General features: G+C 72.7%; 55 protein-coding genes (1 of these 55 running past the window's edge). 24 read left to right on the top strand and 31 right to left on the bottom strand.

Going from position 1 to position 56,090, the window contains the following annotated elements:
* Window positions 1–342: 342 nt before the first annotated feature.
* A complete protein-coding gene (locus tag ACFC1T_RS32870; protein ID WP_375894822.1) occupies window positions 343–837 on the top strand; it encodes a hypothetical protein in 495 nt (164 codons plus the stop codon).
* 145 nt (window positions 838–982) lie between these two features.
* A complete protein-coding gene (locus ACFC1T_RS32875) occupies window positions 983–1,594 on the top strand; it encodes a class I SAM-dependent methyltransferase (protein ID WP_375894825.1) in 612 nt (203 codons plus the stop codon).
* An 86-nt stretch (window positions 1,595–1,680) separates the two neighbouring features.
* On the opposite strand, the gene ACFC1T_RS32880 is transcribed toward ACFC1T_RS32875, so the two are convergent.
* Together ACFC1T_RS32880 and ACFC1T_RS32885 are read right to left on the bottom strand one after the other, a co-directional pair.
* Entirely contained in the window at window positions 1,681–2,328 is a 648-nt protein-coding gene (locus tag ACFC1T_RS32880) for a response regulator (RefSeq protein WP_375894827.1), read from the bottom strand.
* A complete protein-coding gene (locus ACFC1T_RS32885) occupies window positions 2,316–3,560 on the bottom strand; it encodes a sensor histidine kinase (RefSeq protein ID WP_375894830.1) in 1,245 nt (414 codons plus the stop codon). Before ACFC1T_RS32885 ends, ACFC1T_RS32880 begins: the two co-directional genes overlap by 13 nt.
* A gap of 375 nt (window positions 3,561–3,935) precedes the next feature.
* Here ACFC1T_RS32885 and ACFC1T_RS32890 point away from each other — a divergent pair, with 375 nt between their 5' ends.
* On the top strand, window positions 3,936–4,865 hold the full coding sequence (locus ACFC1T_RS32890) for a ribosome-inactivating family protein (protein ID WP_375894832.1): 930 nt from the start codon (window positions 3,936–3,938) through the stop codon (window positions 4,863–4,865).
* A 108-nt stretch (window positions 4,866–4,973) separates the two neighbouring features.
* On the opposite strand, the gene ACFC1T_RS32895 is transcribed toward ACFC1T_RS32890, so the two are convergent.
* Both ACFC1T_RS32895 and ACFC1T_RS32900 read right to left on the bottom strand, forming a co-directional pair.
* Complete coding sequence (locus ACFC1T_RS32895; protein WP_375894834.1) at window positions 4,974–6,482, bottom strand: hypothetical protein; 1,509 nt, start codon at window positions 6,480–6,482, stop codon at window positions 4,974–4,976.
* A gap of 89 nt (window positions 6,483–6,571) precedes the next feature.
* A complete protein-coding gene (locus tag ACFC1T_RS32900; RefSeq protein ID WP_375894837.1) occupies window positions 6,572–7,597 on the bottom strand; it encodes an FAD-dependent oxidoreductase in 1,026 nt (341 codons plus the stop codon).
* Window positions 7,598–7,856: 259 nt separating this feature from the next.
* Between ACFC1T_RS32900 and ACFC1T_RS32905 the strand changes: the two genes are divergently transcribed.
* On the top strand, window positions 7,857–8,750 hold the full coding sequence (locus ACFC1T_RS32905; RefSeq protein ID WP_375894839.1) for a LysR family transcriptional regulator: 894 nt from the start codon (window positions 7,857–7,859) through the stop codon (window positions 8,748–8,750).
* An 89-nt stretch (window positions 8,751–8,839) separates the two neighbouring features.
* Here ACFC1T_RS32905 and ACFC1T_RS32910 read toward each other — a convergent pair whose 3' ends face one another.
* The gene (locus ACFC1T_RS32910; RefSeq protein WP_375894841.1) at window positions 8,840–9,325 is read right to left on the bottom strand and encodes a cysteine/serine endopeptidase inhibitor; all 486 of its coding nucleotides are present in this window, start codon (window positions 9,323–9,325) and stop codon (window positions 8,840–8,842) included.
* Between the two features lie 286 nt (window positions 9,326–9,611).
* Here ACFC1T_RS32910 and ACFC1T_RS32915 point away from each other — a divergent pair, with 286 nt between their 5' ends.
* The 3 genes from ACFC1T_RS32915 (at window position 9,612) to ACFC1T_RS32925 (ending at window position 11,263) form a co-directional block, all read left to right on the top strand.
* Window positions 9,612–9,824, top strand: coding sequence for a hypothetical protein (locus tag ACFC1T_RS32915; protein WP_375894843.1), 213 nt, complete (start codon window positions 9,612–9,614; stop codon window positions 9,822–9,824).
* A gap of 355 nt (window positions 9,825–10,179) precedes the next feature.
* Window positions 10,180–10,833, top strand: coding sequence for a 4'-phosphopantetheinyl transferase (locus ACFC1T_RS32920; RefSeq protein WP_375894844.1), 654 nt, complete (start codon window positions 10,180–10,182; stop codon window positions 10,831–10,833).
* A gap of 46 nt (window positions 10,834–10,879) precedes the next feature.
* On the top strand, window positions 10,880–11,263 hold the full coding sequence (locus tag ACFC1T_RS32925; RefSeq protein ID WP_375894846.1) for a barstar family protein: 384 nt from the start codon (window positions 10,880–10,882) through the stop codon (window positions 11,261–11,263).
* Between the two features lie 9 nt (window positions 11,264–11,272).
* Here ACFC1T_RS32925 and ACFC1T_RS32930 read toward each other — a convergent pair whose 3' ends face one another.
* The gene (locus ACFC1T_RS32930) at window positions 11,273–11,938 is read right to left on the bottom strand and encodes a polysaccharide deacetylase family protein (protein ID WP_375894848.1); all 666 of its coding nucleotides are present in this window, start codon (window positions 11,936–11,938) and stop codon (window positions 11,273–11,275) included.
* A 498-nt stretch (window positions 11,939–12,436) separates the two neighbouring features.
* On the opposite strand from ACFC1T_RS32930, the gene ACFC1T_RS32935 reads away from it, so the two are divergent.
* Both ACFC1T_RS32935 and ACFC1T_RS32940 read left to right on the top strand, forming a co-directional pair.
* Window positions 12,437–14,116, top strand: a complete 1,680-nt coding sequence (locus ACFC1T_RS32935) for a CehA/McbA family metallohydrolase (protein WP_375894850.1) — start codon at window positions 12,437–12,439, stop codon at window positions 14,114–14,116.
* Between the two features lie 209 nt (window positions 14,117–14,325).
* Window positions 14,326–14,847 (top strand): hypothetical protein, encoded by a 522-nt coding sequence (locus ACFC1T_RS32940; protein WP_375894852.1) that lies wholly within the window; start codon window positions 14,326–14,328, stop codon window positions 14,845–14,847.
* A 41-nt stretch (window positions 14,848–14,888) separates the two neighbouring features.
* Here ACFC1T_RS32940 and ACFC1T_RS32945 read toward each other — a convergent pair whose 3' ends face one another.
* On the bottom strand, window positions 14,889–15,398 hold the full coding sequence (locus ACFC1T_RS32945; protein ID WP_375894854.1) for a DinB family protein: 510 nt from the start codon (window positions 15,396–15,398) through the stop codon (window positions 14,889–14,891).
* Between the two features lie 234 nt (window positions 15,399–15,632).
* Between ACFC1T_RS32945 and ACFC1T_RS32950 the strand changes: the two genes are divergently transcribed.
* Window positions 15,633–16,445, top strand: a complete 813-nt coding sequence (locus ACFC1T_RS32950; RefSeq protein ID WP_375894856.1) for a class I SAM-dependent methyltransferase — start codon at window positions 15,633–15,635, stop codon at window positions 16,443–16,445.
* A gap of 251 nt (window positions 16,446–16,696) precedes the next feature.
* Window positions 16,697–17,443: a polysaccharide deacetylase family protein gene (locus ACFC1T_RS32955; RefSeq protein WP_375894858.1), complete on the top strand. Its 747-nt coding sequence runs from the start codon at window positions 16,697–16,699 to the stop codon at window positions 17,441–17,443.
* Between the two features lie 68 nt (window positions 17,444–17,511).
* Here ACFC1T_RS32955 and ACFC1T_RS32960 read toward each other — a convergent pair whose 3' ends face one another.
* Window positions 17,512–18,324: a hypothetical protein gene (locus tag ACFC1T_RS32960; protein ID WP_375894859.1), complete on the bottom strand. Its 813-nt coding sequence runs from the start codon at window positions 18,322–18,324 to the stop codon at window positions 17,512–17,514.
* A 264-nt stretch (window positions 18,325–18,588) separates the two neighbouring features.
* On the opposite strand from ACFC1T_RS32960, the gene ACFC1T_RS32965 reads away from it, so the two are divergent.
* Window positions 18,589–19,665: a PP2C family protein-serine/threonine phosphatase gene (locus ACFC1T_RS32965; RefSeq protein ID WP_375894861.1), complete on the top strand. Its 1,077-nt coding sequence runs from the start codon at window positions 18,589–18,591 to the stop codon at window positions 19,663–19,665.
* A gap of 41 nt (window positions 19,666–19,706) precedes the next feature.
* Here ACFC1T_RS32965 and ACFC1T_RS32970 read toward each other — a convergent pair whose 3' ends face one another.
* A complete protein-coding gene (locus tag ACFC1T_RS32970) occupies window positions 19,707–20,816 on the bottom strand; it encodes a peptidoglycan recognition protein (protein WP_375894864.1) in 1,110 nt (369 codons plus the stop codon).
* A gap of 251 nt (window positions 20,817–21,067) precedes the next feature.
* Here ACFC1T_RS32970 and ACFC1T_RS32975 point away from each other — a divergent pair, with 251 nt between their 5' ends.
* Together ACFC1T_RS32975 and ACFC1T_RS32980 are read left to right on the top strand one after the other, a co-directional pair.
* Window positions 21,068–22,264 carry a hypothetical protein gene (locus tag ACFC1T_RS32975; protein ID WP_375894867.1) on the top strand — a complete coding sequence of 399 codons (1,197 nt, stop codon included), beginning with the start codon at window positions 21,068–21,070 and terminating at the stop codon, window positions 22,262–22,264.
* A 306-nt stretch (window positions 22,265–22,570) separates the two neighbouring features.
* Window positions 22,571–24,925: a discoidin domain-containing protein gene (locus tag ACFC1T_RS32980; protein ID WP_375894870.1), complete on the top strand. Its 2,355-nt coding sequence runs from the start codon at window positions 22,571–22,573 to the stop codon at window positions 24,923–24,925.
* Window positions 24,926–25,029: 104 nt separating this feature from the next.
* On the opposite strand, the gene ACFC1T_RS32985 is transcribed toward ACFC1T_RS32980, so the two are convergent.
* The 3 genes from ACFC1T_RS32985 to ACFC1T_RS32995 all read right to left on the bottom strand — a co-directional run bounded on the left by ACFC1T_RS32985 (window position 25,030) and on the right by ACFC1T_RS32995 (window position 29,665).
* Window positions 25,030–26,949 carry an NAD-dependent epimerase/dehydratase family protein gene (locus tag ACFC1T_RS32985; RefSeq protein WP_375894872.1) on the bottom strand — a complete coding sequence of 640 codons (1,920 nt, stop codon included), beginning with the start codon at window positions 26,947–26,949 and terminating at the stop codon, window positions 25,030–25,032.
* Window positions 26,950–27,384: 435 nt separating this feature from the next.
* Window positions 27,385–27,999, bottom strand: coding sequence for a response regulator (locus ACFC1T_RS32990; protein WP_375894875.1), 615 nt, complete (start codon window positions 27,997–27,999; stop codon window positions 27,385–27,387).
* Between the two features lie 52 nt (window positions 28,000–28,051).
* Complete coding sequence (locus ACFC1T_RS32995; protein WP_375894877.1) at window positions 28,052–29,665, bottom strand: sensor histidine kinase; 1,614 nt, start codon at window positions 29,663–29,665, stop codon at window positions 28,052–28,054.
* Window positions 29,666–30,120: 455 nt separating this feature from the next.
* Between ACFC1T_RS32995 and ACFC1T_RS33000 the strand changes: the two genes are divergently transcribed.
* Window positions 30,121–30,783 carry a response regulator gene (locus ACFC1T_RS33000; RefSeq protein WP_375894879.1) on the top strand — a complete coding sequence of 221 codons (663 nt, stop codon included), beginning with the start codon at window positions 30,121–30,123 and terminating at the stop codon, window positions 30,781–30,783.
* Window positions 30,784–31,208: 425 nt separating this feature from the next.
* Window positions 31,209–31,589 carry a hypothetical protein gene (locus tag ACFC1T_RS33005; RefSeq protein ID WP_375894881.1) on the top strand — a complete coding sequence of 127 codons (381 nt, stop codon included), beginning with the start codon at window positions 31,209–31,211 and terminating at the stop codon, window positions 31,587–31,589.
* Window positions 31,590–31,777: 188 nt separating this feature from the next.
* Here the strand turns inward: ACFC1T_RS33005 and ACFC1T_RS33010 are convergent, their stop codons facing one another.
* The 14 genes from ACFC1T_RS33010 to ACFC1T_RS33075 all read right to left on the bottom strand — a co-directional run bounded on the left by ACFC1T_RS33010 (window position 31,778) and on the right by ACFC1T_RS33075 (window position 43,048).
* A complete protein-coding gene (locus ACFC1T_RS33010) occupies window positions 31,778–32,179 on the bottom strand; it encodes a DMT family transporter (RefSeq protein ID WP_375894884.1) in 402 nt (133 codons plus the stop codon).
* Between the two features lie 46 nt (window positions 32,180–32,225).
* Window positions 32,226–32,546 carry an SMR family transporter gene (locus tag ACFC1T_RS33015; protein ID WP_360235350.1) on the bottom strand — a complete coding sequence of 107 codons (321 nt, stop codon included), beginning with the start codon at window positions 32,544–32,546 and terminating at the stop codon, window positions 32,226–32,228.
* 147 nt (window positions 32,547–32,693) lie between these two features.
* Window positions 32,694–33,356 (bottom strand): DsbA family protein, encoded by a 663-nt coding sequence (locus ACFC1T_RS33020; RefSeq protein WP_375894887.1) that lies wholly within the window; start codon window positions 33,354–33,356, stop codon window positions 32,694–32,696.
* Window positions 33,353–33,841 (bottom strand): nucleoside deaminase, encoded by a 489-nt coding sequence (locus ACFC1T_RS33025; protein ID WP_375894890.1) that lies wholly within the window; start codon window positions 33,839–33,841, stop codon window positions 33,353–33,355. Before ACFC1T_RS33025 ends, ACFC1T_RS33020 begins: the two co-directional genes overlap by 4 nt.
* A 295-nt stretch (window positions 33,842–34,136) precedes the next feature.
* Complete coding sequence (locus tag ACFC1T_RS33030; protein ID WP_375894892.1) at window positions 34,137–35,360, bottom strand: IS701 family transposase; 1,224 nt, start codon at window positions 35,358–35,360, stop codon at window positions 34,137–34,139.
* 299 nt (window positions 35,361–35,659) lie between these two features.
* Window positions 35,660–36,328, bottom strand: coding sequence for a TetR family transcriptional regulator (locus ACFC1T_RS33035; protein ID WP_375894894.1), 669 nt, complete (start codon window positions 36,326–36,328; stop codon window positions 35,660–35,662).
* A gap of 622 nt (window positions 36,329–36,950) precedes the next feature.
* Complete coding sequence (locus tag ACFC1T_RS33040) at window positions 36,951–37,226, bottom strand: DUF6253 family protein (RefSeq protein ID WP_375894897.1); 276 nt, start codon at window positions 37,224–37,226, stop codon at window positions 36,951–36,953.
* The gene (locus ACFC1T_RS33045; protein ID WP_375894900.1) at window positions 37,223–38,032 is read right to left on the bottom strand and encodes a maleate cis-trans isomerase; all 810 of its coding nucleotides are present in this window, start codon (window positions 38,030–38,032) and stop codon (window positions 37,223–37,225) included. Before ACFC1T_RS33045 ends, ACFC1T_RS33040 begins: the two co-directional genes overlap by 4 nt.
* 10 nt (window positions 38,033–38,042) lie before the next feature.
* Entirely contained in the window at window positions 38,043–38,717 is a 675-nt protein-coding gene (locus ACFC1T_RS33050; RefSeq protein WP_375894902.1) for a transglutaminase family protein, read from the bottom strand.
* A gap of 17 nt (window positions 38,718–38,734) precedes the next feature.
* Complete coding sequence (locus ACFC1T_RS33055) at window positions 38,735–39,853, bottom strand: acyl-CoA dehydrogenase family protein (RefSeq protein ID WP_375894905.1); 1,119 nt, start codon at window positions 39,851–39,853, stop codon at window positions 38,735–38,737.
* 203 nt (window positions 39,854–40,056) lie between these two features.
* Complete coding sequence (locus tag ACFC1T_RS33060) at window positions 40,057–40,431, bottom strand: ectoine synthase (protein ID WP_375894907.1); 375 nt, start codon at window positions 40,429–40,431, stop codon at window positions 40,057–40,059.
* Window positions 40,432–40,572: 141 nt separating this feature from the next.
* Window positions 40,573–40,839: an acyl carrier protein gene (locus ACFC1T_RS33065; RefSeq protein ID WP_375894910.1), complete on the bottom strand. Its 267-nt coding sequence runs from the start codon at window positions 40,837–40,839 to the stop codon at window positions 40,573–40,575.
* Entirely contained in the window at window positions 40,836–42,302 is a 1,467-nt protein-coding gene (locus ACFC1T_RS33070; RefSeq protein ID WP_375894913.1) for an AMP-binding protein, read from the bottom strand. Before ACFC1T_RS33070 ends, ACFC1T_RS33065 begins: the two co-directional genes overlap by 4 nt.
* Before the next feature lie 296 nt (window positions 42,303–42,598).
* Entirely contained in the window at window positions 42,599–43,048 is a 450-nt protein-coding gene (locus ACFC1T_RS33075) for a MarR family winged helix-turn-helix transcriptional regulator (RefSeq protein WP_375894915.1), read from the bottom strand.
* Window positions 43,049–43,371: 323 nt separating this feature from the next.
* Between ACFC1T_RS33075 and ACFC1T_RS33080 the strand changes: the two genes are divergently transcribed.
* From ACFC1T_RS33080 to ACFC1T_RS33090, 3 genes are all read left to right on the top strand, one after another.
* On the top strand, window positions 43,372–44,367 hold the full coding sequence (locus tag ACFC1T_RS33080) for an FkbO/Hyg5 family chorismatase (RefSeq protein ID WP_375894918.1): 996 nt from the start codon (window positions 43,372–43,374) through the stop codon (window positions 44,365–44,367).
* Entirely contained in the window at window positions 44,364–45,335 is a 972-nt protein-coding gene (locus tag ACFC1T_RS33085) for an LLM class flavin-dependent oxidoreductase (protein WP_375894921.1), read from the top strand. Before ACFC1T_RS33080 ends, ACFC1T_RS33085 begins: the two co-directional genes overlap by 4 nt.
* A 65-nt stretch (window positions 45,336–45,400) precedes the next feature.
* Window positions 45,401–46,567 (top strand): MFS transporter, encoded by a 1,167-nt coding sequence (locus ACFC1T_RS33090; RefSeq protein WP_375894924.1) that lies wholly within the window; start codon window positions 45,401–45,403, stop codon window positions 46,565–46,567.
* A 61-nt stretch (window positions 46,568–46,628) separates the two neighbouring features.
* On the opposite strand, the gene ACFC1T_RS33095 is transcribed toward ACFC1T_RS33090, so the two are convergent.
* Window positions 46,629–47,954 (bottom strand): MFS transporter, encoded by a 1,326-nt coding sequence (locus ACFC1T_RS33095; RefSeq protein WP_375894927.1) that lies wholly within the window; start codon window positions 47,952–47,954, stop codon window positions 46,629–46,631.
* Window positions 47,955–48,169: 215 nt separating this feature from the next.
* Between ACFC1T_RS33095 and ACFC1T_RS33100 the strand changes: the two genes are divergently transcribed.
* The 3 genes from ACFC1T_RS33100 (at window position 48,170) to ACFC1T_RS33110 (ending at window position 51,557) form a co-directional block, all read left to right on the top strand.
* The gene (locus tag ACFC1T_RS33100; protein ID WP_375894930.1) at window positions 48,170–49,513 is read left to right on the top strand and encodes a condensation domain-containing protein; all 1,344 of its coding nucleotides are present in this window, start codon (window positions 48,170–48,172) and stop codon (window positions 49,511–49,513) included.
* Window positions 49,514–49,606: 93 nt separating this feature from the next.
* Complete coding sequence (locus ACFC1T_RS33105) at window positions 49,607–50,575, top strand: NAD-dependent epimerase/dehydratase family protein (protein WP_375894933.1); 969 nt, start codon at window positions 49,607–49,609, stop codon at window positions 50,573–50,575.
* Between the two features lie 172 nt (window positions 50,576–50,747).
* On the top strand, window positions 50,748–51,557 hold the full coding sequence (locus ACFC1T_RS33110) for an aminoglycoside N(3)-acetyltransferase (RefSeq protein ID WP_375894935.1): 810 nt from the start codon (window positions 50,748–50,750) through the stop codon (window positions 51,555–51,557).
* 47 nt (window positions 51,558–51,604) lie between these two features.
* Here the strand turns inward: ACFC1T_RS33110 and ACFC1T_RS33115 are convergent, their stop codons facing one another.
* The 4 genes from ACFC1T_RS33115 to ACFC1T_RS33130 all read right to left on the bottom strand — a co-directional run bounded on the left by ACFC1T_RS33115 (window position 51,605) and on the right by ACFC1T_RS33130 (window position 55,358).
* Complete coding sequence (locus ACFC1T_RS33115) at window positions 51,605–53,122, bottom strand: M1 family metallopeptidase (RefSeq protein ID WP_375894937.1); 1,518 nt, start codon at window positions 53,120–53,122, stop codon at window positions 51,605–51,607.
* Window positions 53,123–53,278: 156 nt separating this feature from the next.
* On the bottom strand, window positions 53,279–54,145 hold the full coding sequence (locus tag ACFC1T_RS33120; RefSeq protein WP_375894940.1) for a sulfurtransferase: 867 nt from the start codon (window positions 54,143–54,145) through the stop codon (window positions 53,279–53,281).
* Window positions 54,146–54,256: 111 nt separating this feature from the next.
* Window positions 54,257–54,580, bottom strand: coding sequence for a hypothetical protein (locus tag ACFC1T_RS33125; protein WP_375894943.1), 324 nt, complete (start codon window positions 54,578–54,580; stop codon window positions 54,257–54,259).
* A gap of 169 nt (window positions 54,581–54,749) precedes the next feature.
* On the bottom strand, window positions 54,750–55,358 hold the full coding sequence (locus ACFC1T_RS33130) for a polysaccharide deacetylase family protein (protein WP_375894945.1): 609 nt from the start codon (window positions 55,356–55,358) through the stop codon (window positions 54,750–54,752).
* Between ACFC1T_RS33130 and ACFC1T_RS33135 the strand changes: the two genes are divergently transcribed.
* Window positions 55,336–55,638, top strand: a complete 303-nt coding sequence (locus ACFC1T_RS33135) for a hypothetical protein (protein ID WP_375894948.1) — start codon at window positions 55,336–55,338, stop codon at window positions 55,636–55,638. The two genes, ACFC1T_RS33130 and ACFC1T_RS33135, sit on opposite strands and share 23 nt — an antisense overlap.
* 188 nt (window positions 55,639–55,826) lie before the next feature.
* A protein-coding gene (locus ACFC1T_RS33140) for an SAM-dependent methyltransferase (protein WP_375894951.1) crosses the window boundary here: on the top strand, window positions 55,827–56,090 show its beginning. The gene runs 597 nt beyond the window's last position; the window shows 264 of its 861 coding nt (coding positions 1–264); it begins with the start codon at window positions 55,827–55,829; its stop codon lies off the right edge, out of view.

Here is a 56,090-nt window from a genome sequence, read left to right on the forward strand (position 1 = left end):
GCCCGAGAGATCTACCGAGTCCTGACCACGCCCAGCACACCGAGCACCACCACCGAGCAGCTCACCATCGCTGCTTGACATCCATAAGAGCATCCCTCCCGCCCGCGCCTGCGAGTCCGCAGGCGCGGGCGCGGGCGCGGGCGCAGACCCGCGCCGCGTCGCCGGAGTTGGTCGCGCGGCCGCCGCGCGAGAAGCGGTCGTCACGAAGTCGGTCATGGCCGCCCCGACGAACGGTACCTAGCACCACCATCAACTCGGATAGGAGCGCTACTGCCTCCGGCGCGCGCGAACGACATGCTGATGCCGTGCCCGAGGAACGGGCACGGGAGGGAGTCAGGTGTCATGGCGAGCACTCAGCCGACCGGCGTTCATTCGCTCCGTCCGGTCGGCGGGGACGCCGGTTCGGACGCCGGTGCCCGGCGGATCCTTCCGAAGGCCGCGGCCGCTCCGACGTTCCCGCTGCTGCTTCGCCGAGGGGCCACGGTCCTCACCGCGCTCGGGCTGGCGATGATTCCCTGGCTGGTCTTCCTGCACACCGGGCTGCCGGCCACCGCTCGGGCCTCGCACTGGGCCTGGACGTGGACGGGTCTGGACGGCCTTGAGGCGCTCGGCCTGCTCTCCACCGGACTGCTCCTCAGGCGCGGCGACCGCCGGGCCTGCCTGGCCTCCGCCGCGACCTCGGCCCTGCTGCTGGTCGACGCCTGGTTCGACACCATGACGGCCGCCCCGGGTTCGGACTTCACGCAGGCGGCGTTCATGGCGGCCTTCGCCGAGGTTCCGCTGGCGCTGGCCTGCGCGGTTCTCGCGACCCGGACCTTCCCTCGGCCGGGCCGCTGAGCGGAACAGCTCGTGACGTGATCGGCGCGCCTGCGGTCCGGTCCGCAGCGCCGGCGCTCCGACGCAAGTCGACTGCACACAAACACACCTGACGGACCATCAGAGCTGCTCTCGATGGCCCTAGTCGGACATTTATGGAGGAATGATGAGGAATTCACGAGCATTGATCGGCGCGGGCGCTGCCGCCGCCGTCGCCACCTGGTGGTTCACCGACTCCGCGCCCTACCCGTACTCCCAGCACTGGCTGCTCGACCTGCCACTGCCGTTCCTGACCTTGAAGCGTCTGGACCACGTGCTGCAGGCCCGGGAGGGCGAGAGGATCCTGGAGATCGGCCCCGGAACCGGCCTGCAGTCGCTGCACGTCGCACCGCAGCTGGGCCCGGACGGGCAGCTGGACATCGTGGACATCCAGCAGGAGATGCTCGACCACGTGGGCCGCCGGGCCAAGGAGCAGGGCGTCGGCACCATCGTGCCGACCTGCGCCGACGCACATGAACTTCCTTTTGCGGACGGCTCGTTCGATGCGGCCTACCTGGTGACGGCGCTGGGCGAGATCCCGGATCCGGCGCGCACGCTGGCCGAGCTGCGCCGGACGTTGAAGCCGTTCGGGCGACTGGTGGTCGGCGAGTTCTTCGACCGGCACCAGATCCGGCCGTCCTCGCTGATCAGCCTGGCGGAGGGAGCCGGGCTGCGGGTCGCCCGGCTGTACGGTCCGCCGTTCGCGTACTACGCGGTGCTGCGTCCGATCCACGCCTGACGCCACCGTGCGCGCGGCCGCACGGGTGCCCGAGGACCACGACGGGACTGGACGCGAACAAGCGGGCCCGCCCCCGCCCCCGGGGTTCAGTCCCTGGACGCGCCCAGGAAGCGCAGCACGGCGAGCACCCGGCGGTGGTCCGCATCGGCCACCGGCAGGTCGAGTTTGGCGAGGATGTTGTTGATGTGCTTGGCCACCGCGCTCTCACCGACCGTCAGCGCCTCGGCGATGCCGGCGTTGGAGCGGCCCTCCGCCATCAGGGCCAGCACCTCCCGCTCGCGCGGGGTCAGGGCGGCCAGCGGGTCGCCGCGGCGGAGCAGGAGTTGGGCGACGACCTGGGGGTCCAGCGCCGTCCCCCCTTCGGCCACCCGCCGTACCGCTGCCGCGAAGTCCTGGACATCGGCCACGCGTTGCTTGAGCAGGTAGCCCACTCCGCTCGTGTTGTTCGCCAACAGGTCAGCGGCGTAGCGCTCCTCCACGTACTGCGAGAGCAGGACCACCGCCGTGCGCGGCCGGCTGCGGCGGATCGCCGTGGCCGCCCGCACGCCCTCGTCGGTGAAGCTGGGCGGCATCCGGACGTCCACCAGGGCGAGTTCGGGCCGGTGCTCCTCGACGGCGGCCAACAGCGCCTCCGCATCGCCGACTTCGGCGACGACCTGGAAGCCGCCCATCTCCAGCACCTTGACCAGGCCGACCCGCAACAGCACCGAGTCCTCGGCGATCACCGCGCGCACGGCAGCTCCACCGTCACGGTCGTCGGTCCCCCGACGGGGCTGCTGAGCCGGAGGACGCCGTCGACGGAGCCCACCCGCTTGGCCAGCCCGCTCAACCCCGTACCACCGGAGGGGTCGGCGCCGCCCAGCCCGTCGTCGGTGACGTTCAACCGCAGGACCGTCCCGACCCGTCGGACCGTCACCTCGACCCGCGAGGCGCCGGCGTGCTTGGTCACGTTCGCCAGCGCCTCGGAGATCACGAAGTACGCAACCGACTCCACGGCGGGCGCCGCCCGTTCCGGCAGCTCGACCCGCAGGCGCACCGGCAGCGGAACGCGGGCGGCCAGTCCGGACAACGCCGCGTCCAGGCCCCGGTCCTCGAGCACCGCCGGATGCAACCCGCGTACCATGTCGCCGAGTTCGGCGATCGCCGCCTTCGCCTCCAGGTGCGCTTCCGCCAGCATCGCACGGGTCTCGCCCGGCAGGTCGGGGCTGGTGGCCATGGCCAGTCCCAGGTTGACCGCCAGCGAGACCAGCCGCTGCTGGGTGCCGTCGTGCAGGTCGCGCTCGATCCGGCGGCGCTCGGCATCGACCGCCTCGATCAGATCGGTGCGGCTGGTCGCCAGGTACGCGACCCGCTCCTGGAGCCGATCGGCCCGGCTGGGTCCGAGCAGCGCCGCGGCGGAGCGCGACTCCGCCCGGGCCACCACCCCGGCGAGCCAGGGCAGGAGGGACAGCAGCAGGAGGCCGAGCACGGTGTAGCACGGCATCAGTGTCGCCCAGCCGAACCATACGCGCCGCGCCCCGACCGGCAGCGCCCACACCCAGCCGTACCCGGTGGCGCCCGCCAGACCCACCGCCGCCGCCACCAGCACCAACAGCTCCGCCAGGGCCGCCGGCGGGCCCAGCACCAGGTGGTACCCGACCTGGCGCCAGGCGCGCGGCGAGGAGAGCCACCGCAGGGCCGTGGCGGGAGACCACCACTGCGCAACGGGCGCCGAGCGACGGATGTCCACCCCGAGCAGCGCCCGGTGCCGGTACCGCTGAACCATCGTCAGCATCGGGGCAACGCTCAGAACCAGGGCGACGGACACCGGGAGCACGAGCGCCCAGTCCCCCGTCCTGGCAATGGTCGCCGCGCCCCAGGCCCACACGGGCACCAGCGCCAGGTGCAGCGGGACACCCGTGGCCAGGAAGCCGGTGTCCCGCCGCGCCCGCCGCGCCAGGCGCCCCAACCGGGGTGGAATCGTCATGGCTCGACGTTAGAGCACCCCGACACGGGCCCGCTATGGATCTTGTATCCGCATCCCTGGTGAACCCAGTACCACCACGCCGGGGCCGGGTCCCAGCGGACGTCCAGTCCCGTTCTTGACGGTTCGGCAGCGTCCCATGGCCTGCCGGCCTGGCCTCGGCGGCGTTCCACTGCTTCGCCCTGTGGCGCGAGCGCGACCCGGACCGGCAGATTCAGGAACCGGCCTCCGAAGCCGTTGTCCACCAGCTGAACCCGCGGGCATCGTCGGCCCGTGGTTCCGTACATACGGAGTATGCATCGCCGTACGCGTCAGGCCCTGCCCGACGCACCACCGCAGCACACCATGTCATGCACGCCCAGAAAGGCCCCCTGGTCCATGCCCGCAGCAAACCGCTCTCTCGGCGGCTCGAAGCGCCTGACGGCGCTCCTGCTCTCACTCGTCGCCCTGTTCTCCGTGGCCCAGTTCAAGGCCGCCCCGACCGCCAAGGCCGACACCAGCAACTACTGGTCGGTCGTCACCTGGGACATCACCGGACTCGCCGCTGGGGGCAGCCGTCCCGCGGCGAACTACCGGAGCATGATCAGGCAGCTCAGGGAGCTCTCCGGAACCAGCATCGCCCCCGCCCTGGCACGGACCACCACGGCCACCGGGCGGTACATCGAGATCAGCGTGAACGACTACAGCGACCCGATCAACACGCACCGGCTCTCGCTCTACCTGCGCCTCGACAACCTGTACCTCGACGGCTTCACCGCCTCGGGGCGGAACTGGCGGTTCAGCGACGCTCCGACGTACCTCAGCACCCGGTTCGCCGCCGCCTACCCGCGGGACGGCCTCCTCGAGAACCTCCGGTACTCCTCCCACTACTCGGACCTCGCCAGCCCCGAGGCCCGCGGTGCCCAGCGCTACAGCGGAGCGGCCTTCTACGGCTTCCTCAGCACGCTCTTCGGGGTCTCCGAAGGCTCCCGGGACCAAGCCCGCGCCCCACTCGCCGCCATGATCGGAGCGACCTCCGAGGCGGCCCGTTTCGGTTGGATCGAGAACCGCATCGCCGCCTCGATCGAGACCGGCGGACAGCAGGACGGCGCCCAGCGCTACGACAACCTGGGCCCCTTCGGAGCCGGCCTGGAGAACAGCTGGGACGAGCTGTCGCGCCTCGTCTACCGGGAGCAGAACGGTGACTCCCAGCGCCCCACCGTCAGGATCGACGGCCGCAACTACAGCAGCATCAGCGACATCGTCAACGGGATCGGCACCGGAACGCCGAGGATCGCTCCCTTCCTGACCCACGGAACCGCCCACTGACGGCATCCCCACCTGCCCGGAGAACCGCCACGGCCGCCACCGAGAGCACTCGGTGGCGGCCGTGGCCCGGTATCAGCCCTGCGCGGAACGCGGGTCGCACCACCCGCCTCAGGACGGCATCCGCACCGGGGCGATCACCGAGGGCGGGGAGCAGTGCGGGGAGGTGCGGCAGACGGTGAGCGGACGGGGGTTGGCGCCGTCCAGGACCTGGACGGACCACAGCACGGGGTAGCTGCCGCCGCAGATGCCGCAGGTCGGAGGCGGCGGCGGGGTGAAGCCCTCGGGCGGCGGGCCGAAGCCGGGCGGCACAGCAGGCGACGCGGCGGGCGGGGCAACGGGCGGCGCCGCGGGCGGCGCCGGTATCGGGGCCACGGCCGGCCTCGGCGGGACGGCCGGGCGCGGCGGCGCCACCGGAGGCAGGGGCGCCACCGGCGGCACCGGCGGCACCGGAGGCGGCGCCGCGCCCCACACCGCCAGCCCCGCCACCAGCGCCTCGAAGTCGTACCCGCACTCGCCGCAGCTGATCAGCGCCCCCTCCGTACGCATGTCCCCGCAGCCCGGGCAGAAGGTCACCGGGTGTTCGTCGGCCGCCGTGCTCTCGCAGCGCGAGCAGATGAAGTCGGGCTCGACCCTGCCCTGTTGGAGGAACGCCCCGATCATCGCGAAGGGGTTGATCTCACCGTTCTTGCCGTGGCCGGCCCGGACGACGGTGGTGATGAGCTTGAGCCGCCTCCGCCGTTCCCGCATCCGCTGGAGGTCCAGGTTCACCACCTTGGTCTGCCGGCAGTCCCGGCAGGTGCACAGGGTGCGGACCGGCAGCTGGGAGCGGATGCCGAACTGGCGGTACAGGAACTCGAAGACGGGGCGCTGTTCGCTGCCGATCCGCACGTCCACCACACCGAACCCGACCGCCGCCAGGCAGCCCTCCACCTCGGCGGCCAACCGGGCCACTCCGGCGCCGAGTTGTTCCGGTACGCCGTCCGGCCGGCTGCTCATCATCACCGGTATCGCCAGCAGGGCGGCCAGGGCGGAGTGGTCCAGGCCGAGTACGCCCGCGCGGGAGTGGAAGACGGCGCCCTGCACCCCGCTCCAGAGCGAGGGCCCGGTGCGCCGGGGGGTGCCGGAGAGCCGGTCGTTGATCATGGCGGTGACCCCGCCGACCACCCGTTGCCCGGTCTGGTGGTGCCGGGCCAGCGTCTCGGCCTGGGGTGCGCTGGTCCACCAGCGGGGCTGCGGGAAGTCCGTCGCCGCCTCGGGGTCGAGGGCGGTCAGCGCCCGGTCGAGGGCGAACAGCGCGTTCTGGTAAGCCGTCACGTACGGGGACTGCACACCGAGGGCGACCACCGAGACGGCCCGGTCGGTGAGGTGCACCGCAACCGTGGTGCCGTTCCCGTCGGCCGCGGCAGCGGCAGCGAACTGGAGCCGCGCCGCGAGCGGGACTTCGTCGGGCAGCAGCATGGCGGAGCGCACGACCGAGCCGCGCCGGGCCTCCACCACGGTTGCCTGCTCCGAGGTGACCTGGAAGCCGAGCGAGCGCAGCGCGTCGACGGCGGCGATCCGGACGCGTCCGGCGTCGGCGCGGACGCGGCGCTCGGCGTCGAGGGTGATCGAGGCCAAGACTCCTCCGCAGGAATGGATTTCGGGGCGGAACGACCGCACGACGGACCGGGATTCTAGTCACCGACGGCAGCACCCCGCAGGACGAATCATCGGATCCGGGCACCCGCCCCGACCAGCTCCACCACCGCGTCCGCACACCCCCAGCTCAGTGTCACGCCCGCGCCGCCGTGCCCGTAGTTGTGCACGATCCGGAGCCCGGCCGCCGCCTCCCCGCCCACCGCTTCCCCATCGGCCGACTCCTCGACCGCCAGCCGCACCCCGCCCCTGCGGTCGGGCCGCAGGCCGACCGGGCAGCCGATGAGTTCGGCTCCGCGCAGCTCGGGGACGTGCACCGCGCACCGGGCCAGGATCGCCTCGGCCGCCGCCCGGTCGCCGCGGAGGTCCCAGCTGCCCTCCTCGAAGGTGCCGCCGAGGACGACGTCCCGGCTGCGCGGGTGGACGTAGGTGTACCCGGCCGGTTCGTCCTGGATCCGCAGCGAGGCCCGCAGACCGGGGTTGCGCACCAGGGCGAGCTGTCCCCGCACCGGCCGCACCGCGTCGTCGCCGCACAGCAGCCGGGCGCCGAGGCCGGCCGCGTTGACCACCACGGGCGCCCAGGCGCCGGCCTGCCGAAGGGTGTCGAGCCGCCGGTGGAGCACCTTGCCGCCGCCCTCACGGAAGCGGCCGAGCAGCCAGGGCAGGTAGCGCGGCATCTCGACCGTGGGGGCGGTGAACCGCCAGCCGTCCGCGTAGGCCGGGGCGAGGTCGGCCGGCTCCAGTCGGCGCAGGTCGGGGACGCCGGCGCCCCACCAGGGGGTGCCGCCGTCCTGACGCCGGAGCGCGGGCATCCAGGTGTCGCGCAGGACGACGCCGGGCACGCCGGCCCGGGCCTGCCGGGCGAGTTCGGCGTAGGTGGCGGCCGACCAGGCGGCCACCTGCCCGCCCGCCTCCACACCCACCGGGTACCAGACGGCGGCGGCCACGGCCGAGACCGTGGACAGCAGCCCGTCCGCCGTCACCACCCCGACCCGCAGGCCCCGCTCCTGGAGGCGCAGGGCCGTGGTGAGCCCGATGATCCCGCTGCCGATCACGACCACGTCCAGGCCCACGCCCAGGTCCGGATCCGCATCCACGCCCGTACCAACACCCGTAGCAACACCCGTAGCAACGCCCACACCCACGGTGATCCCCTCCCACCGACTCCCCGCCGGCCGATCCGGCCGATCCGGCCGCGGCGGCCGGACTCCAGGAAAGCGGGGCGGGCGGCGAGGCGTCCAAGACCGGTTGCGTCCTCCGGCGATAAGGCGCCCTTATCGCCGCCGGTGGGCGGTGCGCGGGCCCGGCGCCGGTCCACCGCGGCGGGCCTATCATCGCCCGGTGGACCTCCGTCGCATGCGTTACTTCGCTGTCCTGGCCGAGGAGTTGAACTTCACCCGGGCCGCCCGCCGACTGCGGGTGGCCCAGCCCGCACTGAGCCAGCAGATCAAGGCGCTGGAGCGGCAGCTCGGCGTGCAGCTGGTCGAACGCACCAGCAGGGGCTGCACGTTGACCCCGATCGGCGGCGCGGTCGCCGAGGAGGCCCGGCAGCTGCTGCACCGGGTGGCCGAGGCCGACCGGCGGATCGCGGCGGTGGCCCGGGGGCAGCAGGGCAGCCTGCGGGTGGCGTACACCCGCTCGGCCCGCGGCGGCGTCTCGGACACCCTGATGGGCGAGTTCCGCAGTCGCTACCCCCGGGTGGACGTCGCCCTGCAGACCGGCTGGACCGCCCTCAACGTCGACGAGCTGCTCGCCGGGCGGCTGGACGCGGCCTTCGTCCGTCCGCCGCTGGACGTCCCCGAGCTGGCCTGCCGGGTCATCGCCGAGGAGGAACTGCTGCTCGCGGTGCCGAGCGGCCACCCGCTCGCCCGGGGCCGCGGCCGGCTCGACCGGGGCGCGATCCGGGACGAGCCGGTGGTGCTGTGGCCGCGCGACAACGGGCCCGGGATGCACGCGTCGATCACCGGCCAGCTCTGGCCCGACCGGCCGCCCCGGATCGTCCGCGAGGAGCCGGACGACGAGCAGCTGCTGCTCGCGGTGGCGGCGGGCCACGGCATCGCGCCGATCCCGGAGGGCCGGGCCCGGGTCTTCCGGATCCCCGGTGTCAGCCTGCGCCGCCTGGCCCGCCCGGCGCCGACGGTCTCACTGGGCCTGGCCCACAGCCCCCGGACGGCCTCCCCGGCGGTCCAGCTGCTGCTCGCCATGGCCCCACGGCTCGGCGCCACAGCGGCCTCCCCGCCTGGCAGTTGAGACCTCCGGGCCCACGCCCGTACGCACACGCACGAGCCCGTGGGCACGCGCGCGAGCGGCCGAGGTGGGCCCGGCGGGGTGGGCGGCCGTCAGCCGATGGTCGAGCCGGTGACGGGCTCGGACAGCTCGACGGTCCTGCCGTTCAGCCCGGCCTTGACGAACTGCCAGGTGAGGCCGCTGATCACGCCCTTGTCGAGCGGGGCCAGCTTGGCGAAGGCGGGCTGGCTGAGGTCGATGTGGGTGGAGTCGCAGGACGGACACTGGTCCTTCACCGGGACGGTGATGGTCTTGCCCTGGTACGTGACCTTGACCGAGATGCCCTTGCACACCGGGTCGTTGTTGGGGTTCGCGGTGGTCCACCAGGTGTGCGAGACGGCGACCAGCATCTGGTTGGAGGCGTTGATCTGGGTGCCGCAGGCGCCGTAGCCCGCGTCGGTGTAGTACGTGGCCTTGCCGGTCATCGGCTTGTTGATCGGTATCGCGGCGCTGGCGGAGCCGGCCGTCAGGGCGATGAGGGCGGCGGCGGCGAGCGGGGCTCCCGCGAGGATCCTGAGGTTCTTGCCGATGGCGCGCATGGTTCGTTCCCTCCGGTTCGACGATCCCGGGAAAGGTCATGGGCATGACAGCCAGAAGTCACCGAGGCCACAGTGCAGTTCGGTGAACGATCCGACGATCCGATGCCCACCCGGTGAAAGGAACGTATGCGCCCGTCCTCGGCATGGTCCAGACCTCCCCGGTGTTGCCATGAACACAAGGCAAGGATCTTTACCAATGCGGCCGAAGGGGCGAAGATGCGTGACCGCCTCACCACACAGGGTGTTGACAGGCCGTCACGACCGCCCGCCCCGGAGGCCCGCCCCCATGCGCACCGCCCTCGCCGCCCTGCTCCTCGGCGCCGCCCTGAGCCCGGCCCTCGCCGCACCGGCCCTCGCCGCCCCCTCGCCCGCCGCCGCACCCGCGACCCGCGAGGTGAACCAGGGCTACAGCATCCCGGTCGGCGGCGTGACCGACCTCGGCGCACTGCCCGTCCTCGGCAGCCTCGGACTGGACTTCGCCCACCTGCTCGGACAGTGACGGGCGGTCACCACCGTCCCGCACCCGGGCAGCACCCGACCCCGGCGCAGGAACGCCCTGCGCCGGATCGGAATTGCTTCCGCTCCGCACATCAGTAAGCCCGCCGCCCCCGTGCCAAGGCCGAACGTCCGCCCGCCGCGCTCCCGCGCCGTACGACCCGGAGACGATCGCCCGGGCCCTGCGCGAGGCGGCGGCCGCCTTCGAGTGACCACCTTTCAGTGACCATCGCCTTCCAGTGACGGCCGCCGGGCGGGCGGCCCCGATTTGCCGAAGATCACGGACCGGGCCCGCCCGCCCGCGTTAGGCTCGCTCCGCGCGGCCCGCCGCCCGCGCTCGCCGACCCAGGGGGGAACGCATGATCGGGGACCTGCTGCCGGACGTCGTGGTGACCGAGGTGGCCTACGACGACCCGCCCGAGGCCCGGCTGGAGCCCGCCGAGGAGGCCGCCGTCGCCCGCGCCGTGGACAAGCGCCGCCGCGAGTTCACCACCGTCCGCCACTGCGCCCGCACCGCGCTGGCCCGCCTCGGCGTCCCGTACCGCCCGCTCGTCCCGGGCCTGCGCGGGGCGCCGAGCTGGCCGGACGGCGTGATCGGCAGCCTCACCCACTGCGACGGCTTCCGCGCGGCCGCCGTCACCCGGGCCGGCACCCTGGCCTCGGTGGGCATCGACGCCGAGCCCGCACTGCCGCTCCCCGAGGGCGTGCTGGACTCCGTCGCCCTGCCGGTCGAGCAGGAACGGCTGGCGAAGCTCGCCGCCGAACACCCGGACACGCCGTGGGACCGCATCCTGTTCAGCGCCAAGGAGTCGGTCTACAAGGCCTGGTTCCCGCTCACCCGGCTGTGGCTGGACTTCCACGAGGCCGAGCTCGACCTCTCCCCCGACGGCACCTTCACCGCCCGGCTGCTGGTCCCCGGCCCGGTGGTCGGCGGCCGCCGCCTGGACGGCTTCGAGGGCCGCTGGGCGGTGCGCGACGGCCTGCTCGCCACCGCGATCGCCGTCCACCCGTAACCGGCCGCCACCCGGCGGTTCGCCGCCCGGGCATATCCTCGTCCCCGTGACGGTGACCTATGTGCTCGACGGCGGGAAGATCGGCAACCTGGAGGACTTCTGGGCGGAGGTCGGTCGGAAGATCGGCGCCGACGGCTACTTCGGCCGCAACCTGGACGCCTTCGCCGACTGCCTCAGCGGCGGCTTCGGCACGCCGGACGACGACGACTACGTCATCGAGTGGCGCGACCACGAGGCCTCCCGCCGTGCCCTCGGCTACCCGGAGACGGTCCGCCAGCTGGAGCGGCAGCTCCCCCGGGTCCACCCCACCAACCGCGAACGGGTCGCGGCCGAGCTGGCCGCCGCCCGGGCGGGCAAGGGCCCGACGGTCTTCGACTGGCTGGTCGACATCATCGAGGAGCGGCACCCGGGCGGCCTCCGCCTGGCCTGACCCTCGGGCTCACAGCACGTCGGACAACCGGACGAACCTCCGCCCCGCCGCCAGCAGCCCCGGCAGCGCCGCCGCCACCCCGCGGGCGGTGCCGTGGCCGGGCTGGTTCATGTGCCCGATGACGATCGCCCCCGGCGGCGCCGACGCCACCTCCTGCCGCACCTCGGCGGCCGGGAGGGTCGCCCCGCCGTCCGCGTTCACGGTGAACCCGGCGATCCGTTCGCCCAGGTCGGCGACCACCCGGACCGCGACGTCGTCGTAGTACGCGGTGCCGGAGCGGAAGAACCGCGGCGGGTGCCCGAGCAGCTCGGTCAGCTTGTGGGCGTTGCCCGCCACCTCGTCGTACACCTCGCCGACCCCGCCCGTACCCGCGATCCCCTCGGCCGAACGGCCGGTCACGGACAGCGGGCGGTGCACGGTGCCGTGGTTGCCGATCTCGAACAGCGGGTCGGCGGCGAGCTGTTCGAAGGTGCGCGGATTGGCGTCGATCCAGCGGGCGTTCAGGAACAGCGTGGCCGGGACCTCGTGGGCGCGCAGGAAGTCGATCAGCTCGGCGTCGTAGCGGCTCCCGCCGGGCCCCCCGCAGGCGTCGAAGGTGAGCGCCGTGGCCTGCTGACCCTCCGGCAGTCCGGTGACCACCCCGGGGAGGTCCAGGCCCCAGGCGGTCGGTGCCACGGCCGCGTAGCGCTGGACCAGCTCGGCCCGGCCCGGCTCCCGGGGGGTCGCGGCAGCGGAGGGTGCGGCCGACGCCGTGCCTGCGGGACTCCCCGCGGGACTCCCCGAAGGCGCCGCCGAAGGGCTCGGCGTAGAGGTCGCCGAAGGACTCGGCGAAGAGGTCCCCGCAGGAGTCCCCGTCGAGCCGACGGCCGCCTCGCGCCCCTCCGCGCCGCGCCCCGACCCGCACCCAGCCAGCGCACCGCCGCCCACCACCGCCGCCAGCAGCGTCCGCCGACTCAGTGCCACGCCTGCCTCCCGACCGCCCCGTCGTCACCTGCCGTACGAACCACCACATGACTATGAACCGGTCATCCGTCACTCCCCGCAACTCGCCCCGCCCTGGCCGGGCCCCTCTTTCACCGGCCCGCCCCACCCCGGTGGGTCCCGCCTCACCCCGGGTTCACCCCCGGGGGTAGGCGAACGGACGGACCAGCCCACCCCAGCCCGGAGGCCCCGATGCCCGCCGACCCCACACCTCCCGCCGACCCCACACCTCCCGCCGACCCCACACCTCCCGCGGACCCGACACCCCCCGCCCGGCCCGCGCACCCCGCCGCTCCCCCGCACCCCGCCCGCCGCGACCTGCTCCGCACCGGCCTCGCCACCGGCGCCGCCACCGCCCTCGGCCTGGCCGCCACGGCCGGTGCTGCGGGCACCGCCTCGGCCGCCCCGAACCGCGACACGAACCAGGACGCGGACCGGACCGACCGCACCCTCACCCTCACCGGCCACCTCCCCACCGGCTGCCCCGACTTCGTCTACCTCCCGCTCGAAGTCCCCGAGGGCGTCCGCGAGATCGCCGTCTCCTACGGCTACGACAAGCCGCCGGTCCCGGCCGGCACCCCCGGCAACTCCTGCGACATCGGCATCTTCGACGAGCGCGGCACCGACCTCGGCGGCGACGGCTTCCGCGGCTGGTCCGGCGGCTTCCGCACCGAGTTCGCGCTCGCCCGCGGCTCCGCCACCCCGGGCTACCTCCCCGGCCCGATCAACCCGGGCACCTGGCACCTCGTCCTGGGCCCGTACCAGGTCGCCCCGCAGGGCCTGGAGTACCACGTCGAGGTGACCCTCCGGTTCGGCGAGCCGGGGCCGGAGTTCACCCCGCACTACCCGCCGGAGCGGGCCCGCGGCCGCGGCCGGGCCTGGTACCGGGGCGACTGCCACCTGCACACCGTGCACTCCGACGGCCGCCGCCTGCCCGAGGAGGTGGCCGCCGGGGCCCGCGCCGCGGGCCTGGACTTCATCGTCTCCACCGACCACAACACCAGCTCCTCGCACGCCGTCTGGGGTCCGCTGGCCGGCCCGGACCTGCTGATCGTGCCCGGCGAGGAGGTCACCACCCGCAACGGCCACTGGCTGGCCCTGGGCCTGGAGGCCGGCCAGTTCGTCGACTGGCGCTACCGCTCGCGCGACGAGGAGTTCCCGCGCTTCGTCCGCCAGGTCCACCGCTCCGGCGGCCTGGTGGTGCCCGCGCACCCGTACTGCCCGTACGTCGCCTGCCAGTGGAAGTTCGGCTACGAGCAGGCCGACGCCGTCGAGGTGTGGAACGGGCCGTGGACCTACGACGACGAGTCGGCCGTCGACACCTGGGACTCCGAGCTCGCGGTGGCCCTGCGGGGCGGCCGCTCCTGGCGGCCCGCGATGGGCAACAGCGACGCCCACAGCGCGCCCCAGGTCATCGGCCTGCCGCACAACGTCGTCCTCGCCGAGGACCTCACCCGCGACGCCGTCCTCGACGGGCTGCGCGCCGGGCGCAGCTGGCTGGCCGAGTCCGCCGCCGTCCGGCTCGACCTCACCGCCACCGGCCACGGCCGCCGGGCGGGCATCGGTGAGGAGCTGACCGTCCCGGCCGACGCCCCGGTGGACGTCCGGCTCGCCGTCTCCGGCGTGCCCGGCGGCACCGTCCGGCTGATCACCGACGAGGGGCAGCTGCACCAGGAGTCGCTGCCCGCCGACGGCTCCGGCACGGTCGTCTGGCGCACCACGGCCTCGCTGGCCGCCTACGTCCGCGCCGAGGTGCGCCACCCGAGGGCGGACGGGACGCCCGGCAAGGGCAACGCGATGGGTCCGGACCTGCCGTGGGGGCCGATGGCGGCCCTCACCAACCCGATCGTGCTGCGCGCCGAGGAGTGCTGAACGGGTCCGGCGACCCGCCCACCGGCTGGGAGGGGGACGACTCGGGGCACCCGTTTGGACTAGGTTGATCCCCGAAACGCATCAGTCGTAGGGACGAGGCGGTCGGCTGTCCGTATCCGGGGCGACCGGCTCCTCCGCACGCCCACCGTCTCGCCCCGGCTGCCCGTCCGTACCCGTCCCGTCCCCGGCCCGCGAAGGGATCAGCAGCTGTGAACCGTACGACCGTAGGTGGGCCGGAGCTCGGGGGCGGCCGGGGCGCCGGAGGCGTCCTCGTCCTCGTCGACCCCGCCGGGGCCGCCGATCCCGCCGGGGCCGCCGGTGGAGCAGGGGGCGGCAGCCCGGTCGCGGGGCTGCTCGTCCAGGAGCTGCGCCCGAGCGTCCACCTGCGGACGGACGATTTCCTCCGGGTCATCCGCAACGGCCAGGTTCCGCCGCAGCTGCCCGGGGCCGACCGGCAGCAGGCCACCGCGCTCGCGGCCGCCGCCCAGGCCGCCTTCGCCTACGCCACCGGCGGCTACCAGGTCGTCGTCGAGTGCGCCGACGCCCCGGCGGCCCTGGACACCTTCCGCCGCGAGAGCCGCACCACCGGCGCGGCCCTGCACTACGTCGTCCTCACCGGCGCGGCCCCCGCCACCCCGCACGAGCTGGACACCACCGACCTCACGCCGGAGACCACCGCCAAGTCGGTGCTGGCGGTCCTCACCGCCCGCACCCACCTGCTCGGCTGGTAGCCCGCCACCCCGGCCCCGACCCGGCACCCCGACCCCAGGCCCTACGCCCCGACCGTGCCGTCGATGGCCTCCCGCAGGAAGTCCGCGTGCCCGTTGTGCCGGGCGTACTCGTGGATCAGGTGCAGCATCACCAGCCGCAGCGACACCTCGGCCCCCCAGCGCGCCTGGTAGCCGGTGACGTCCAGCGAGGGCGCCGCCAGCTCGATCCGGCGCGAGTGCTCGACCTCGGCCCGCCAGGCGGCGAAGGCCTCGGCACGGGTGGCCCCGGTCGGGTCGTAGGCCACCTGGTAGTCCCCGTCGGTGGACCAGACCAGCGGGACGTCCTCGCCGTCGATCACCCGGCGGAACCAGGTGCGCTCCACCTCGGCCATGTGCCGCACCAGCCCGAGCAGGCTCAGCGCGGACGGCGGACTGGAGCGCTGCCGCAGCTGTTCGTCGGTCAGGCCCTCGCACTTCATGGCCAGGGTCGCCCGGTGGAAGTCCAGGAACTCGCGCAGCATCTGGCGCTCGCCACCGGTCAACGAGGGTACGGGTCGGTCGTCGGTGCTCATGCGGGGTCGTGCTCCTCGTGCTCTGGCCCTGGGGCGTGTCCGGTGGATCGGGCCGGTCCGATCGGCCACCGGCGGACTGTAGCGAACCCGCACCCCCGTCGGACACCGGGTTTCCACGCCCCGTCAACCCCGAACCCGCCCCGTCACGTACCGTGTTCGGACCACCACAGGTTTGGGTACGTACCTCGGCGCGCCCGACCGCCGGGCGCCCACGAGCAGGAGACCCGACGGCCCATGGACCACAACCACATCCCCCCGACAGTGCGCCGCACCTACGGTGCCGACGACCTCAGCACCGCGCCGTCCTTCGCGGGCGGATTCATCAACTTCGGTGACTGGCACGGCATCGACCTGACCGCCCCGTCCGCCGAGGACCGGGTGCACAGCCAGGAGCAGCTCTACCGCCGGGTGCTGAACGCCTTCCCGGAGCCACGCGGACAGCTGCGCCTGGCGGAGGTCGGCTGCGGCCGCGGCCTCGGTACGGCGCTCGCGCTACGGGAGTTCCGCTTCGCCTCCGTCACCGGTGTCGACATCCACCCCGACCAGATCGAACGCGCCCGCGCCGTGAACGCCCGCGCCCTGGCCACCTACCCCGACCGGCTCGCCTACACCCTCGGCTCCGCCGCCCAACTCCCCTTCGCCGACGCCACCCTGGACGGCGTCTACTCCGTCGAGGCCGCCCAGCACTTCCGCGAACTCGGCGGTTTCGCCCGCGAAGCCGCCCGGGTCCTGCGCCCCGACGGCCGCCTGGTCGTCACCACCTTCTTCGCCGCCCCCGGCCCCGAGATCGCCGAACGCCTCAAGATCCTCCTCGCCAGCTTCGCCGACGGACTCGACGTCGCCCACACCCTCGACGGCTTCACCGGCGACCTCACCGACGCCGGCTTCACCGACGTCGGCACCGAGTCCATCGGCCCCGACGTCTGGCCCGGCCTCGACCGCTACCTCGCCGACACCGTCCCCAACGACCACTGGACCCGCAACTTCCTCCCCGCCTGGCGCCACGGCCTCCTCGACTACCACCTCCTCACCGCCACCCGCACCTGACCCGCCCCCACCGCCCACCAACCCCCGGGCCTGCCCGCACCCCGCGGACAGGCCCGGGGCAGGACACACCCCACGGCCCCGAGGGGCCCTTGCCTCCCAGCGGTCGACAGCACCCCGGCCGGTCTGCCATTCGGGTGAAAAGCTCCGGGTTGGCCGGGCGCGGATGGACAGCCGGTCCATCGCTGTCAGAATCTCATTTTCCTTGAACTCCATCCGATACACGCGGTGCCGCCGAGGAGCTGGAGCAGAACGTGCGATTCATCCGACCACGCAGCATTCCAGGTCAGGCGACCGGCACGACGGCGGGGCATTTCCCGTGGACGCTGATGTACCACTCCGTGGCGATCGCACGCGACGACCCCTATATGATCACCGTTTCCCCCGCGCGCTTTCGTCGCCAGCTGCGCTGGCTGTCCTCGTGGGGCCTGCGCGGGGTGGCGGTGGAAACCCTGCTGCGCTGCCATCGGGAGGGCACCGCTCGGGGGTTGGTCGGGCTCAGTTTCGACGACGGGTACCGCGACTTCACCGAGGAGGTCATGCCCGCACTGGTGGAGTACGGCTTCACCGCGACGGTCTACGTGGTGGCCGGCCGACTGGGCGGGTACAACGACTGGGACCAACTGGGCCCGCGCAAACCGTTGATGACGGCACACCAGGTCCGTGAGGTCGTCGCCGCCGGACTGGAGATCGGCTCGCACGGATTGACGCACCAGCGCCTGGCGGGCCTCGGTGCCCGGGATCTGGCGGCCCAGGTCACCGGCAGCCGCCGTGCGCTGGAAGACCTCACGGGGCAGGAGGTCGCGGGGTTCTGCTACCCCTACGGCTCGCTCGACGCCGCTGCCGTGGCGGCGGTGGCGGGAGCCGGCTACAGCTACGGGTGCGCGGTCAGCCCCGGAGCCCACGGCGGGCGGTACGCGATTCCCCGTGCCTACATCGGCGACCGGGACGGGCCGCTGCGCATGATCGCCAAGTTGGCGCGCGACCGCTGGCAGCGCTGACAACTCGCAGCTGACAAGGCACAGTTGACGGCCCACGGGTGTCCGCGGAGCCGGAGCTCGCGACGCGATCAGGAATCGGCGGTGCCGGGCTCCAGCCGCAGCCAGGACTCGTGCCAGAGCAGTGCGCACTGGCGGTCGCAGCCGTTGGCCACCGGCTCGCCGCCGCAGCGGAGACCCCGGAGGATGAACCACCGTCCTCCGGCGGGCCGTTGCCACCACGCGAGCGACCGGTGGCGCAGCTCGAAGGCTCCGTGGCGGGTGCCGACGTGGCGTTCCATGCCGGGCTGGAAGGGCACGCCGTCCAGGCGGCCGTCGGCCCCGAGGGTCGCGCTGATCTCCGCGAGACTCCGCACGGTGGCCCATCGCGTGGCCGGCCGGGCGGGCGGGAGCGGCGCGGAGGCCGGCTCCAGCCATGCGTCGCGGAACAGCAGGGCGCAGTCCAGTCCGCAGCCCTGGGTGCCGTCGGCGCCGTGACAGGTGGCGCCGGCCAGGGTGACGGTGTCCGCCAGGCGCCGCATGCGGTAGTGGTCGTCCACCATGCGCCGCACGACGCGCTCGACGCGGTGGACCCCACCGCAGAACGACCATTGGCTACGGGTGAACCAGAGCCCTCGATGCCGGTCCTCGGCGTCGAGGGTGGCACGCACCGCCGCCTCGTCCTTCACCCGGACCCAGTCCCCCACGGAGAAGCGGGAGGGCCGGCCGGGTGCGGGAAGACCGCTCCGGCTCTCGCGCAGGTCCTCGAAGGCGAGCCGGGCGCGGCGGACGACACCGAGCGGGGGGAGGTCGCACAGGGGGAGGTTCTTGTACTGGCACCGCTCCGCCGCCGTTCCGCAGCGCATCCCCGCGGTGCCGTCGAACCATGATGTCTCTGCGGTCATCTGCGCTTTCCCGTCGGGTCGGAAATATTGACACAGGGTAGCGCGACGCGGCCTTTCCGGACGGACTCACCGAGCCTGCCCGAGGGCATTCCCAGCAAATGATACTAGTCATATCGACGATATCCCCGAGAATGTCTTCCTCACCCTCAGAACCCCTTGTCCAAGGCGTCCGAGGCGTCCGAAGCGATCGTGAGGCCGGCCGTACTCCGGGTGTCGAATGCGCGCGGAGAGCGATCGGATCCGCCGTTCCTCTAAGGTCGCGGCATGTCGACTCCGACTTTCTCCACACGCGGCCTGGTGCTGACGGTGTCGGCGCTCGGGGTACTCGCGGGAACGGATTTGCTCAGCAGGTCGGCGCATTCCGCCGCCCTCGCGATTTTCGCACCCGCCCTGGAGTCATCGGTGCTCCAGGCCGTCCCGTGGGCGGCCTTCGTCCTCCATCTGGCATCGATCGCCGTGCGGACGGTGCTGGAGCCGCGGCGGGACCTCGCCGCAGGTTGCGGACGGCTGCTCACGGGCACGGCGGTCAGCTGCCTGGCGGCCGTCGCGGTCCTCGGGGGCGTCGCCCGGCTGCGCAGGGCACGCCGCCGGGCGCCGGGGCCGACGGTGGGTCCGGTGCGGCGCGGGGTGCTCCGACCGCCCGGCCGAGTGGGGGACCTGGCGGTGACGGTTCGGCGGGTGTCGACGGCCGAGCCCGGCCAGGACCGGGGCGTGCTGTGCGAGGTGCTGGAGACGCCGTTCGGGGTCCGGATGGTGATGGGCGATGTCCGGGGTGGCGGCCGGCCGGCGGCGGTGCGGGTGATCGCCAGGGTGGCCGGGGAGATCCGGGAGGCCGCACAGTACGAGCCGTCCCTGGCCGGGGTGGCGGCCAGGGCGGAGTCGTGCGTGTCCGGGGCGGTGGCGGCCGGTGTGCTCGTGACGGCCGTGTTCGCGGAGTTCTCCGGCGCGGCGGAGGTGCTGCTCCTGTCGTGCGGGCATGCGCCGTTGCCGCTGGTCGCCCACGACGACGGCGTGCGGACCGTGGCGTGCGAGCCGGGCCCGCCCGTGGGCCTGGCCGAACTGGCCCTGGGCGAGCCGCTCTTGCGTCAGGAGCCCTTCGTCCCGGGGCAGACCCTGGTGGTGTGCTCCGAGGGTGTGGCCGGGGCCCGCGGCTGCGGGGGTTTGCGCTACCCGCTGGAGGAGCGCCTGGTGCGACTCGCGGGGACCAGTGGGTGGCGGGCGGGCGGCCCGGAGGAGCGCGCGGACCTGCTGTGTGCGGATCTGGAGGCCTTCACCGGCAGGGAGTCGGACGATGCCGCGGTGGTCCTCCTGGTGGAGCGGGTGCGGTCCGCCGACGGGTAGCCGGGACGGGGCTCACGGCGCGTCGACGGACCGCCGGACCGTCACCTCTGGAGGCGGCCCGCCGTGTCCCGGATGTCGGGGAGTCGGTGGTACAGGGCCTCACCGGGGCATTCGGTGGCGAAGCCGTCGCGGTGGCCGGAGATGGAGGCGAAGTCGACGACGGTACCCTTGGGGTAGAGGCTGCTGTCCGAGCCGGAAGTGAGCTGGGCCGATCCGTCGGCCTTCCACCCGCCGAGGTCGAGCTTCCAGGCGGCGATCTTGGCAATGCCGTCCTGCAGTTCCTGCGGCGGATTGTCCTCGCTGAACGTCCCGATGGCGGCGATGCCGGAGGAGTTGGTGTTGAAGCCGAGGGTGTGGGCACCGAGCACGGGCTGGTTGACGCCGCCGGCCCGGCCCTCGTAGATGGTGCCGCAGCGGTCGACCAGGAAGTTGTAGCCGATGTCCCGCCACTTGTTGGTCTGCACGTGGAACAGGTAGATGCTCCTGATCACCTTGGGCGCGTCGGAGCAGGCGTAGTCGGTGGCGGTCGCGGTGTGGTGGACGAAGGCCACCCGAACGGAACCGGTGTACACGAAGCCCGCTTCGCGGATGGACTCGTCCGCACCCCAGCCCTTCCGGGTGACGATGCCGGGGCGCGGAGCCGTGGGGGCCTCGGGCCCGGCCGCGTGTTCGGTGAGGGGCTGGTCATCGGCGGCCGCGGCTCCCTGGCCGGGGTCGACCAGGTCGACCCGCAGTCCGCGCGGGAGACCGGCCGGACCGGGGTGCACGTCGACCGCGACGCCGTTGCTGTGTCCGACCCACAGCGGGGCGGTGGAACCGCGCTGGGCGGAGTCGGGCCCGTCGGCACCGGTCTCCAGGGTGTGCCAGTCACCCCAGCGGCCGGTGGCGGCATCGCGGGTGCGGACTCGTACGGAGCCGCCGGCCAGGGCGGTCGGGGGGCCGTCCCAGACCACGCCGAGGAGGTCGAACGCGCGGGTGGCCCGGGGCGCGACGGCTCCGCCGGAGGTGAGGGCCACCGAGGTGACCGAGCCGCCTCCGGCGGAGGTACGCGGCGCCGGGTCGACCGAGCTGTCCGTAGCGACGGCCGGGGGCTGGAAGAGCAGGGTGGCGGTGCAGCCGGCGAGGACTGCTGCCGGGATTGAGATCCTCATGTAAGGGATGTTCAGGGCAAATCACGATCCCCGCATGTCACCGTCGGGGCCCGCGCGGTCACGGTGGGCATCCGTGGCCGGGACGGCGACGGGGCACCGGCGCGGGCGGTGGAGCGCGGAGGGCGGGCGGCAGTCCCCCGTTCTCAGCAATTCATTGGGCCAGGCCGGTTAACTCGCGGCGGCGCATTTCGCCTCCCGATGGTAGAAGCGCGTATTCAGAAGATCCGTTTTGCGGATCATCCAGGAGCGTCATGCGAACTCGAATCACCACCCTGGTCCTGTCGGGCCTGACGTCGTCCGCCCTCCTCTGGGGCGCCGGCGGTGTGGCCCACGCCTCCCCCGCCATCGACCACAGCGTGACCGCCGACTCGTCGCAGGCCCAGGGCGAATGGGTCGACAGCATGCTGCGGCTCGCCCAGGAGAGCGGTGTCTCATCGGACGGCACCTGGAGCAGCGGGAGTAACGGCGACCTCCAGTCGATGCAGGTCGTCCGCCCGGCCCACCGCGCCGACGCCGGCGAAGGCACCGAGCCCGAGGGCATCGCCCCCGAGGGGATCACGCCCGAGGGACTCGTGCTCGACGGCCAGGCGCCGGGTTCGGCGCAACCGGACGACTCGACCAGGCCCGGCGCGCAGGGCCAGCCGATGGAAAAGGCCCCGGAATCGGCCCAGTCCGAAGGCGCCTGGGACAACGGCGGCAAGCCCTGCGACCAGGCCCCCGGCCACGAGACCCACGGCCACGTTCCCGGCCCCGGCGGCTCCGACTGCATCTGCGTGCCCGAGACTCCCGGCGCTCCCCCGCACGGGGAGCACGGCGAACACGGGGAGCACGGCGAACACGGCGAGCACGGGGAACACGGCGAGCACGGGGAACACGGCGAACACGGCGAACACGGCGAACACGGCGAACACGGCGGCTCGGAGCAGAACCAGGGCCAGAACGGCCAGCAGAACCAGGGTCAGGGCCAGGACCAGAACCAAGGCCAGAACCAGGGCCAGGGTCAGGACCAGAACGCCCAGCAGAACCAGGGCCAGGACCAGCACGTCGCCGTGACCGTCGTCGTGCAGAACACCGTGGCCAACAATCTGAACAACAGCGCCAACAACAGCGCCACCAGCAATTCGAACAACTCCGCGCACAACAGTGCCCAGAACTCCGCGCTCAACAACCAGTCGGCCTCGCAGGCCAACAACCTCTCCAACCACCAGAGCCAGGCCAACCAGCAGTCCGCGTACAACCTGAACAAGATCAAGCTCGTCGCCAAGGAGGTGCCGTCGCGCCCGCACACGCCGGCCCACCACGGCGGCGGCGAGCAGCACCACTACAACCACCACCACGGCGAGCTGGCCCAGACCGGCGCCCCGAAGACCCCGGTCCTCCTCGGCCTCTCCGCCGCGTTCCTCGCCGCCGGCGTGGGGGCCCTGCGGCTCAGCCGACGCCGTTCCTGATCGGACCCGTACGCGGGGAGGATCGACCACCCGGCACTTCGTCCATGAACAGGCCTCCGCCAGGCAGTTGACCTGGCGGAGGCCTCTTCGTGTTCGGTCCGGAGTCCGGAGCCGTCCCGTCGTCCGCTCTCACCCGATCCGGGCGGTTCCGGCGGTTCTGCACCGCGAAATCTCAGCGAATGGTCCAGACCTCTCTTGGCGGCCCGGCCGGGGCGCCTCATCATGGCGGCACATCGTGCCACCCGGCGGCCGGAGGCTCACACCCGCGCGCCGTGCACGCCCCCCACCCCACCCGAGGTCACCCCCATGCGGCTCAAAGCCCTTCTCCTCGCCGGAAGACCGGTCTGCCTGCCACTGGTCTCCACGCTCGCCCTGCTGCTCCCCACGGCGTCCACTGCCGCCGCTGATCCCGTCCCGGTGAACGCGGCTCCCGCCGTCGTCCCCGCCGTTCAGCAATGGACAGGCGGCAAGGGGCGGGTGGTGCTGGCCGACCACCCCCGGGTCGCCACCCCCGTCGACTCCCCCGAACTTCGCCGCCTGGTAGAGCAATTCACCGGCGAGACAGCAGACGTGACGAACCATCAGATCAGTCCCGTGGTGGATGCCGGCGGTAACGGTGACATCGTCATCCAGGTCGACCCGGACGCGGACTTCGGGGCGGTCCTGCCCCGACTCAGGGCCGAGGCCTACCGGATCGACACCGACCGCGGACTGGTCACCGTCACCGGGGCGGCGCAGCAGGGCGCCGTCGAGGGCACCCGGACCCTGCTCCAGCTGCTCGCCGGCTCCGCGGACCACCGCAGCCTCCCGGTCGGATCCGTCGTGGACTACCCGAACTACGCCCTGCGCGGGCTGATGCTCGACGTCGGACGGCGCTACTTCACCCCCGAGTTCATCCGCTCGTACATCAGGTGGATGGGCTACCAGAAGCTCAACACGCTCCAACTCCACCTGAACGACAACGAGATATCCCCGGCGAACTGGTCGACCGCGCAGGCGGCGTTCCGCCTCAGGAGCGACAACCCCGCCTTCGCCGGACTGGCCGCCGCCGACGGCTCCTACACCAAGGCGGACTGGGACTCCTTCGAGGACACCGCGGCCGCGGTCGGCGTCACCATCATCCCGGAGATCGACGCACCGGCCCACGCCCGGGCGTTCACCAGGTTCAAACCGGGGATCGGCCTGCACAAGGGCGACTCCGACGAGTTGGACCTCTCGAAGCCCGCCGCCACCGACTTCATGAAGTCCGTCTACGCCGAGTTCACCCCGTGGTTCCGGGGCCCGACCGTCGGCATCGGCGCCGACGAGTACAAGGGCCCGGCCGCCGACTTCAAGGGGTACGTCAACACCATCGCCCCCTACGTCCGGAGCCTGGGCAAGCAGGTCACCATGTGGGGCAGTCAGAAGGGGATCTCCGGCGGCGGCGCCGGCTACGACAAGGACATCACCGTCGACAGCTGGAACAACGGCTGGTACGGCCCCCAGCAGGCCATCGCCGACGGCTACCCCAAGGTCATCAACTCCAACGACAACTGGCTGTACGTCGTGCCGTTCGCGAACTACTACCACGGCCAGGGCCTCGACGGGAAGGCGATCTTCGACAGCTGGCAGCCCAACGTCTTCTCCGGCGACCAGAGCCTCGCCCCGCAGGACCCCCACCTGCTCGGTGCGATGCCGGGAGTCTGGAACGACCTGGTGCACGAGGACTACACGGAACTCCAGGTGCACGGCCTGATCGAGAAGAGCCTGCCCGCCCTCGCCCAGAAGATGTGGTCCGGCACCAGGGCCGGTACCGACTACCAGGCGTTCCTGGACACCGTCCGCGCCGTCGGCCAGGGCCCCGGCACCGGCTACCTGCCCGACACCCTCGGGTCCGACGACGTCACCGCCGACCTCGCCCTCGGCCGCACCACCACAGCGTCCTCCACCGAGGGGGCCAAGTGGCAGGCGTCCAACGCCACCGACGGGCTCGCCGACACCCGCTGGTCGAGCAAGCGCACCGACGGGGAGTGGCTCCAGGTCGACCTCGGCTCGGTACGCCGGGTCTCCTCCGCCACCCTCACCTGGGAGAGCGCCTACGCCCGGGACTACGACCTCCAGGTCTCCACCGACGGCACCACCTGGACCACCGTCTCCCAGCAACGCGGCCGCACCACCGCCGGTACCGACAAGCTGACCTTCACCCCCACCGACGCCCGCTACGTACGGATGCAGGGCATCCACCGCGGCACCGCCTACGGCTACTCCCTCTACAGCCTCGACGTCCGGGGCGCGGCCGACCTCGCGGCCGGCCGGCCTGCCACCGCCTCGTCCAGCGAGACGGCCGCCTTCACCCCCGACCGGGCCTTCGACAACAACGGCACCACCCGCTGGTCCAGCGACCGCACCGACGACCAGTGGCTCCAGGTCGACCTCGGCACGGTGAACACCGTCAGCGCCGCCACCCTGGTGTGGGAGGCCGCCTACGCCCGGGACTACGACCTCCAGGTCTCCACCGACGGCACCACGTGGACCACCGTCTCCCAGCAACGCGGCCGTACCACCGCCGGCACCGACACCCTCACCTTCACCCCCACCGACACCCGCTACGTCAGGATGCAGGGCATCCACCGCGGCACCGCCTACGGCTACTCCCTCTACAGCCTCCGCCTCGGCAACTGACCGCCCCGCACCCGGACGGGTCGTCCGCCGCCGCACCGGCCGGCGGACCACCCGTCCGGGCCTCCGGGCCGCCGGACGACCCCGTACCCGGCGGCGTGTGCCGATCAGTCGACGTGGAGTTCCATCCATTCGGCGAGGGCCGCGAGCCCCTGGTCGAAGCCCGTGCGCGGGGCCCAGCCGAGCGCCGTACCGCCGCGGCGCGGTCCGCCGTTGCGGGATGCCGCGGTGGTGGCGGCCATGACCGGGCGGCCGCTGTCGAGCCGCGCCGCGGCGAGGGCGATGTCCTCGGTGGTGAGGCGCTCGTCGCCGGTGATGTTCATGATCCGGTGGACGGGCGGCGCCTGGAGGGTGCGGTCGACCGCGTCGACCACGTCGTCGATGTAGACCGGCCGCCAGGTCTCCGTCGTCTCGTCCCCCGTACGGTCGGCCCGTGGCGGCAGGGTGCGCCGCAGGGCCTGCTCCACGACGGAGCCGTCGAGCACCTCCGGGCCGAAGACCAGTCCCAGCCGGAGCCAGTGGACCGTGGGGGCGGGTGTCCGCACCCCGTCCGGGGCCATGGCGGCCGGCCACAGCGGGCGGTCCGCGGCGGGTCCCCAGCGCAGGGCCAGGTCCACGCTCGTCGGATCGCCGACGCAGACCACCTGCGGCACCCCGGCCTTCGCCGCGCCCGCCACGACGTTCTCCACCCGGGCCCAGAGCCGGCCGATGTCCGCGGCGCAGGAGTCGGCGGTCTCGGGGGAGAGCAGGTGGACGACCGCGCTCGCGCCCGGGAGCACCGGGTCGAGGGCCTCCCGCCGCACGGGGTCTGCGGCCAACTCGCGCACGCCCGGGTAGTCGTGGACCAGCAGCCGGGGCGCGACCGCGGTGACCTCCCAACCGGCGTCGGCGAGGCGTCTGGCGAGCGCCGTGCCGATCGGCTCGTCGGCACCGGTGAGGACCAGTCGTCGGGCCCGCCGTCGGCGCCGCGGGCCCCCGCCCCCGGGGTCCGGGGGCAGCCGGGCCCCGCGGGCGAGACCGGCCCGGTAGGCCTCGCGGGCGACCTCCAGGAGGCTGGGCCGCAGCTCCGCGAGCGTCAGCCAGTCGACGGCGGCGGACAGGCCTCCGACTCCCACCGTGGCCAGGCCCCGGTCGGTGGCGGCGCCGTCGGTGCTCCGCTGCGACGACTCGTCCGGGGGGAGACGGGCGCTGGTGACCACGCCCATCAGGAACGCGGCCAGCCAGTGCCTGGTGGACAGTTCCGGGCCGATGCGCTCGACCAGTTCGGTGGAGGCGTCGGAGTTGAGGCCGAACAGCAGTCGCAGCCGCCGGTCGTAGCGGGCCGGGTCGAGGCCGAGCCGGGCCAGGTAGTGGTGCGCCGGGGAGGTCGCCCAGCCACTCCTGATCCGGGTCGCGACGTGGACCCCGCCCCGGACGAAGAAGGGGACGGCGTCCAGTGCGGCGAGCCCGGGTGCCCGGCTCCAGCCGGTGTCGACCTCCGCGTCCTGCGGCCGGGACGACGGCGCGGGGTCGTCGACCGGGTGGAACGGCAGGGGGAACCGGACGTGCTCCGCCGTGGCCAGGTAGGTGGGCACCCCGAAGGTCCTCAGGTAGCGGGCCAGGACGGGACCGTGCCCGGTCCGGTGGGTGCGGCGGGTGGCGTAGCGGACGAAGCCTTCGGCCCGGCCGGTCGGCAGGACCAGCGCCGTGGTCGGTACGGCACCCACGACACCGGGCGCCCAGCGGTGCCCCGTCAGGGCGGCCATCCGCACCGCGGCCGCGGCGGGCGTGTCGGGGTGGGCGTGCAGGACGAGCGCGGCCTCCGGCGCGGCCCGCACGGCTGCGCTGACCCGCGCGTGGAAGTCCTTCCCGAGGACGGCTCCCTCCTCGATCAGCACGTGGTGGGTGGATCCCGGCGGAGGGGTGGACCAGGCGCGGATCGCGGCATTCGATCCGTTGATCCCCCGCGCCGTCACCACGGCGTACGGTTCGGGCGAAGCCCGTTCGGCCAGGTCCCGGGCGGAGGCCGCCCGTTCCGGCCTGGCCATGACAACGCCGCTCAACCGAATGTGCACGGTCAGGGAACTCCTGTTCTCAAGAGGTGGCGCCGGGAGTCCGGCTGTGGTGGAAGTGGCCCCGTCCCGCCCCGGCGCACGACCGACCGTCAGCCGCGCGCGCCCACCTCACCGCGGGGGTGTGCACCCCGCCGCGACCGACCGGCCCCGGGGAGCGTCGGCTGTTCCGGGGAACACGGTGCACGAGATTCGAACAGAGGTCTACACCAATTCAAAAAGTCCGGCCCTCGTTGCACCATGTGCACCGGCCCGCGACCCGGACGGCGGCCTTGATCCGGACCAACCCGATCCTAGGTTCGGCGGGGACGGGATTTCGCGGGCCGACCGGCCGGAACGACCGTGCCGTTCGGCAGAGGCCGGAGCGGCCGGACGGCCGGGGACGGGCCCGGGAGTAGTCCCGACGGCGGTTCAGGCGCCGCGCAGCAGACCCGCGTCGCGGGCGACGACGGCGGCCTGCACCCGGTTGGCGCACTCCAGCTTGGCCAGCAGGCTGCTCACGTGGGTCTTCACCGTGCCCGCCCCCAGGTGCAGCCGCGCCCCGATGTCGGCGTTGGAGGCGCCGGTCCCGAGCAGCGCGAGGACGTCGCGTTCCCGGGCGGTGAGGCCGGAGAGCCGGTCGACCCCCTGGCGCGCGGGAGCCGGTTCGTCGCCGGACGCGCTCGCCGCGAGGTACCGGTCGATGAGGTGCCGGGTGACCCGCGGGGACACCACCGGCTCACCGCGCACCACCGTCCGGACCGCCTGGATGAGCTCCTCCGGGGGGCTGTCCTTGAGCAGGAAGCCCGCCGCGCCCGCCCGGAGCGCCCGGGCGATGTTCTCCTCCTCGCCGAAGGTCGTCAGCATGACGACCTTCACCGCGGGGGCCAGCTCGGCGATCCGTTCGGCCGCCGTCAGGCCGTCCGCGCCCGGCATCCTGATGTCGAGCAGCGCCACGTCGACCGGGATCCGGGTGGCCAGCCGGACCGCCTCGTCGCCGTCGCGGGCCTGCGCCACCACGTCCATGTCGTCCGCGCACCCGAGCACGAGCCTGATGCCGGCCCGGACCAGGTCCTGGTCGTCGGCGAGCGCACGCGTATCACGATCCGGGGCCTCTCGGAACGGGGATGTCGGTGGGGATCACGGTGTCCTCGACCAGCCGGTCACCGAGGAAGCAGTACCGGTGCACCGCCAGCCGGGTCGCCCCTTCGTCACCGTAGTCCGGAAAGTACTCGCACCCGGCACCGGCCGGTGGCTCGGGCTCCTGCCCCCGGACGGCCGCCCGCGCGAACGGATCCCCGAGGCCGTGGTCACGGACGAAGGCCTCGCGGGACGGTTCGGCGGACGGCGGCAGCGGCGCCGCGCCTCCGCGGTACGGGACGAAGACGAGGGTGAAGAACTGCAAGGTGATGACGCCGATCAGTCCGATCACCGGGATCGCGAGGCCGGAGGCGCGCGCCGGCCACCGCCCCGGGCCGCCCGCCCCGGTCGGCCGCCCGGCCGCGCGCGCAGGCGGTTCGAGCGCGTCACCGCCGGCCGGGTCCAGCGGGATGGACACCTCGACCGCGAAGCCCTCGTCCTCGGTCGGCCCGGTCCTCAACGTCCCGCCGAGCAGCCGCACGCGTTCGTGCAGCCCGATGAGCCCGAGCCCACCGCCCGGCAACGGCTGCGGCGGCCTCCCCACCGGCGGTGGACCGTTGCGGACCTCGATCCTCACGAGCTTCGGGCACCTGCGGACCGCCACCTCGACCTCGGCGGCGGCCGCGTGCTTGTGGACGTTGGTCAGTGCCTCCCGCACGACCCGGTGCACCGCGTGCCGCACCGGCGATCCCGCGCCGTCCAGATCGGCGCCCCGCCAGTCCAGGGCCACCGCCACACCCGCGGCCCGGGATTCGTCGACCAGTACGGCGATGTCCGCCCGGGTGCCGCTCGCCCCGGTCAGGGGTTCGGCCTCGGCGGGCGCGGCGGCGCGGAGCACCCCGAGGATCTCGCGCAGCTCCTTCATCGACTGCCGCACCGTGCTGTTCACCAGGACAGCACTCTCCCGCAGCACCGGGCTGGTGCCCTTGCTCGCCAGGGCCAACCCCCCGGAGTGCAGGGCGGCCAGACTCAGGCCGTGACCGAGCAGGTCGTGCATCTCGCCGGCGATCCGGGCCCGCTCGTGCGACCTGGCCCGTTCCTCCGCCGATCGCTGGGCCTGTTCGAGGTAGGCGTTGCGCTGGCGCAGGGCCGTCTCCAGGCGTCGACGCTGGCCGTCGAGTGCCCCGGCCATGCCGGGCAGCACACCGCACACCACGGCCGAGACCAGGGCGACCATGATCCGCTGCTCGGGGAACGGAACCGGGCCGAGGACGACGCTGCCCACGGTGACGGCGACGGGGACTCCCAACAGCACGGCCCCCAGCGCGAGCCGGTGACGCAACCGGGTGCAGCGCCGACCGGCCGCGTACGCGGACACGGGCAGGAAGCAGCCGACCAGCGGATCGACCGCCAGCAGCGCCACCCCGGCCGCCACTGCCGTCCTCGGGAAGCGGTGGCGGACCGCCAGGGCCGCGACGGCGCACGCGACGACCACCGGGATCGCCGTCGAGTCGCCGAGGAGCCAGAGCCCCGGCGGCCACTCGGCCATCCGCACGAACAGGAAGTAGACCGTCGACGAAGCCACCGCGACGAGCGCGGAATCGGCCGCGAACCGGCGTGCCCGGGTACTCATACCGGTGTGCTGTCCCTACTTCCCGTGATGTCCCCGTCGGATCCGACGGATCCGTCGGCCGCTCTGCTCTCGACCGGGATGCCCCGGCGGGGGAGGACCCGGAGTCCGGAGTGCCGAGCGTGATCGTGCCTCGCCCCGGACCGTCCACGGAGCCGTGAACCCGTCTGGCCGGACCCACCGCAACAGCTTGGCCGCTACCCGCCGACGACAGGTACACCCGCAGACGGATCCCGTCGGATGTCCTCTGCCGGGCGGCCTATGCCGTTCGGCGGGGGCCGTCGGGTCGGTCGGCTGCGGCAGTCGGTCTGCGGGCAGTCAACCCGAGCCGCCCGGGTGATCACAAGGGGCCCATGGGCCGATGCCCGGGTTCGGACCGTCGTGCGACGGTGTGGCGATACCGGAACGGCCCGACCGAGCGGTCCGGCAGGACGATCCAGCGGCGGGAGGCCGAGGCAGTGATTCGTGTGGTGGTGGTCGACGACGAGGCCCTGATCCGGTCGGGGTTCGAGCTGGTCCTGAACACCGCCGAGGACATCCGCGTCGTGGCGGCCGTCGGCGGCGGGCAGGCGACGGCCGCGGTCATGGAGCACTCCCCCGACCTCGTCCTGCTCGACGTACGGATGCCCGGCATCGACGGGCTCACCGTTCTGCGACGTCTGACGGCTCTGCCGGTGCCACCGGTGGTGGCGATGCTCACCGCCTTCGACTCGGGCACCCATCTCGCCGCCGCACTGCGGTCCGGCGCCTCCGGGTTCCTCCTCAAGGACATCGACCCCGTCAGGCTCGCCGCGCAGGTACGGAGCCTGGTGGCCGGCGAGGTCGTGCTCTCGGCCGCGGCGACCGCCGCGGTGGTCGCCGGCTACCTCGACCACCAGGACTGCCTGCACCGCCGGACCGACGCGTCGGCCGGGCTCAGCGACCGGGAGCGCGACGTGCTGGTGCTGCTCGCCGAGGGCCTGTCCAACGCCGAGATCGGCCGGCGTCTCCACCTGAGCGCGGGCACCGTCAAGGACCACGTCAGCACCCTGCTGAGCAGGCTCGGCCTGGTCAACCGGCTTCAAGCCGCCCTCTGGGCCCACCGAGCGGGACTCCTCACCCACGACCCCTGCTCAGACTGAAACGGCAGGTCGGCCCCGTACCCGGCGGATGGCGAGGACCCTCCGTCCAGCCACTCGGCGGGACCTCCCCGGGCCTTCCGGGAGAGCCCGTCCGGCCGACCTTCCAGAACCACGGCGTACTGTCCGGTAACCCTCAGATCCGGATCAGATCGCCTTGATCGAAAGCCGATCGCATTCGTACGTTGTGGTCGCCCCGGAGGCCGACGACGGATCTCCGGCCCGGCCTCCACGCCCGTTCCGGCATCCGGGCCTCCGGCATCGATCATCTCTCCGACACGGAAGTTCGGCGTCCGCAGGGTCGTCAATGCGATCAAGGGCATCCGCAAGGGGCAAGGTGCCACGTTGGGCGGAGACTTGAAGGACGCTGCCCTGATCCTGCTCGGGCTGGACGGCATCCAGCAGGCCTGTTCCCGAGGAGGGACTCCATGCACCTGGCACAGATCGTTCTCGTGGCGGAGACCGCCCTCGTCCTCGTCGGGGCGGGATGGATGCTCCTCGCGGTGCGCCACCGTACCCGCATGGCGGGCGCGACCCGGGCCCGGCACGAACTGCTCGCGCCCACAAGGGAACTGCTGTCGGCAGCGGCCCTGGACCTCGGGGCAGGATGGGCGGTGACCCGGCATGAGGTTCCCGACCTGCTCTCGCTGGCGATGCTCGGCGTGCTGCTGCCCGCCACGGCCGGAATGGCCGTGGCGCTGATGGTCGGGCAGCGGGGCGTGCCGACCCGCAGCACCCGCGGATGGCTGGTGCTGACGGTGCCGCTCCTGGGCGGCGCCACGGCCGGGATGTACCCCTCGCTGTTCTGACACCGGCCCCCCGGCACGAGGAACGCGAGAAGGGCCTCCTGGCCGTCCGATCGGATTCCGACATCCGACCGGCCACCAGGAGGCCCTGAACCACACCCCGGCCGCTCCGCACCCCACCCGGTCGGGACCGGGCCGGGGTGCGCCTCACGAGCGGCGCGGCGGCTTCCCGCACCGGGGCGGCGCGCCCGTCACGCGTCCGCGGTCTGGACCTCACGCGGCGCGGCGGCGGTCTCGGCGGACTTCTGCGGCCGGTCGGCGAGCTTGAGCCAGACCACGCCGGCGATGATCACGGCCAGCCACACGGCCTTGGCCGGGGTGAGGCTCTCGTCGAAGACGACGGGCCCCAGCAGGGCCGCGCCGACGGACCCGATGCCGGCCCAGACGGCGTAGCCGATGCTGACGTCGATGGTGCGCAGCGCGGCACTCAGGGCCCAGAGGGTCAGGAGGAAGAAGACGACGGCGACCAGTGACCAGGTCAGCCGGGTGAAGCCGTGGCTTCCACCGACGGCGAGCGCGTAGCCGACTTCGAAGCCGCCGGCGAGCAGGAGCATGATCCACGGGTTGACCGAGTTGCGGCCGGTGTCGGACATGTGCACGGGTCCTTTCGGGAGGTGGAGCCGGGTGGGGGCGGGAGGATCAGGCAGCGCCGCTGAGCTGGAGGCCGACGACGCCGGCGATGATGACGGCGATGCCGACGGCCTTGCGCCAGTTCAGGCGCTGGCCGAAGAGCAGGGCGCCGAGGAGGGTGATGCCGACGCCGGCGACGGAGGTCCAGATCGCGTAGCCGACACCGACGTCGAAGGTCAGCAGTGCCTTGCTGAGGAAGAAGGTGCCGAGGGCGCCGGTGATCAGGGTCACGGCGGTCCACGTACGGTTCTTGAAGCCTTCGGCCTTGCCGGCCGCGATGGCGACGGCGATCTCGAAGATGTCCGCGATCGCGAGGTAGAACCACTGCATGGCTGGTCCTTTCGTTCTTGGGAGGTCGGCGTTGACGGGGAGAGGTGGAGCGGGGAGAAGACAGGGGGAAGCGGGGGAACGCGGGAAGGCAGAGGGAACGCAGGGGGAACGCGGGGGGAAGGCGGGGAGCCGGGCGTCAGAGCCGGTTCAGCAGCCGTCGATCCCGCAGGCGGGAGCGGCGTCCCCGAGGGCGTCCTGCTCGGCCTGGGCGTCGAGCACGGCCTTGCGGATCTGGGCGACGGAGGGCACGCCCTCGATGCGGTGGCGTCCGTCGATGATGATCGTGGGCGCGACGGAGACCCGGTTGGCCTCCGCGTCCCGCAGCGCCGCCCGGTGCGCCTCGGTGTACCGGCCGGAGGTCAGCGCCTCGGCGAAGTCGGCGCCGTCCAGGCCGAGTTCGGCGGCGATGTCGGCGAGGACGGCCACCTCGCCGATGTCCCGGTTCTCCTGGAAGAAGGCCCGCAGCACCCGGGGGGTGTACTCCGCGGCCCGGCCGTGCTCGGCCGCGTACCGGTAGCCCTCGAAGGCCAGCCGGGTGTAGGGCTGCGGCGAGACCGTCGGGAGGGTGATGTCCACGCCAAGGCGGTGGGCCATCGGGTAGACGGCGCGGTCCCAGATCGCCGGCAGGTAGTCGTCCTCCGGGCGCAGCGTCGGGGTGGGGTGGGGCCGCAGCTCGAACGGCATCCACTCGATGTCGACGTCGAGGTCGCGGGTGGCCTCGTGCAGCGGGCCCTCGGCCAGCATGCAGAAGGGACAGACGTAGTCCGACCAGACCTTGATGCGGATCCTGCCGGTTGCCGTTCCGCTCACGGCCGCCCCCGCTCCATGGTGAGGAAGTCCTCGAACGGCGCCGTGCCTTCCGGGATCTGGATCGAGGTGACCTTGATCGGCCAGGTCTCCGGGTCCTCGGCGAAGATCGAGTACGAGCTGGTGTAGTCGAAGCCGTACCGCGCGGCCGTCTTGCGGTCGACCACGTTGACGATGTGGCTGACGCTGAAGTACAGCGACGCCATGTAGCACAGGGCGCAGGGCTCGCCGGAGGCGATCAGGGTGGATCCGGCGGTGGCGTGCAGTCCGTACTTGGCGGCGGCCGCCCGCAGTGCGGTGACCTCGGCGTGCGCGGTGGGGTCGTTGTCCTCGCGCACCCGGTTGACACCGGTGCCGAGGATCCGGCCGCTGTTGATCACCACACCGGAGAACGGGATGCCGCCCTTGGCGACGTGCTCGCGGCTGATCCGTACCGCCTCGCGGGCGTACTCGGTCAGCTCGCTCTCGGAGAGTTCGGAATAACGCAACGCTGCTCCCCCGCTCAGACCGCGGTCGCGGTGTCGACGGTGGGTGCCGTGGGATCAGGCATGGAGTCCCCAGGTAGTTGCTTGTATGTACATGTTGTTTTTGCCCGTGAGAACCTCAGGCGGACAGGTAGAGCTTGCATGAACATACATCTTGCTGTCAATCGCCGGCGGTGAAGAACTTCGCCTGACCCACGCTCATCAGCTCATGCCGGCACGACAATTGGGGCATCGTCGACCCCGCGCCGAGCGCGTCGGGCGTGCCGGGAGGGGTCGGCGGCGCGCCCGAAGCGACGGCTCAGACTGCTACGGGGTACCCCAGGGAGGCTTCCCGGACCCACCGGGAGCAGGGCACGAGCGGCGGCCTCGCCAGACCGTCGCTTCCGGCGCCCGGGCCGGGGCGGAAGGCCCGCATGCCGAGGTCGGCCGCCAGGCGGCTGTAGGTGAAGGCGGCCGAGACCAGGGCCATGTGGTGGTGCCACCCCGGGAACGAGCGGCCCTCGAAGTCCCTCAGCCCGAACCGCCGTTCGAGCAGCTCGACGGTCTCCCCGGTCGCGGCGTGCCGTTCCGCGTACTCCAGCAGCTCGTCGACCGGCCGGTGCACCATGCTGGTGAGCCAGAGCTGCCCCGCACCCGTCGCGTCCTCGTCGGGCTGGGTGAAGAGCCGGAACGGCTGCGGTCTCTGGTCGGCCGCGACGGCGCCGGGAACCTGCACCAGGCCGTCGCGCACGGACGCCCAGCCCGCTCTGCAGACCCCGGAGCGCACCTCTGGGCACCGCTCGCTCACCGTCCGGGCCGCCGCGGCCACCGGCCGGCGGGAGCCGGAGGCCTGGTGCTCCAGCGGGGCCAACGGGAAGCTGTCCGGGATCGCGACCGCGAAGTCCAGCCCGCGCCGGGTCAGGCCCTCGACGAGCCGGCGCGAGTCCAGGTAGCCGTCCAGGTCGACCACCACCGGGACCGGGTCGTACTGCGAGGTCTGCGCCATCTGGTCGATCAGGTTGAGGAGTTGGCCCTCGCACGAGGCGGTGGCGGTGTGCGGGATCCGGGCCTGCTCGCGGAGCGGCCCCTGGGCGGCCCACGTCTCCGGCAGGAACAGGCACCAGCCCACGGGGAACTCCCCCGCCTCCGTCGACATGAAGACCGCCATGCCGATCTGGCAGTTGACGGTCCGTCCGGTGTGCGGGATGAAGCGGCGGTGCACCCCGCAGGACTTCTCACCGCGCTTGGGCAGCACCACGGGGGCGATCGTCCAGGCCTTGGGCCGGGCCCGGTCCTCGACCCACTGCCGGAGCTGGTCGCAGACCGGATCCCACTCCCAGGGGCTCTCGTTGACGAACTGGTGCAGGGCCTGCGAAGCGGTCGGGGAGTCGCTCGACACGGCCGCCAGCCGGCGGATGGACTTCTTCCCGGGCGTGCTGAGGAGGCCGTTGACGTAGGTGTGGGCCCACTTGCGCTGGTCAGCTCGGCGCAAGTGGCCGAACAGCTGGTCCGTGAACTGGGTGACGGAGTCCCATCCCCTCATAGCTACCCCTCCCGTGTTGCGGCTGCGGCTTTCACACAGATCCACCCACACTAAAGAATGAGCACTATTTTTTTCTCGGGTAAAGGACTTCCGGTCGCCACTTCGCCAACTCGATACAAAGCCCTGGCGCGAATCGCCCGCGCCCGGCCCGGGGAAGGGGCGGACGGGGTCGGCGGTCGACGCGGGAAATGGAATCGCCCCCGCGGATCCGGGCACGGCACGCCCTGCGGGACATCGGCCCCGCAGGTCAGGGGCGTGCCGCCGGATGTGCCTGCGGTCGCCGTACGTCTACCGCCCGGTCACCCCTCGTTGCGGGCCGCGTCGCCCCGGGACGGGGCGCGCAACCGCGGCGGGGCGGGCGTCCGGTCGTGCTCGCAGGGGTCGGGGCCGTCCTCCGGCCGGGCGCCGAAGCCCGCCCCGGCCCGCCGCCACAGTCGGCCGAGCTCGTGCTCGACGACGCTGACCGGGCGGCCGGAGCGCAGCTGCGCCTCGGCGCCGGCCAGCAGGTAGGCGACCAGCAGTTCGATGTCGGCGAGCTCCGCGTCGGTGGTGCCGCCCGCCCGGGCCAGTTCCAGCGCGTGCAGCAGGGCGGGCCGCCAGGCCTGTTCCCAGGCGCCCTGCGAACCGGGGCACTCGTGCGCGAGCCGCATCGCCGCGTGGGCCCGGACGTCCTGCTGGAGGAAGGCCGCCAGCAGCTGGGTGAGCCGGCTGACCGCGGCCAGCCCGGGCGTCGTGAGCTGCTGGACCTCGTCCAGCGCCGAGGAGGTCGCGGCCGCCCCCGCCCTGAGCACCTCCTGCGCGAGGTCCTCCTTGGTCAGGAAGTGGAAGGTCAGCGCGCCCGAGGTGACCCCGGCGGACTGGCTGATCCGCGCCAGGGTGGCGCCGGCGTAGCCGTGCCGGGCGAACTGTCCGGCGGCGGCGTCGATCAGGGCGGAGCGGGTCTGTTCCGCGCGGGCCTGCCTCAGCACTGCGGCGCGCGCCGGTACCGCGCGACGGGTGCGGCCGCGGACCGTTGGACGCCCCAGGGACTTCGTGTGAGCTGCATGGCCCCTCCGGCTCGTTCGTGCACCAGCCCCCGTGACGACGCGGCAAGCATACCCCGGTCCCGGCGGCGTCCTGACGTATCGTCGAACTCGCGTTCACCTGGCTCGACCTGCGGCGATCCCCTCCGCGCCACCGGGAACCGGGGCGTGGTGGAAGCGTGGCCGGAGCGTGGCCGAGACGTGGCGGAAGCGTGGCCGGGCGGGGACGCGACGGTCCTCGGGGGAGGTTGCGTGAGGCCGAGTACGGCACCGCACCCCGGGGCAGGGAGGCCCGGGGTGCGGTGGATCCGGAGTGCCCGGGAAAACCGCCGGGTGCGCGGCGGGCCCGACGGGCGGCGGGAGGATCCATTCCGATCGGCGGCGAATAGGCATTGACCGAATAGCGAATTGCGATAAGCGGGTCGAGCACCGGCCGGGCGGCCGGGAAAAGCGGAGCGCCGGGTCCCGTTATCTCACCGGGACTTCACAAATGACCGCACCCTCCGCGGGCGCTGCCGGCCGACGGACGGGCGGCACCGAATGGCGGACGCCGCGGAATGGGCGGACGTCACCGAATGGCGGGCACGTACGAGTCGTCCACCCGACCGTCCGCCGTCGCCGGGTCGAAGGTCGTCGCGGGCGCCTCGTCCCCGCGCGAGCCGTTGCGGCGGTCGTACCGCAGGAAGTCCGACAGCTGGTCCGTGCGCCGCAGGTGCCCCTTGACCAGGACCACGCCGAACAGGTGGTCGCCGTCCTCCCGCCAGCAGACCAGCGGGATGCGGTAGGTGTCGCCCTCCGGCGTCCCGAAGACGGCCTCGTAGGCCTGTGCGTCCAACAGGCTCACGCGTGGCCGTCCTTCGGGGTCGTGGTGAACAGCTGTCCGTAGTCGGTGATCTCCCGGGCGGTCCCGGCGGCGCCGGCCAGGTGGAGGGCGTGCCAGAGGATCACCTGGTTCGCGGTGACGACGTTGAACCCGAGCTCCTCCTCCAGCGGCTTGATGGTGCCCACCGCCCGGATGCCGTTGCCGGCCACCAGGACGGCGTCCGGCCGGTGCTCCGCCACCGTGCCGCGGATCCAGGCCGACAGGTTCTCCGGCGTGATGGCCTTCTGGTTCGACGGCAGTCCGCAGGGGGCGTGGTGGACCACCTCGTAGCCGAACTCGCGGAAGTAGTCGGCTCCTTGGCCGGAGAGCGAGTCGGTGAACCACGGCGGGTTCACCAGCGCGATCCGCCGGGCGCCCAGGGCGTCGAACGCGGCCCGGGCGGCCTTGGTGGTGCCGGTGATCGGCAGCCCCCGGGTGACGGGCAGCAGCCGCTCGTACAACTCCCGTTCGCCCTGGGCCTTCAACGCGTAGCTGGAGGAGGTGAATCCGAGCGTCAGGGCGTGCAGCGGGGAGGCCGCGAGCAGTTCGACGGCCTGGTCCAGGTAGGGGGCCTGGACGAAGGACAGGATCGGGTCGTACGGGATCTTCTCGTCCATCTCACCGCCCGCGCGCATGGCGGCGAAGTGCACGCGCGAACCGTGGACGGAGACGGAGGCGGGGGCCACGGCCTGCAGTTCGGCCTCCGGGCCGACGTCGGCGTGCGGCACGACCACGCCGATCCGGGTCGAGGCGTCCCATCCGTCGACGGGCGGCGGGGTGCTGGTCATGGGGGTTCTCCTACCGGGTGAGGGTGGACTCTTCGGCGAGGCGGCCGCCGTGGACGGTGCCGGTGCCCGTGGTGTCGAGGAACTTGGGGTGCTTGCGGCGCATGGTCTCGATGACGAACTCGTAGGGGAGGTCGTCGAAGCTGCCGTGGTCGGTCAGGAACTCCATCGCGCCGCCGCCGTCGTGGGGGTGGTGGAGGCTGTCGTTGACGCCGTCGAACTCCAGGGCGCGCATGCCGTAGAGCTTGCAGAGCAGCTTGTTGAACACCGGGGTGACCTTGATCCACTTGCCGTCCAGGTGCACCTGGGCGAGCGAGTGGAAGAACACGTCGCCGCCGATGTGGGACAGCAGGCGGGGCGAGGCCAGGTGGTTGCGCACGTCGCCGTAGACCAGCCGGGAGGGGATGCCCAGGGCGCGCACCCCGGCCGCGTACAGCGCGGCCTTGTGCAGGCAGAACCCGGACTTGGTGGTGGCGGTGGTGGAGGCCCGCAGGCCCTCCCGGGAGAGCGGGGCGCCGTAGACCTCGTAGTCGACGCCGTCGCGCACCGCGTAGTACAGCTCGATCGCGTTGGTGCGCCGGTCCGCCGAACGGTCCCGGACGGCGTGGTCGACGAAGGCCTGCACCGCGTCGCTCTCGTGGTCGAGGAACTCGGTGGAGCGGGTGAGGTGGTCCAGTGTGTCGGTCATGTCGGGATTCCCGTCGGTCAGAGTCCAGCCAGCATGGCGATCCGGTTGCGCTGGATCTCGGAGGTACCGGAGTAGATCGTTCCGGCGATCGAGTTGCGCAGGTCGCGCTCGACGCCGTACTCGGTCAGCACGCCGCGGCCGCCGTGGATCTGCACCGCGTCGAGCGCGGTCTGCACGTTGGCCTCGGAGACCACCGTCTTGGTGGCCGCGAGGTCGAACGCGGCGTCCTCGTTCCGCTCGACCTTGGCGCCGGTGTCGGCGAGCCACTTGCGGGCCGTCTCCACCCGGATCTTCATGTCCGCGATCTTGTGGGAGATGCCCTGGTAGGAGCTGATCGGCCGGCCGAACTGGCGGCGCTCCTTGGCGAAGGCGATGGTCTCCTCCACCCGTCGGGTCATCTCGCCCAGGGTGATGGAGAAGCCGAAGAGCACCTCGCGCTTCATCACGTAGTCCAGGACCCGGAAGCCGGAGCCCTCCTGCCCGACCCGCTGGGAGACCGGGACGCGCAGCTCGTCGAAGGAGAGCGTGCCGATCGGGCTGGTGCGCAGGCCGATCTTGTCCATCGCGGGGCCCACGGTCAGGCCGGGGGTGCCGGCCTCGACGAGCAGGGTGGTGAGGCCGAAGGGGCCGGGCTTCCCGGTGCGGACGTAGAGCAGGAACAGGTCGGCGACCGGGGCGTTGGTGATGAACATCTTGTCGCCGCTGACCACGTAGTGGTCCCCGTCGCGGCGGGCGACGCTGGCCAGGTTCATGGCGTCCGAGCCGCCGGAGCTCTCGGTGATCGCGTGGGCGGTGATCAGCTCACCGGACATGATCCGCGGGAGGTACTTCTCCTTCAACTCCTGGGTCGCGAAACGTTGCAGGGGCACGCCGACGGACACGATCTGGGTCGAGGCGGAGAAGGACAGGCCCGCGTCCCGGGAGGTGTGGCCCAGTCCCTCCAGGGCCCGCATCGTCCGGGTGAGGCTGTGCCCGGCGCCACCGAACTCGGGCGCGAAGTGCACCCGCAGGAGTCCGGTCTCCCGCAGGGCCTTCCACTTGTCGTGGGGGAACTCGCCTGCCGCGTCCAACTCGCTGGTGTTGGCGTTGAGTTGCTCCGCCCACGGGGCGGTGAGGTCGAAGAGGTCATCGTCCATGGGGGGTCCTGGGGTCCATTCCGGGGTCGGTCGTGCTGCGGAGGATCGGGGTCGTGCCGTGGCGGGGTGCCACGGCCCGGCCCGGCCACGGGCTCGGGGCGGCGCGTGGCCGGGCCGGGTCCGGTCCCGGCGCGGAGCCGTGCGGGGCTCCGCGCCGGGACCGGTTCGACCGGCCGGCGGTGGGGCGCCGGCTGATCGGCGGCTCAGTACTGGGAGTAGCCGTCCTCGGAGAGGACGTGCTTCTCGTCGCCGTTGATCGGCGGGTTGAAGATCGACACCAGGTGGAGGTCCTCGTCGGCCGAGGCCACCAGGTGGTGCGGGTCGTGCTGGTTGAGGACGTAGATGGTGCCCGGGACGATCTTGTGGCGGGTGCCGTCGTGCTCCACGACCTCACCGGAGCCGCTGATGCAGTAGCAGGCCTCCAGGTGGTTGCGGTACTGCAGGGCACTGGAAGTGCCCTTGCGCACCAGGGTGTCCGCGACGGCGAAGCCCATCCCGTCGCTCTTGGTCAGCAGGCGGGTGCTCAGGCCGTTGCCCCACTCGACGGGGGCGACATCATCGAGGCTGCGGGTGAACATCTCTGTGGTTCTCCTTCGGAATAGGGTGGGAACTACGGGTGTTGCGGAGGTACGGGCCTTGCGGGTGTGCGGCTCTTGCGGGGTGGGGCGGCTCTTGCAGATGTGCGGCTCTTGCGGGGTGGGGCGGCTCTTGCGGGGTGGTCAGGCGGCCACGGCCGGGCTGTGCTCCGTGATCACGGCGGCGATGGCGTCCAGGGTGCGGAAGTCGTCCGGGCCGAAGTCGATGTCGTCGACGGGGATCCGGTAGGCCGTGGTGAAGTGCGCGAGCATCCGCACCAGGCCCAGGCTGTCGATGACTCCGGACTCGATCAGGTCGTAGTCGCCGGTGAGGTCCGATACGTCCTCGCCGGCCAGGAACTGGTCCACCACGTAGGCGCGGACCTCGGCGGCTATGGCGGTGCTGCTCATGCGGTGGTCTCCTTCAGACGGGTCTGCTTGATCAGGTTCCGGTCGGGCTTTCCGGTCGACGTACGGGGCAGCGGAAGGGCGGTGAGGTGCACCGAGGCCGGGATGGCGTGGCGCGGCAACTCCCGTCCCAGGTGGGCGCGGAGGCCCAGGGTGGTGAGGGCGCTGCCCGGGCGCTGGGCGACGTGGGCGTGCAGGCGGACACCGGCCTCCGGGTCGGGCAGCGGCACGACCACGGCCTCGGCGACGTCGGGGTGGGCCGCGATCACGGTCTCCACCTCCTGGAGGTTGGTGCGCACGCCCCTGACCTTCACGTGCCAGTCCGCGCGCCCCTCCAGGAAGTAGAGGCCCTCGGTGTTGCGGGTGACGATGTCGCCGGTGCGGTAGAAGACCCGGCCGTCCAGCTGGGTGAACACCGCGTCGTTGAGCTCCCGGCGCAGGTAGCCGGTGGTCTGGAAGGGTGTGGACACCAGGAGTTCCCCGGTGCCGACCGTGGCGAGGCGCCGGCCGTCGGAGTCGACGACCACGGCCTCGGTGCCCCGGATGGGGCGGCCGACGGGCATCGGCCCGGTCGCCGCGGGGTCGACCCGGTGGATGAACGAGTCGTTGGTCTCGGTGCAGCCGAACACGTTGTGGAAGGCGGCCCCGGGGAACGCGGGGGCGACCCTGGCGAGCAGGTCCGCCGGCATCCGGTCACCGGTGAAGATCGCGTGGCGTACGGCGGGGAAGGTGCCGCCGTGGTCGAGCAGCAGCCGGTACACCATCGGCACGCCCTGGACGAAGGTGACCCGGTGCCGGGCGGCGAGCCCCGCCAGGTGGGCTGCGTCGGTGGCCCGCTGCTGCTCCACCAGGACGACGGTGGCGCCCAGTTGCAGGAAGGTCCAGATGTCGAGCAGGGCGAGGTCGAAGTTGAGCGGGGCGTAGGACAGCGCGGTGTCCTCGGCGGACAGCGCGAACTCGCTGACGGCCCAGTCGGCGAAGGCGTCGAACCCGGCGGTCTCGATCGGCACGATCTTGGGGGTGCCGGTCGAGCCCGAGGTGGTCAGCAGCAGCCTGGTCCGGGCCGGGTCCGGCACCGCGAAGCCCGTCGCCTCGGCCTCGTCCGCCGGTACCGGCGCCGCGGCGAGCGCGCCGTCGGCGGTCGCGGTGAGCCGGTGGGAGACCCTGGCCTGCTGCGCCAGGCGCTCCAGTGCGGCGCTGCCCAGGTCCGGGGAGGGGGCGAGGGCGACCAGGCCCTCCTGGGCGACGGCCAGCAGCAGGGCGACGGTCTGCGGGTTCTTGTGCGCCGGCACGCACACCGTGCCGCCGGACGGGAGGTCCAGCGCCGACAGGTGCTTGCGCAGGCTGCGGGTCAGGTCGTTCAGCCGGCCGTAGGTGACGGCCTGGTCGTTGAAGTGGAGCGCGATGTGGTGGGGCCGCTCGTCGCCGTGGGCGGCGACGGTCTCGGCCAAGCGGGACGATGGCACGGCGGGATTCCTCGCGGTCGGCTCAGTCGCCGGTAACGGGTACCGATCGGCTGTTCGAATTCGTGCGGTGTCGAGGAAGACCGTACCGGGCGAAGTCCATGCTTGGTCAAGCATGCACTTGCCGAAGTGGGTGTGACGCAGACCACCAGACTTGCATGACCAAGCAAAAGACCCCGAACGCGGAATGCGTTCGGGGCCGGGATGGACGGGCTGAGGCGCCACGCCGGCGCGCCACAGCCGTCCGGGACCGGGGGAGCCCGGGACCGGACCACTGTGCCGCGCCGGGGGGCGACGGGTCAGACCTGGGTCGCGCGCAGGGCCTGGACCGTGGGGCCCAGTTCGGGGTCCGCGGTGAAGGAGTTCAGCGCGGAGGAGAGGACCTCCGCATAGGTCGCCCGCGCCGCCTGGTAGCGCTGGCGCCCCTCGTCCGTGATCACCGCGTAGACCCCGCGCTTGTCCGAAGGACACAGGTCCTTGAAGGCGAAGCCGGCCGTTTCGAGCCGGCCCACCAGCCGGGTCACCGACGACTGCCCCAGGCCGACCCGGTCGGCCAGGTCCTGCATCCGCAGCTCGCTCGTCGAGGAGTGGTGCAGGTGCTCCAGGGACCGGTACTCCGACAGTCCGATCCCGTGCTGGCGCTGGAGCGCCAGGGCCAGCTCCCGCTCCACGAACGAATGGAGCGTCAGCACCCGCCCCCAGGCTGCCTGGTCGGAGCTGCGCAGCGGCGCGTGCGGTGAGGTTGCCATAAATGCCTCCCTTGCAGAGGTGTTGCTTGACAGAAGAGTACATGCGCATGCAAGATCCTGGCGCCCCCGATTTTTATTCCGCGGGTCCCCCAAGCGCAGTTCATTGCACGTACAAGCAAACATTCTGCCTGTTCAGCGCCACCGCAGGAGCGCGGGCCGCCTCGGCCCCGCCACACACCGCTCCTGCCCCCGTCCCCATCGGCGACACCCGCTTCGAGGGAGTCCCGAGCCCCAGCACCTGCGCGGGGCGATCCTCGACGCGCAGGCCCACCAGGACGTCGCCGACGACGGCGCCGCCTGCCGCACCGAAGGAACCTGCTGACATGAGCATCCGTGCCCACTTCACCTCCGCGGCCCAGCCGCCGTCCCCGGAGCCGGGGCGCCACGTCCTCGCCACCGTGACCTACGGCGCCGCCACCGGCCTCACCCGGGTCGAGCACGGCCACCCCGACCTGACCATCCCGATGGCGGTCACCAACGGCGACGCCTTCCGCGAGGTGTGGACCGTCGCCGAACAGCCGCGCTGGGTCCTGCGCGAGGACAGCGCCTACGCCCACGACGGCCGACACCTCTTCGTCGCCGGCCTCCTGCCCGAGCAGTCGGTCTACACCCCGCCGGTGCGGGAGATGTACGAGAAGGCCTTCGCCCTGGTCAACCACCTCGACTACGGGCACATCTTCCGGATGTGGAACTTCGTCGGCGACATCCTCGGCGCCAACGCCGAAGGCATGGAGGTCTACCGGGACTTCGTCCAGGGCCGCGCCCAGGCCTTCCAGACCTACATGGGCGACACCACCGCCCAACTCCCCGCCGCCACCGGGATCGGCACCCAGGGCCGCGGCATAGCCTTCGTCCTGCTGGCGACCAGAAGAGGCGTGCCCCGCCACCTGGAGAACAGCCGGCAGACCTCCGCCTACCACTACCCCGACCAGTACGGTCCCAAGTCGCCGAGCTTCGCCCGCGCCACGCTCCTGGACGACACCCTCTACGTCTCCGGCACCGCGTCCATCCTCGGCCACGAGACCGTCCACCCGGGCGACGTGCGGCGCCAGACCCGGGAGACCCTGGACAACATCGCCCACCTGATCTCCCGCGAGAACCTCGCGGCCCAGGGCATCGACGCGGGACACGACCTCAAGGACCTACGGATGATCAAGGCCTACGTGCGACATGAAGACGATGTTCCGGCGGTACGCGCTGTCTGTGAGGAGACACTTGGTCTGGGTACTGAGGTGAAGTACCTCAACGTCGCCGTCTGCCGGGACGACCTCCTGGTCGAGATCGAGGGCCTCGTCCCCGCCGTGGGGTGGGACCAGTGACCGCCCTCAAGGTCGGCATCGTCCTGCCCGGCCGCGAGGCCGTCGTCGACGAGGGCCCCTACCCGGCCAACCTCGCCTCGATCGCCGCCCTGGCCGAGGAGTCCGGCTTCGACTCGATCTGGGCCGGCGAATCCCCGCTCGCCCGCTCCCGGATGAACCCGCTGCTCGCCCTCGCCGCCGCCTCCTCGGCCACCGAGCGGGTGCAGTTGGGCACCGCCGTGCTGATGCCGCTGCGCGCCCCCGTCCACCTGGCGCACGAACTGGCCTGCCTGGACCGGATCTCCGGCGGCCGGGTGATCGCCGGCATCGGCTCCGGCTTCGCCTCCCCCGCGACCGAGCGCGAATTCGCCAACTACGGGCTGGACTTCGCCACCCGCTTCGGGCGGATGCGGGAGACCGTCGAGATCTGCCAGGCACTCTGGGCCGCCCGCGGCGAGCCCGTCTCCTACCAGGGCAAGCACTACCGGCTCCAGGACGCCGCCCTGCTGCCCCTGCCGCACCAGCCGCAGGGCCCGCCGCTGTGGATCGCCCACTCCGGCCCCCAGATGCTGCGCCGGGCCGGCCGCGGCTTCGACGGCTGGATGCCGACCTCCACCACCCCCGAGAACTACGGCGCGGGCTGGGAGCAGGTCACCGCCGCGCGCGAGGAGGCGGGCCGCCCCGCCGAGGCGGTCACCGGCTCCGTCTACCTCTCCGTCGCGGTCGACCGCACCCGGGAGCAGGCCGAGGAGACCCTCTGGTCGTACTTCCGCGCCTACTACGGCCTCCCGCTCACCACCATGCGCACCACCCAGGGGATCTTCGGCGGAACCCCGCAGGAGGTCGCCGACTGGCTCCACCAGTACGTCAAGAACGGCGCCCGCCACCTGATCCTGCGCCTGCCCACCGCCGAGCTGACGGAGGCCGCCTACCGCGACGCGGTCCGGCGGACGGCGCAGGAGCTCCTCCCGCTCCTGCGCGAGCTGTGAACGGCCGGCCCCAGCCGCCGGGGTGGGCGGTGTGGGCGGCGGCGTGGCCGATCACCGCCGTGTTCATGCTGTCCAACATCCCCACCCCGCTGCTCGCCCTCTGGAAGGACCGCATCGGCTTCTCCACCGGCACCACGACGGTCATCTTCGCCGCGTACATCGGCGGACTGCTGCTCGCCCTGCCGTTCACCGGCGCCCTGGCGGACCGGTACGGCACCCGCCGGGTGCTGGCCCCCGCCCTGGTCGCCGGACTGGTCTCCTGCGCGCTGTTCATGACGGCCACCCACGTCCTGACCCTGATCGTCGCGCGGCTGCTCACCGGTGTGGCGGTCGGCGCGGTGCTCTCGGCCGGCACCGCGGCGGTCTCCCACGTCGGGGGCCCCGGGCGGCGCCCGCAGGCGGTCCTCGCCGGATCGGTGGCCATCGGCACCGGCCTGGCCGCCGGCCCCCTGCTCGGGGGCAGCGTCTCCCAGTACTGGACGGCCCCCACCGTCACCGTCTTCGTCCTGGAGGGGGTCCTGCTCCTGACCGCCCTGGCGGTCGTGTACACCCTCCACCTGCCGCCCGTACCGGTCTCCCGGGAGGAACCCGCGCCGGGGTGGCTGCGCCTGCCGTCCGTCCCCCGGGTCAACCGCCGCGGCCTGGCCACCAGCCTGCTGGTCTACATCCCCGGCATGACGGGGACGTCCCTGCTGCTCGCGCTCGGGCCGATCCTGCTCGCCTCCCTGCTGCACACCGGCAACCGGCTGGTGACCGGCGGGATCGGCTTCATGATGTTCGGCGCCTCCACCGGCGTCCAGTTCGCGATCCGGAACCTGCCGCTGGGGCGGATCCTCACCATCGCGGGCGTCGTCACCGGCGTCGCCATGCTCGGCACCGCCACCGCCGTCCGCGCCCACTCCCTCGCCCTGCTCACCCTCGCCGCGGTCGCCGCGGGCGTCGGGCAGGGCATGGGCCAGTACGGCGGCTTCTCCCGGCTGGGGACGGAAGTCGTCCCGACCCGGCTCGCCGAGGCCAACGCGGCACTCAGCGCGGGCGGTTACCTGTTCGCGGGCATCCTGCCCATCCTGACCGGCTACCTGAGCGACGCCGCCGGGATCGCCACCTCCTCCACCGTGTTCGCCTCCCTCACCGGCGCTGCGGCCCTCGCCGGCGCCCTCCTGGTCGGCACCCTCCGGGCGCGCACCCCCGTCGAGGAGGTACGGGAGCCCAGGAAGGTGCCGGCCTCCTGAACGGCCCGCCCGCTGCGGCCGGATCGCGGCGGGCGGGCTGCTCCCGCGGTCCGCGTGGCGGTCAGCCGACCGCCACGGGCACCCGCTCCGGCACCGCCAGCGCCGCGAGGCGGCGCAGGCTGGCCCGGCGCTGGAGCGCGGCGAGCCCGGTGGACGCCGCACCGAGCGCCAGCCAGCCCACCGGGCCGGCGGCCATCACCACGCCGGTCAGCAGCATCGGCCCCACCGACTTCTGGACCGACTGGGACATCCCCGCCACCCCCAGGTAGGAGGCCCGGGCCCTCGGCGGCGCCAGGCTGACCGCCAGCTCCCAGGAGCTCACCGAGCGCATCAGCTCCGCGAGCGTGACCAGCGCGGCCGCGGCCAGCAGGGCGAGCGAGGCGGTCAGCGGGCCGCCGCCGGTGGAGAGCGCGATCAGCAGGCAGCTCGCGAGCAGCGTCACCCCGTACCAGCCGACCGCCCTGGTCGCCCCGCCCGGCCGCTCCGCCCAGCCGGAGACGCGCAGTTGGAGCACCACCACCAGCACGGTGTTGAGGGTGAGGAAGGCCGGCACCACGGCGTGCGGCGCGTCGGTGTGGTGGATCAGCCAGAGCGGCAGGCCGACGTTGAGCACGGAGTCGTCCAGGCACATCGGCAGGTCCAGCAGCACGAACAGCAGGTAGCCGCGGTCGCGCCAGGGGCTCGGCACGGCGCCGCCCCCGGCGACTGACGCCTCCGCCTTCACCTCCGGTTCCGCCTTCGACCCCGCTTCCGCAGCCGCTTCCGCTTCCGCCACCGCGCCCAGACCGCGCCCGGCCGGCTCCTCGGTGCGCCGGATCAGGGCGGCGGCCAGCAGGTACGAAAGCGCGTTGGCCACGATCAGCGCCCGGTACGCGGTGGTGGTGCCGAACGCCAGGCCGATCGCCGCGACGCCCGTCCCGACCGCGTAGCCGCCGTTGGCCACGCTGCGGAACAGCGCCTGGTAGGTGGCCCGCCGCTCGCCCGCGACCCGGGTGGCGAAGAGCATCTCCAGGGTCTTGGCGCCGCGTTCGGCCAGGCAGGTCAGCGCGACCGAGACCAGCAGCGCGGTGAAGTCCTGGACCACCAGCAGCAGCGCCATGGTGGCCACCCGCAGCAGGTGGCAGCCGATCAGCAGCCCGCGTACCGAGAAGCGTTCGGCGGCCCGTCCGGATAGCGGCGAACCGATGATCCCGGCCACCGCGCCCACCCCGAGCAGCAGGCCGAGCCGCCCGGCGTCCATGCCGCAGACATAGGTGAAGTACAGCACGGACGCGGCCGCCCACACCCCGGTGCCGGTCCGGTCCACGCCCTGGGCCAGCAGCATGATGCGGGCGTCCCGCCCGCCCGGCGGCCGCCGCAGCTGCGACCACAGTCCGTTCCCCCGCATGACAGGTCCTCGTTTCGCGTCCACCGTCAATCTCGACATCAAGATACTTCATGTCGAGATAGTCATGGAACCCCGGTCCCGCATACCGGACGCCCGCCGGCCGGCCACCCCCTCGACGCCCGGCGGACCGTGCGCCACACTCTCCCCAGCAGCACCCGCGCTCCCGACGCACCGGCACCGACGCACCGAACGACCGCACCCTGGAGAGCCACACGGTGACCACACGCCAACTGCTGGAGATCGCGTTCTCGTCCGGCCGGTCCGGAACCGGACCGGCCACCTGGGGCCAACGGGCCATCTGGGACGCCGTACGCCGACTCCCCCCGGCCGACGTACCGCGCTACACCATCGCCACCGCGGCCCCGCTGGACCCGGGCCTGCCACTGCCCGGACTGCTCGACGCCCTGGACCGACTGCTCCACCTGCACGACTCGCTGCACACCCGACTGCTGCCCGCCCCGGACGGCACGCTGCGCCAAGTCGTCGACCCGGACGGCACCTTGACCGTCGAGGTGCACCCGCTGGCGGACGGCGAGGACCCGACCGAGGCCGGTGAGCGACTGCACCGGGACCTGGCCGGACGCCCCTTCGACACCGCCACCCAGTGGCCCCTCCGGGTCGGCGTGGTGACGGCCGACGGCCTGGCCCGGCACATCAGCCTGGCACTCTCCCACACCGCCGTCGACGGCGCGGGGATGAACCGCCTGGTCGCCGACCTGACCGCGCTCAGCCTCGGGCACTCCCCCAGCCAACTCGCCGGGCTCCGCACACCCGCCCAACAGCCCCTGGAGGAGGCCGAGTTCCAGACCTCCGAGCGGGGCCGCAAGCGCGACACCGGCGCCCGCAAGCAGTTCGTCCGCAAGCTCCGCCTCGCCCCGCCCCGGCTGTTCCCGGAGCCGCCCGCGACCGAGCACCCCGCCGACTTCCCCAACGCCGTCCTGCGCTCCCCCGCCCTGCCCGGCGCGGTCGAACTGGTCGCCGCCACCCACCGGGTGAGCACCTCCTCCGTCCTGCTGGCGGCGACCGCCACGATGACCGCCCGCCTCGCCGGCACCACCGAGGCCGTGCTCAACGTCGTGGTCAACAACCGCTTCCTGCCCGAGCTGACCAACGCGGTGAGCGTGGTCGCGGGCGACGGACTGTTCCACCTCCCCGACGCCACCGCCGAGTTCGGCGAGGTCGTCCGCCGCACCCACTCCGCCGCGATCGGCACCTACCGGCACGCCTACTACGACAAGCTCGCCCTGGCCGCCGAGGTCGAGCAGCTCTCCGCCGAGGGCGTACCGCTCGCCGACCGCTCCTGCGTCTTCAACGACACCCGCGACCTGCTCCCGGCCGCACCCGCCCCGGGCGACGAGGGCACCACCCTCAGCTGGCCGGTCGACTTCGAGCCCCGCCCGGGCCTGACCTACGCCCTGGACGCCCTGCAGTCCCCCGAGGCACTGAGCCTCGCCATGACCGCCGACCCGGCCGTCCTCCCGCGCCCCGCGATGGAGCGGTTCCTCTACGGCATCGAGGAGTTGATCCTCACCGAAGCTGCCAAGGCTCCCACCACCTGACCCCGGCCCCGGCCGGCTCACCCCGAGCCGGCCGGAACCGGCACGCCCCGGATCCGCCCGAATCGACTTGACCCGGGTTCTAGCCTGAACCCCATGCGGATCCTCGTACTCGGCGGTACCTCCTTCGTCGGCCGCGCGATCGCCGCCGACGCCCTGCGCAGCGGCGCCGAGGTCACCCTGTTCAACCGCGGCCGGACCAACCCCGACCTCTTCCCCGAAGCCCGCCACCTGCGCGGCGACCGCGACACCGGCGACTACGCCGCCCTGCGCACGGGCGAGTGGGACGCCGTGGTGGACGTCACCGGCTACCGCCCCCGCCAGGTCGACCAGGCCATGACCGCCCTCGGCGACCGGGTCGGCCGCTACCTCTTCGTCTCCAGCCACGCCGTCTACCACCGGCCCGGGCTCGCCCCGCACTCCGACGAGTCCGCCCCGCTCCGCGCACCGCTGCGCGAGGCCGAGGAGCTGTCCGAGGAGACGTACGGCCGGCTCAAGGTCGCCTGCGAGCAGGACGTCACCGCCCGCTACGGCGACCGGGCGACGATCGTGCGCCCCGGCAAGGTGGCCGGGCCGCACGACGAGCAGCGCGGACTGACGTACTGGGCCCGCCGGGCGGCCCGCGGCGGCCGGATCGCCCTGCCCGGACGCCCCGAACAGCCCGTCCAGGTGGTCGACTCGCGCGACCTGGCCCGGCTGGTGCTCCGGCTGCTCCAGGACGGCCGACCGGGCGCCTTCCACGCCGTGGGCCCGGCCGAACCGACCACCCTGGGCAGCCTGATCGCCACCTGCGCCGAGGTCGCGGGCACCGGGATCGAGCTCGTGCCCGTCCCCCCGGAGACCGCCCCGCCGCCGTTCTTCCCGCTGGTCCGGGCCGAACCCCTCTGGCCCGGCCAGCAGCGCGACCCGGCCCGGGCCCGCGCCGCCGGGCTGCCCGCCACCCCGCTCGCGGTGACCGCCGCCGATGTGCTCGCCTGGGACCGCGAGCGCGGCGAACCACCGCTGGGGCACGGCTTCACCCCCGAGCAGGAGGCCCTGGTCCTCGCCGCTCACGACACCCGGTGACCAGTCCCCCGGAGCGGACGGGCCTCGACGCCGTGGACTGACGCACGGCACCCCCCTCCTGACCGATTGTCAGTGCCACCCGCTAGGGTCGGGCCCGAACAATCGCACCACACCGGTACGAATGCACCAGCACGCCCATCAGCCCTACGCACCACCATCATCAGGGGGGACCATGACCACACCGGGCACCAGCCCGCTCACCGCCGCCGACCTCGTGGAGGGTTGGCACCGGGTCGGCGTCCGCCCGGGCATGGCGGTCATCGTGCACTCCTCGCTCTCCAGCCTCGGCCGGGTCGAGGGCGGGGCGGCGGCCGTGGTGGCCAGCCTGCGCGAGGCCGTCGGGCCGGGCGGCACGGTGGCCACGCCCGCCTTCACCGGCTCCGTCGTCTGCGACCCGGCACCGGACCACGCCGGGCTGCCCACCCCCGAGATCGCCGAACTGCGGGCCGCCGTCCCGCTGTTCCACCCCGGGCTGCCCTCCCCGATGGGCGCGATCGCCGAGGCCCTGCGCAGCCTGCCGGAGAGCCTGCGCAGCACCCACCCGCAGGCCTCGGTCGCCGCCGTCGGCGCCCACGCCCGCGAGGTCACCGCCCGCCGCTCGCTCGGCTGGGCCGTCGGCCGGGAGTCGCCCTTCGGCGCCCTGCACGACCTCGGCGGGTACGTGCTGCTGGTCGGCGTCGGGCACAACCGCAACACCTTCCTGCACTACGCGGAGACCTTCGCCCCGAACCGCCGGCTCAAGCTCCGCCGCTTCCCGATGGCCATCCAGGGCGAGCGGGTGTGGATCGAGACACCGGACGTGGGCAACGACAACGACACCCACTTCCCGGTCGTGGGCCGGGAGTTCGAGGAGCTGGCCGGCATCCGCGAGGTGCTGGTCGGCGACGCGCCGTGCCGGCTGGTCCCGGTCCGCGAGCTCATACCCTTCGCCGTCCGCCGCCTCACCGAACTCCTCGCGGCGGACGGCCCCGGAGCGGCGTAGCCCGGCCCACCGGCCGGGCCACGCCCGTCACCTCACCCCACCGGGTGTCAGTGCTCGTGCACCGAGTGGGCGTCCTGGATCTTCTTCCAGGACTTCGGCTCCACCAGCGCCTTGACGTCGTCCCGCGCCCCCGGCGCCAGCGAAGCGGCGGCCGGTGCCCCCGGCACCACCGGTCCGACGGCCGGCTTGCCCGGAGTGAACAGCCAGGTCTTGAAGAGGTCCCCGAGCTTCTTCCCGGACACCTTCTCCGCGTACGCCTGGAACTCCGCGATGGTCGCGTTGCCGTACTTGCGCTCGGTGGGCCAGCCCTTGAGGATCTTGAAGAACTTCTCGTCCCCGACGGTGTTGCGCAGCGCCTGGATGGCCACCGCGCCCCGGTCGTACACCGCGTTGGAGAACTGGTTGTCCGCGCCCGGGTCGCCCGGCTTGACGCTCCAGAACGGGTCGTCGGCCGGGTGCGAGGCGTAGATGTAGTCGGCCAGCTCCTGGGCGGTGCCCTCGTTCTCGTGCTCGGACCAGAGGAACTGGGCGTAGCTCGCGAAGCCCTCGTTCAGCCAGATGTCGCTCCAGCGCGAGAGCGAGACGCTGTCGCCGTACCACTGGTGGGCCAGCTCGTGCACGACCACCGAGGTGTTGGTGCCCTTGGCGAACTGCTTGGGGCTGTAGAAGACCCGGGTCTGGGTCTCCAGGGCATAGCCGGTCGGGACGTTGGGCACGTACCCGCCGACCGAGCTGAACGGGTAGTCGCCGAAGTAGCCGCTCAGCCAGTCCACCAGCTCACCGGTGCGCTCGACACTGGCCCGGGCGGCGTCCGCGTTCTCGCCGAGGTCCTTGCTGTACGCGTTGTAGACCGGCAGCCCGCTCGCGGTGGTGTCGGTGGTGATGTCGAACTTCCCGACCGCCAAGGTCGTCAGATAGGTCGCCTGGGGCTTGTTCTCGCGCCAGCTGTAGCGGGTCCAGCCGGCCTTCGAGCTGGTGCCGGTCAGCACGCCGTTGCTGATCACCTGGTTGCCGTCCGGCACCAGCACCGAGACGTCGTAGGTGGCCTTGTTGCTCGGGTGGTCGTTGCTCGGGTACCACCACCACGCGGCCTCGGGCTCGTCGGCCGCCACCGCGCCGTCCGGGGTGCGGTGCCAGGCGGTGAAGCCGTACTTCTTCACGGTGGACGGCACGCCCTTGTAGCGGACCACCACGGTGGCCTGGCTGCCCTTGGCCAGCGGCCGGGCCGGGGTGATCTCCAGCTCCTGCTCACCGCTGGTGGCGAAGGCCGCCGCCCGCCCGTTGACCAGCACCTCGGAGACGTTCAGCGCGAAGTCGAGGTTGAACCGGGAGAGGTCCTGGGTAGCGGTGGCGAGGATCGTGGTGGTGCCCTCCAGCTCGTCGGTCGCGGGCTGGTACTTCAACCGGATGTCGTAGTGGGAGACGCGGTAGCCGCCGTTGCCGTAGGTCGGGTAGTAGGGGTCGCCGATCCCGGCCGCGCCGGGTTGGAAGTCGGCGGCCGAGGCGGGGACGGCCAGGAACAGGCTCAGGGCACTGGCGGCGGAGACGATCAGCCTCTTGCGCAACGTGGTCCTCCAGGATCACCGGATCGATGGGTCGGATCGATCCTTGTCCCGGCAGCCCCCGGTCCACTCCCCAACTATGAGATGTTCATGAAAAGAAACGCGCCGAAATACCACCGCCCCACCACCGCCACCCGCCCCACCTGCCCCACCCGCACCTCAGACCCCGAGCACCACCGGCGCCCGCACCAGCGAGCCGTACTCCGTCCACGAGCCGTCGTAGTTCTTCACGTGCGGGTACCCCAGCAGCTCGGTGAGCGCGAACCAGGTGTGCGCCGACCGCTCGCCGATCCGGCAGTAGGCGATCACCTCGCGCTCCTCCCCGACCCCCTTGCCGCCGTACAGCGCCCGCAGCTCCTCCGCCGAGCGGAACGACCCGTCGTCGTTCGCGGCCTGCGACCAGGGCACGTTGACCGCCCCGGGAATGTGCCCGGGCACCTGGGCCTGCTCCTGCGGCAGGTGCGGCGGCGCGATCAGCTCCCCGCGGAACTCCGCCGGGGACCGGACATCGACCAGCACGGCGTCCGCACCGGGCTTGGCGAACACCTCCGCCTTGGCCAGCACCTCGTCCCGCAGCGCCCGCAGCTCGGGCCGCTCCGGCCCGGTCAGCCGGTACCCCGAGTGCTGGTAGTCCATCACCTCGTGGGTGAGCTCCCGCCCCTCCAGCTCCCACTTCTTCCGCCCGCCGTCCAGCAGCTTCACCGGCCCGAACCCCCGCAGCCGCAACAGCCAGAACGCGTACGCGGCGAACCAGTTGTTGTTGCCCCCGTACAGGACGACCGTCGTGTCCTCCTCCACCCCGGCCGCCCGCAACAGGTGCTGGACACCGTCGCGATCCGCGTAGTCCCGCCCGACCTGGCTGTGCAGATCAGTGGTCCAGTTCCACCCCACCGCCCCCGGGATGTGGTCCCGCTGATAGGCGCTGCTGTCCTCGTCGACCTCGACCACCCGGACCGTCCCGTCGTCCAGGTGATCGGCCAGCCACTCGGTGCGGACCAACGCCTCGGGGTGTGCATAGCCGGTCATCCCGGGCCTCCTTCGCTCCACCCGGACCGCGGCACCCGGGCACAACGAGGCACCGGCGACCGGGCCGGACAGTTCGACGCTACGCCGACCACCCGACCCGGGCCACCCGGCTCAGGAGAAGATCACCGAGCGGAACTTCAACCGGTTGCCGAGCTTGGTGCCGGGGTTCATCGTCCGGAAGACGTCACCGTCACAGTGCTCCTCGAGGAACACCGTGGCCGTCGAGGTGGTGAGGTTCTCCGGCGCGAAGGCGGGGTCGGCCCCGGTCTCCGGGACGTCGATGCACACCCGGCTCTCCGGGTCGGCCAGCCCGGTCTGGACCCCGGGGCCGACCTTGTAGAGGAAGTCCCCGGTGGCGGCGTTGGCCGACATCGGAACGGCGAGGACGAGGGCGGCGGCGCTGGCGACGGCAAGGAATGCATTGCGGAGACGCATGGGAGAGAGAGCCTTTCAGGTGGTACTCGACGTACCCGGCGAACTAGTGCGAGATCACCCTAGAGGCCGAAAATCCGCAGAAACGCTTCTTCCAATCCACCCATTCGAGTGGTTTAGGAGCCAAAGCCGCCACCTGTCCCACCCATCGCTATTCTCCGACTTTCCGATATCAATTCGGCGGCGCCGTGAACAGGTATCCGGAATCGATCAGCACCGGCAGGTAGGCCTTCAACGCCGCCACCGTCTGCGAGCGGTCCCCGCCCCCGTCGTGGTTGAGCACGATCGACCCCGGCCGCACCTCTTTCAGCACCGTGTCGATGATCGACGACGTCCCCGGCCGGGACCAGTCCCTCGGGTCGATCGACCAGGCCATGTTCCGCAGCCCCATCTCGGCGGCCACCCGCAGCGACACCGGCGAGAAGTCCCCGCCCGGCGCCCGGAACCAGGTGGGCAGCCGCCCGGTGGTCCGGTGCAGCAGGTCGCTGGTGCGCTCCAGCTCGTCCCGCACCTGACTCTCCGACATGTGCCGCAGGTCCGGATGCGTCCAGGTGTGGTTGGCGATGTGGTGGCCCCGGTCGGCGATCTCCCTCACCAGGGCCGGGTGCTCGACGGCGTTCTCGCCGATCAGGAAGAAGGTCGCCCGGATCCCGTGCTGCTGGAGCAGGGCCAGCACCTGGGGCGTGTACTTGGGGTCCGGCCCGTCGTCGATGGTGAGCGCCACCACCCGCTGGGCCGGGTCCAGGTCGTAGACCGGCTTGCTCTCCGCATCGCTGAGCACCTTGCGGACGGGCTGGACACTCGGCGCCGCACTGGCCGCCGGACTCGCCGACGGGGTGGCGGACGGCGGCACCGGCGAGGGCGTCGGCGAGGAAACCGAAGCCCCGGGCGCCCCCGGCACCTCCGTCGCCAGCACCTCCGTCACCCCCTCCGGAGCAGCGACACCCCTGTTACCCCAGGGGCTCTTGCAGGCGGCGGCACCGCCGAGCAACGACATCCCGGCCGCTACCATCAGCAGCCTGCGCGAGGTGACCCGAGCGGTCACCGAAGAAGTAATCTGACGATCAGACAGCATTCTGGATGCTTGCCCCGCTGGTCAGCACCCCTCCCCCCGGGCGCCGATCACCACTCCGACAGCCCACACCACCCCCATCCCACCGACCTACCGACACCCCTTCCCCTCATTCCCCCCATGGCCGCTACGCTGTGCCTTCCCCAGTGTGATGATCTGCCATCAGAGGACGTGGCCATGACGACAAGTCAGGACTTCCCCCAGCAGGGCCCGCAGGACGAGGACGCCGTCGAGCTGAGCCAGTGGGAACGTTTCGGCGTCGACACCACCACTCCGCACTCCGCGCGCGTCTACGACTACTGGCTGGGCGGCAAGACCAACTTCCCGCCGGACCGCGCCATGGGCCAGGCCATCGAGGAGGCCGTGCCCAGCGTCAAGGAGATGGCCAAGGCCAACCGCGCCTTCCAAGGGCGCGCGGTCCGCCACCTCGCCCGGGAACAC

The organism is Kitasatospora sp. NPDC056076 (assembly GCF_042266305.1).
Taxonomy (GTDB): domain Bacteria; phylum Actinomycetota; class Actinomycetes; order Streptomycetales; family Streptomycetaceae; genus Kitasatospora.

Coding starts and splice junctions, on each gene's coding strand:
- ACFC1T_RS32875 (WP_375894825.1), top strand. CDS start 983: ATGAGGAATTCACGAGCATTGATCGGCGCGGGCGCTGCCGCCGCCGTC.
- ACFC1T_RS33030 (WP_375894892.1), bottom strand. CDS start 35,360: ATGAGGGGATGGGACTCCGTCACCCAGTTCACGGACCAGCTGTTCGGC.
- ACFC1T_RS32915 (WP_375894843.1), top strand. CDS start 9,612: ATGCGCACCGCCCTCGCCGCCCTGCTCCTCGGCGCCGCCCTGAGCCCG.
- ACFC1T_RS33005 (WP_375894881.1), top strand. CDS start 31,209: ATGCACCTGGCACAGATCGTTCTCGTGGCGGAGACCGCCCTCGTCCTC.
- ACFC1T_RS32905 (WP_375894839.1), top strand. CDS start 7,857: ATGCGTTACTTCGCTGTCCTGGCCGAGGAGTTGAACTTCACCCGGGCC.
- ACFC1T_RS33095 (WP_375894927.1), bottom strand. CDS start 47,954: ATGCGGGGGAACGGACTGTGGTCGCAGCTGCGGCGGCCGCCGGGCGGG.
- ACFC1T_RS33075 (WP_375894915.1), bottom strand. CDS start 43,048: ATGGCAACCTCACCGCACGCGCCGCTGCGCAGCTCCGACCAGGCAGCC.
- ACFC1T_RS33110 (WP_375894935.1), top strand. CDS start 50,748: ATGACCACACCGGGCACCAGCCCGCTCACCGCCGCCGACCTCGTGGAG.
- ACFC1T_RS32885 (WP_375894830.1), bottom strand. CDS start 3,560: ATGACGATTCCACCCCGGTTGGGGCGCCTGGCGCGGCGGGCGCGGCGG.
- ACFC1T_RS32960 (WP_375894859.1), bottom strand. CDS start 18,324: ATGACCGCAGAGACATCATGGTTCGACGGCACCGCGGGGATGCGCTGC.
- ACFC1T_RS32950 (WP_375894856.1), top strand. CDS start 15,633: ATGGACCACAACCACATCCCCCCGACAGTGCGCCGCACCTACGGTGCC.
- ACFC1T_RS33125 (WP_375894943.1), bottom strand. CDS start 54,580: ATGCGTCTCCGCAATGCATTCCTTGCCGTCGCCAGCGCCGCCGCCCTC.
- ACFC1T_RS33060 (WP_375894907.1), bottom strand. CDS start 40,431: ATGTTCACCCGCAGCCTCGATGATGTCGCCCCCGTCGAGTGGGGCAAC.
- ACFC1T_RS32995 (WP_375894877.1), bottom strand. CDS start 29,665: ATGAGTACCCGGGCACGCCGGTTCGCGGCCGATTCCGCGCTCGTCGCG.
- ACFC1T_RS32970 (WP_375894864.1), bottom strand. CDS start 20,816: ATGAGGATCTCAATCCCGGCAGCAGTCCTCGCCGGCTGCACCGCCACC.
- ACFC1T_RS32870 (WP_375894822.1), top strand. CDS start 343: ATGGCGAGCACTCAGCCGACCGGCGTTCATTCGCTCCGTCCGGTCGGC.
- ACFC1T_RS32910 (WP_375894841.1), bottom strand. CDS start 9,325: ATGCGCGCCATCGGCAAGAACCTCAGGATCCTCGCGGGAGCCCCGCTC.
- ACFC1T_RS32935 (WP_375894850.1), top strand. CDS start 12,437: ATGCCCGCCGACCCCACACCTCCCGCCGACCCCACACCTCCCGCCGAC.
- ACFC1T_RS33080 (WP_375894918.1), top strand. CDS start 43,372: ATGAGCATCCGTGCCCACTTCACCTCCGCGGCCCAGCCGCCGTCCCCG.
- ACFC1T_RS33045 (WP_375894900.1), bottom strand. CDS start 38,032: ATGACCAGCACCCCGCCGCCCGTCGACGGATGGGACGCCTCGACCCGG.
- ACFC1T_RS33015 (WP_360235350.1), bottom strand. CDS start 32,546: ATGCAGTGGTTCTACCTCGCGATCGCGGACATCTTCGAGATCGCCGTC.
- ACFC1T_RS33090 (WP_375894924.1), top strand. CDS start 45,401: ATGCTGTCCAACATCCCCACCCCGCTGCTCGCCCTCTGGAAGGACCGC.
- ACFC1T_RS32890 (WP_375894832.1), top strand. CDS start 3,936: ATGCCCGCAGCAAACCGCTCTCTCGGCGGCTCGAAGCGCCTGACGGCG.
- ACFC1T_RS32920 (WP_375894844.1), top strand. CDS start 10,180: ATGATCGGGGACCTGCTGCCGGACGTCGTGGTGACCGAGGTGGCCTAC.
- ACFC1T_RS33120 (WP_375894940.1), bottom strand. CDS start 54,145: ATGACCGGCTATGCACACCCCGAGGCGTTGGTCCGCACCGAGTGGCTG.
- ACFC1T_RS33010 (WP_375894884.1), bottom strand. CDS start 32,179: ATGTCCGACACCGGCCGCAACTCGGTCAACCCGTGGATCATGCTCCTG.
- ACFC1T_RS33105 (WP_375894933.1), top strand. CDS start 49,607: ATGCGGATCCTCGTACTCGGCGGTACCTCCTTCGTCGGCCGCGCGATC.
- ACFC1T_RS32945 (WP_375894854.1), bottom strand. CDS start 15,398: ATGAGCACCGACGACCGACCCGTACCCTCGTTGACCGGTGGCGAGCGC.
- ACFC1T_RS33065 (WP_375894910.1), bottom strand. CDS start 40,839: ATGAGCAGCACCGCCATAGCCGCCGAGGTCCGCGCCTACGTGGTGGAC.
- ACFC1T_RS33055 (WP_375894905.1), bottom strand. CDS start 39,853: ATGGACGATGACCTCTTCGACCTCACCGCCCCGTGGGCGGAGCAACTC.
- ACFC1T_RS33050 (WP_375894902.1), bottom strand. CDS start 38,717: ATGACCGACACACTGGACCACCTCACCCGCTCCACCGAGTTCCTCGAC.
- ACFC1T_RS32985 (WP_375894872.1), bottom strand. CDS start 26,949: ATGGCCAGGCCGGAACGGGCGGCCTCCGCCCGGGACCTGGCCGAACGG.
- ACFC1T_RS32965 (WP_375894861.1), top strand. CDS start 18,589: ATGTCGACTCCGACTTTCTCCACACGCGGCCTGGTGCTGACGGTGTCG.
- ACFC1T_RS32980 (WP_375894870.1), top strand. CDS start 22,571: ATGCGGCTCAAAGCCCTTCTCCTCGCCGGAAGACCGGTCTGCCTGCCA.
- ACFC1T_RS32975 (WP_375894867.1), top strand. CDS start 21,068: ATGCGAACTCGAATCACCACCCTGGTCCTGTCGGGCCTGACGTCGTCC.